This is a genomic window from Pseudoalteromonas tunicata, from assembly GCF_002310815.1.
Classification (GTDB): domain Bacteria; phylum Pseudomonadota; class Gammaproteobacteria; order Enterobacterales; family Alteromonadaceae; genus Pseudoalteromonas; species Pseudoalteromonas tunicata.
Genome location: NZ_CP011032.1, coordinates 1,251,100 through 1,308,770, shown reverse-complemented (window position 1 = coordinate 1,308,770; position 57,671 = coordinate 1,251,100). Strand labels below are relative to the sequence as shown.

56 protein-coding genes and 1 tRNA gene (2 of these 57 only partly in view) are annotated in these 57,671 nt (G+C 39.8%); 23 read left to right on the top strand and 34 right to left on the bottom strand.

All coding sequences use genetic code 11. The features are described from left to right. The 9 genes from PTUN_RS06010 to pspA all read right to left on the bottom strand — a co-directional run. A protein-coding gene (locus PTUN_RS06010) for a M13 family metallopeptidase (RefSeq protein WP_009838817.1) crosses the window boundary here: on the bottom strand, positions 1-593 show its start. Its footprint begins 1,477 nt before the window's first position; only the first 593 of its 2,070 coding nucleotides appear in the window; its start codon is at positions 591-593; its stop codon lies beyond the left edge, outside the window. A 254-nt stretch (positions 594-847) separates the two neighbouring features. Beyond that, positions 848-1,186 (bottom strand): 4a-hydroxytetrahydrobiopterin dehydratase, encoded by a 339-nt coding sequence (locus PTUN_RS06005; protein WP_009838816.1) that lies wholly within the window; start codon positions 1,184-1,186, stop codon positions 848-850. Positions 1,187-1,205: 19 nt separating this feature from the next. Beyond that, on the bottom strand, positions 1,206-2,003 hold the full coding sequence (phhA, locus tag PTUN_RS06000) for a phenylalanine 4-monooxygenase (protein WP_009838815.1): 798 nt from the start codon (positions 2,001-2,003) through the stop codon (positions 1,206-1,208). Positions 2,004-2,224: 221 nt separating this feature from the next. Beyond that, positions 2,225-3,415 (bottom strand): trans-sulfuration enzyme family protein, encoded by a 1,191-nt coding sequence (locus PTUN_RS05995; protein ID WP_009838814.1) that lies wholly within the window; start codon positions 3,413-3,415, stop codon positions 2,225-2,227. A 222-nt stretch (positions 3,416-3,637) separates the two neighbouring features. Then, entirely contained in the window at positions 3,638-4,648 is a 1,011-nt protein-coding gene (locus PTUN_RS05990; RefSeq protein WP_009838813.1) for a YcjF family protein, read from the bottom strand. After that, the gene (locus tag PTUN_RS05985; RefSeq protein WP_009838812.1) at positions 4,645-6,045 is read right to left on the bottom strand and encodes a YcjX family GTP-binding protein; all 1,401 of its coding nucleotides are present in this window, start codon (positions 6,043-6,045) and stop codon (positions 4,645-4,647) included. Before PTUN_RS05985 ends, PTUN_RS05990 begins: the two co-directional genes overlap by 4 nt. A 41-nt stretch (positions 6,046-6,086) precedes the next feature. Beyond that, entirely contained in the window at positions 6,087-6,494 is a 408-nt protein-coding gene (pspC, locus tag PTUN_RS05980; RefSeq protein ID WP_009838811.1) for an envelope stress response membrane protein PspC, read from the bottom strand. Continuing rightward, positions 6,491-6,724: an envelope stress response membrane protein PspB gene (gene pspB, locus PTUN_RS05975; RefSeq protein ID WP_009838810.1), complete on the bottom strand. Its 234-nt coding sequence runs from the start codon at positions 6,722-6,724 to the stop codon at positions 6,491-6,493. Before pspB ends, pspC begins: the two co-directional genes overlap by 4 nt. A gap of 44 nt (positions 6,725-6,768) precedes the next feature. Continuing rightward, positions 6,769-7,434, bottom strand: coding sequence for a phage shock protein PspA (pspA, locus tag PTUN_RS05970; RefSeq protein ID WP_040643945.1), 666 nt, complete (start codon positions 7,432-7,434; stop codon positions 6,769-6,771). Positions 7,435-7,626: 192 nt separating this feature from the next. On the opposite strand from pspA, the gene pspF reads away from it, so the two are divergent. Genes pspF through PTUN_RS05940 form a run of 6 tightly spaced genes read left to right on the top strand, consistent with a single transcriptional unit; the run spans position 7,627 to position 13,993 of the window. Then, entirely contained in the window at positions 7,627-8,718 is a 1,092-nt protein-coding gene (gene pspF / locus PTUN_RS05965) for a phage shock protein operon transcriptional activator (RefSeq protein WP_009838808.1), read from the top strand. Between the two features lie 18 nt (positions 8,719-8,736). Continuing rightward, on the top strand, positions 8,737-10,326 hold the full coding sequence (locus PTUN_RS05960) for an ABC transporter substrate-binding protein (RefSeq protein ID WP_232285013.1): 1,590 nt from the start codon (positions 8,737-8,739) through the stop codon (positions 10,324-10,326). Continuing rightward, a complete protein-coding gene (locus tag PTUN_RS05955; RefSeq protein ID WP_009838806.1) occupies positions 10,326-11,360 on the top strand; it encodes an ABC transporter permease in 1,035 nt (344 codons plus the stop codon). The genes PTUN_RS05960 and PTUN_RS05955 overlap by 1 nt, the downstream gene beginning before the upstream one ends. Next, complete coding sequence (locus PTUN_RS05950; RefSeq protein ID WP_009838805.1) at positions 11,347-12,240, top strand: ABC transporter permease subunit; 894 nt, start codon at positions 11,347-11,349, stop codon at positions 12,238-12,240. The genes PTUN_RS05955 and PTUN_RS05950 overlap by 14 nt, the downstream gene beginning before the upstream one ends. Then, entirely contained in the window at positions 12,240-13,232 is a 993-nt protein-coding gene (locus tag PTUN_RS05945; protein ID WP_009838804.1) for a peptide ABC transporter ATP-binding protein, read from the top strand. Before PTUN_RS05950 ends, PTUN_RS05945 begins: the two co-directional genes overlap by 1 nt. Further along, a complete protein-coding gene (locus PTUN_RS05940) occupies positions 13,232-13,993 on the top strand; it encodes an ATP-binding cassette domain-containing protein (RefSeq protein WP_009838803.1) in 762 nt (253 codons plus the stop codon). Before PTUN_RS05945 ends, PTUN_RS05940 begins: the two co-directional genes overlap by 1 nt. Before the next feature lie 147 nt (positions 13,994-14,140). Here PTUN_RS05940 and tyrA read toward each other — a convergent pair whose 3' ends face one another. The 6 genes from tyrA to ffh all read right to left on the bottom strand — a co-directional run bounded on the left by tyrA (position 14,141) and on the right by ffh (position 19,020). Next, complete coding sequence (gene tyrA, locus PTUN_RS05935) at positions 14,141-15,280, bottom strand: bifunctional chorismate mutase/prephenate dehydrogenase (RefSeq protein WP_009838802.1); 1,140 nt, start codon at positions 15,278-15,280, stop codon at positions 14,141-14,143. 166 nt (positions 15,281-15,446) lie between these two features. Next, positions 15,447-15,806, bottom strand: a complete 360-nt coding sequence (gene rplS / locus PTUN_RS05930; protein ID WP_009838801.1) for a 50S ribosomal protein L19 — start codon at positions 15,804-15,806, stop codon at positions 15,447-15,449. A 33-nt stretch (positions 15,807-15,839) separates the two neighbouring features. Beyond that, positions 15,840-16,607 carry a tRNA (guanosine(37)-N1)-methyltransferase TrmD gene (gene trmD / locus PTUN_RS05925; protein WP_009838800.1) on the bottom strand — a complete coding sequence of 256 codons (768 nt, stop codon included), beginning with the start codon at positions 16,605-16,607 and terminating at the stop codon, positions 15,840-15,842. Further along, complete coding sequence (gene rimM / locus PTUN_RS05920; protein WP_009838799.1) at positions 16,607-17,137, bottom strand: ribosome maturation factor RimM; 531 nt, start codon at positions 17,135-17,137, stop codon at positions 16,607-16,609. The genes trmD and rimM overlap by 1 nt, the downstream gene beginning before the upstream one ends. A gap of 17 nt (positions 17,138-17,154) precedes the next feature. Continuing rightward, the gene (rpsP, locus tag PTUN_RS05915; protein ID WP_009838798.1) at positions 17,155-17,403 is read right to left on the bottom strand and encodes a 30S ribosomal protein S16; all 249 of its coding nucleotides are present in this window, start codon (positions 17,401-17,403) and stop codon (positions 17,155-17,157) included. A gap of 243 nt (positions 17,404-17,646) precedes the next feature. Next, complete coding sequence (gene ffh / locus PTUN_RS05910) at positions 17,647-19,020, bottom strand: signal recognition particle protein (protein ID WP_009838797.1); 1,374 nt, start codon at positions 19,018-19,020, stop codon at positions 17,647-17,649. 194 nt (positions 19,021-19,214) lie between these two features. Between ffh and PTUN_RS05905 the strand changes: the two genes are divergently transcribed. After that, a complete protein-coding gene (locus tag PTUN_RS05905) occupies positions 19,215-20,021 on the top strand; it encodes a cytochrome C assembly family protein (protein WP_009838795.1) in 807 nt (268 codons plus the stop codon). A 62-nt stretch (positions 20,022-20,083) separates the two neighbouring features. Then, complete coding sequence (locus tag PTUN_RS05900; protein ID WP_040643944.1) at positions 20,084-21,352, top strand: HlyC/CorC family transporter; 1,269 nt, start codon at positions 20,084-20,086, stop codon at positions 21,350-21,352. A gap of 348 nt (positions 21,353-21,700) precedes the next feature. On the opposite strand, the gene PTUN_RS05895 is transcribed toward PTUN_RS05900, so the two are convergent. The 4 genes from PTUN_RS05895 to PTUN_RS05880 form a co-directional block, all read right to left on the bottom strand. Beyond that, positions 21,701-24,322 (bottom strand): glycosyl hydrolase family 18 protein, encoded by a 2,622-nt coding sequence (locus PTUN_RS05895; RefSeq protein ID WP_009838793.1) that lies wholly within the window; start codon positions 24,320-24,322, stop codon positions 21,701-21,703. 34 nt (positions 24,323-24,356) lie between these two features. Beyond that, the gene (locus PTUN_RS05890; protein WP_009838792.1) at positions 24,357-25,937 is read right to left on the bottom strand and encodes a lytic polysaccharide monooxygenase; all 1,581 of its coding nucleotides are present in this window, start codon (positions 25,935-25,937) and stop codon (positions 24,357-24,359) included. Between the two features lie 46 nt (positions 25,938-25,983). Continuing rightward, the gene (locus PTUN_RS05885; RefSeq protein ID WP_009838791.1) at positions 25,984-29,133 is read right to left on the bottom strand and encodes a glycosyl hydrolase family 18 protein; all 3,150 of its coding nucleotides are present in this window, start codon (positions 29,131-29,133) and stop codon (positions 25,984-25,986) included. Between the two features lie 444 nt (positions 29,134-29,577). Next, complete coding sequence (locus PTUN_RS05880; RefSeq protein WP_040643943.1) at positions 29,578-30,348, bottom strand: hypothetical protein; 771 nt, start codon at positions 30,346-30,348, stop codon at positions 29,578-29,580. A gap of 151 nt (positions 30,349-30,499) precedes the next feature. Here PTUN_RS05880 and PTUN_RS05875 point away from each other — a divergent pair, with 151 nt between their 5' ends. The 4 genes from PTUN_RS05875 (at position 30,500) to PTUN_RS05860 (ending at position 33,139) form a co-directional block, all read left to right on the top strand. After that, positions 30,500-31,000, top strand: a complete 501-nt coding sequence (locus PTUN_RS05875; RefSeq protein WP_009838789.1) for a DUF1543 domain-containing protein — start codon at positions 30,500-30,502, stop codon at positions 30,998-31,000. Between the two features lie 49 nt (positions 31,001-31,049). Next, complete coding sequence (locus tag PTUN_RS05870) at positions 31,050-31,379, top strand: hypothetical protein (protein WP_009838788.1); 330 nt, start codon at positions 31,050-31,052, stop codon at positions 31,377-31,379. Between the two features lie 147 nt (positions 31,380-31,526). Further along, complete coding sequence (locus tag PTUN_RS05865; protein WP_009838787.1) at positions 31,527-32,720, top strand: porin; 1,194 nt, start codon at positions 31,527-31,529, stop codon at positions 32,718-32,720. A gap of 11 nt (positions 32,721-32,731) precedes the next feature. Continuing rightward, entirely contained in the window at positions 32,732-33,139 is a 408-nt protein-coding gene (locus PTUN_RS05860) for a type 2 periplasmic-binding domain-containing protein (RefSeq protein WP_009838786.1), read from the top strand. A 53-nt stretch (positions 33,140-33,192) separates the two neighbouring features. Here the strand turns inward: PTUN_RS05860 and PTUN_RS05855 are convergent. The 7 genes from PTUN_RS05855 to rlmE all read right to left on the bottom strand — a co-directional run bounded on the left by PTUN_RS05855 (position 33,193) and on the right by rlmE (position 39,388). Continuing rightward, positions 33,193-33,278 (bottom strand) — tRNA-Leu (locus PTUN_RS05855). Positions 33,279-33,285: 7 nt separating this feature from the next. After that, positions 33,286-33,642, bottom strand: coding sequence for a preprotein translocase subunit SecG (gene secG, locus PTUN_RS05850; protein WP_009838785.1), 357 nt, complete (start codon positions 33,640-33,642; stop codon positions 33,286-33,288). Continuing rightward, on the bottom strand, positions 33,643-34,392 hold the full coding sequence (gene tpiA / locus PTUN_RS05845; protein WP_009838784.1) for a triose-phosphate isomerase: 750 nt from the start codon (positions 34,390-34,392) through the stop codon (positions 33,643-33,645). 71 nt (positions 34,393-34,463) lie between these two features. Continuing rightward, positions 34,464-35,858, bottom strand: coding sequence for a phosphoglucosamine mutase (glmM, locus tag PTUN_RS05840; protein WP_050760035.1), 1,395 nt, complete (start codon positions 35,856-35,858; stop codon positions 34,464-34,466). Beyond that, entirely contained in the window at positions 35,806-36,654 is an 849-nt protein-coding gene (gene folP / locus PTUN_RS05835) for a dihydropteroate synthase (protein WP_009838782.1), read from the bottom strand. Before folP ends, glmM begins: the two co-directional genes overlap by 53 nt. Before the next feature lie 97 nt (positions 36,655-36,751). Beyond that, positions 36,752-38,701, bottom strand: coding sequence for an ATP-dependent zinc metalloprotease FtsH (ftsH, locus tag PTUN_RS05830; RefSeq protein ID WP_438942532.1), 1,950 nt, complete (start codon positions 38,699-38,701; stop codon positions 36,752-36,754). 57 nt (positions 38,702-38,758) lie between these two features. Further along, positions 38,759-39,388, bottom strand: a complete 630-nt coding sequence (gene rlmE, locus PTUN_RS05825; protein WP_009838780.1) for a 23S rRNA (uridine(2552)-2'-O)-methyltransferase RlmE — start codon at positions 39,386-39,388, stop codon at positions 38,759-38,761. An 89-nt stretch (positions 39,389-39,477) separates the two neighbouring features. Between rlmE and yhbY the strand changes: the two genes are divergently transcribed. Beyond that, the gene (gene yhbY, locus PTUN_RS05820; protein ID WP_009838779.1) at positions 39,478-39,774 is read left to right on the top strand and encodes a ribosome assembly RNA-binding protein YhbY; all 297 of its coding nucleotides are present in this window, start codon (positions 39,478-39,480) and stop codon (positions 39,772-39,774) included. Positions 39,775-39,837: 63 nt separating this feature from the next. Here the strand turns inward: yhbY and PTUN_RS05815 are convergent, their stop codons facing one another. After that, positions 39,838-40,326, bottom strand: coding sequence for a SixA phosphatase family protein (locus PTUN_RS05815; protein WP_009838777.1), 489 nt, complete (start codon positions 40,324-40,326; stop codon positions 39,838-39,840). Next, entirely contained in the window at positions 40,326-41,465 is a 1,140-nt protein-coding gene (locus tag PTUN_RS05810) for a serine hydrolase domain-containing protein (protein ID WP_009838776.1), read from the bottom strand. The genes PTUN_RS05815 and PTUN_RS05810 overlap by 1 nt, the downstream gene beginning before the upstream one ends. A gap of 246 nt (positions 41,466-41,711) precedes the next feature. On the opposite strand from PTUN_RS05810, the gene PTUN_RS05805 reads away from it, so the two are divergent. The 6 genes from PTUN_RS05805 (at position 41,712) to PTUN_RS05780 (ending at position 47,404) form a co-directional block, all read left to right on the top strand. Beyond that, positions 41,712-42,530 (top strand): hypothetical protein, encoded by an 819-nt coding sequence (locus tag PTUN_RS05805; RefSeq protein ID WP_009838775.1) that lies wholly within the window; start codon positions 41,712-41,714, stop codon positions 42,528-42,530. Positions 42,531-42,605: 75 nt separating this feature from the next. Beyond that, a complete protein-coding gene (locus PTUN_RS05800) occupies positions 42,606-43,451 on the top strand; it encodes a MipA/OmpV family protein (protein WP_009838774.1) in 846 nt (281 codons plus the stop codon). Next, positions 43,441-43,839 (top strand): DUF3019 domain-containing protein, encoded by a 399-nt coding sequence (locus tag PTUN_RS05795; RefSeq protein WP_009838773.1) that lies wholly within the window; start codon positions 43,441-43,443, stop codon positions 43,837-43,839. Before PTUN_RS05800 ends, PTUN_RS05795 begins: the two co-directional genes overlap by 11 nt. Next, positions 43,839-44,546, top strand: coding sequence for a response regulator (locus tag PTUN_RS05790; protein WP_009838772.1), 708 nt, complete (start codon positions 43,839-43,841; stop codon positions 44,544-44,546). The genes PTUN_RS05795 and PTUN_RS05790 overlap by 1 nt, the downstream gene beginning before the upstream one ends. Positions 44,547-44,549: 3 nt before the next feature. Continuing rightward, on the top strand, positions 44,550-45,848 hold the full coding sequence (locus tag PTUN_RS05785) for an ATP-binding protein (protein WP_009838771.1): 1,299 nt from the start codon (positions 44,550-44,552) through the stop codon (positions 45,846-45,848). Between the two features lie 206 nt (positions 45,849-46,054). Further along, a complete protein-coding gene (locus PTUN_RS05780; RefSeq protein ID WP_009838770.1) occupies positions 46,055-47,404 on the top strand; it encodes a sodium-dependent transporter in 1,350 nt (449 codons plus the stop codon). Positions 47,405-47,443: 39 nt separating this feature from the next. Here the strand turns inward: PTUN_RS05780 and PTUN_RS05775 are convergent, their stop codons facing one another. From PTUN_RS05775 to PTUN_RS05765, 3 genes are read right to left on the bottom strand one after another with little or no spacing between them, the layout of a single operon-like run. Further along, complete coding sequence (locus tag PTUN_RS05775) at positions 47,444-47,902, bottom strand: GNAT family N-acetyltransferase (protein ID WP_009838769.1); 459 nt, start codon at positions 47,900-47,902, stop codon at positions 47,444-47,446. Between the two features lie 2 nt (positions 47,903-47,904). Then, positions 47,905-48,510 carry a rhomboid family intramembrane serine protease gene (locus tag PTUN_RS05770; protein ID WP_009838768.1) on the bottom strand — a complete coding sequence of 202 codons (606 nt, stop codon included), beginning with the start codon at positions 48,508-48,510 and terminating at the stop codon, positions 47,905-47,907. A 46-nt stretch (positions 48,511-48,556) separates the two neighbouring features. Continuing rightward, entirely contained in the window at positions 48,557-49,300 is a 744-nt protein-coding gene (locus PTUN_RS05765; RefSeq protein WP_009838767.1) for a sporulation protein, read from the bottom strand. Between the two features lie 306 nt (positions 49,301-49,606). Here PTUN_RS05765 and PTUN_RS05760 point away from each other — a divergent pair, with 306 nt between their 5' ends. From PTUN_RS05760 to PTUN_RS05745, 4 genes are all read left to right on the top strand, one after another. Continuing rightward, on the top strand, positions 49,607-51,196 hold the full coding sequence (locus PTUN_RS05760) for a cation:proton antiporter family protein (RefSeq protein WP_009838766.1): 1,590 nt from the start codon (positions 49,607-49,609) through the stop codon (positions 51,194-51,196). Positions 51,197-51,527: 331 nt separating this feature from the next. Next, a complete protein-coding gene (locus tag PTUN_RS05755; protein WP_009838765.1) occupies positions 51,528-51,812 on the top strand; it encodes a hypothetical protein in 285 nt (94 codons plus the stop codon). A 107-nt stretch (positions 51,813-51,919) separates the two neighbouring features. Next, entirely contained in the window at positions 51,920-52,156 is a 237-nt protein-coding gene (locus PTUN_RS05750; RefSeq protein WP_009838764.1) for a DUF3820 family protein, read from the top strand. Positions 52,157-52,165: 9 nt separating this feature from the next. Continuing rightward, positions 52,166-53,623 (top strand): aminoacyl-histidine dipeptidase, encoded by a 1,458-nt coding sequence (locus PTUN_RS05745; protein ID WP_009838763.1) that lies wholly within the window; start codon positions 52,166-52,168, stop codon positions 53,621-53,623. A gap of 38 nt (positions 53,624-53,661) precedes the next feature. On the opposite strand, the gene PTUN_RS05740 is transcribed toward PTUN_RS05745, so the two are convergent. The 3 genes from PTUN_RS05740 to PTUN_RS05730 all read right to left on the bottom strand — a co-directional run. Further along, positions 53,662-54,657: a sterol desaturase family protein gene (locus PTUN_RS05740; protein ID WP_009838762.1), complete on the bottom strand. Its 996-nt coding sequence runs from the start codon at positions 54,655-54,657 to the stop codon at positions 53,662-53,664. A 72-nt stretch (positions 54,658-54,729) separates the two neighbouring features. Next, positions 54,730-56,946 (bottom strand): TonB-dependent receptor family protein, encoded by a 2,217-nt coding sequence (locus tag PTUN_RS05735; RefSeq protein WP_009838761.1) that lies wholly within the window; start codon positions 56,944-56,946, stop codon positions 54,730-54,732. A 9-nt stretch (positions 56,947-56,955) separates the two neighbouring features. Then, on the bottom strand, positions 56,956-57,671 hold the 3' portion of the coding sequence (locus PTUN_RS05730) for an imelysin family protein (RefSeq protein WP_009838760.1). The gene runs 559 nt beyond the window's last position; 716 of the gene's 1,275 nt are visible here — the last part of the coding sequence; its start codon lies off the right edge, out of view; the stop codon is at positions 56,956-56,958.

Here is a 57,671-nt window from a genome sequence, read left to right as displayed (position 1 = left end):
TCTTTATCTGGTAAGGCTAAACCACTTTGCCAAATATGAGTGGCATAACGGCTAGAATCTTTTGCATCAACACTAATATAAAACGCAAGTGGGCTGGTGATCCCTAAAGCTTGATACTTACCAAAAAAGGCTGCTAATTGATCTTTATTCTCTAACGCTTCAATGGCATCAAGTACTGAACCTATAGGTGCAATGCCAGCTTTGTTACGGGCTTCGACATCCATATAAGAGCGAAATAAATCTGCAACTTTTTGCTCATCACTGCCCGGCGTTAAATTTTTCGCTGCAGCGAGCTCTTCAATAATGGCCTTTACGTCATCATCGGCTTTATCACGTAAATCATAAAATGCACCAATGGCGGTTTTATCGCCTGGGATCTCGGTATTTTTTAACCAAGAGCCATTGATGTAGCGATAAAAATTGTCTTGTGGGCGTACTGACAAGTCCATATTTGCTTGCTCAATCCCTGAAGCCAAAGCGGTTTTTTGTGTACTTAGAACTGTCGTTGTTGTTTGCTCTGCACTTGGCTCATTGGCGCAACCAGCAAGTAACAATAGCGATGAGCATATTGCAGTAGATAAAAGCGTTTTCATGTTCGTTCCCATAGTAATTTACAACAATGCCAAGCCTTGCTGGATTGTTGCTATATTTTTTATAAAACAAATAGCTGCCTAGTAGGCCTTAATACCACTATTTGCTGGTCTCATTCTAAAGACAGATGCAATGTTAAACTAGGGCTTGAAATATCTGTTTACATATTTAGTTACTGCACTGTCAATTTTGACGGACAGCCAAAAATAAAAAAGCGCCTAAGGCGCTTTCAATATCTGAACTCAATTAGCTGTTATTAAGCTAAAAGTGCATCCGTTTTGGCGGCGCAGATAAAATCATTTTTGTGAAGACCCTTAATTGAGTGACTCCACCAAGTAACCGTTACCTTACCCCATTCAGTTAAAATACCTGGGTGATGGCCTTCCTCTTCCGCCATTGCGCCTAACAAATTGGTGAATTCTAACGCCAGTTTAAAGTTTTTAAATTTATACATACGCTCTAATTGCATAACACCGTCACGTACTACAGGCGTCCAATCTGGGATTTGACGGATTAATACTGCTAATTCATCGTCTGAGACCTTTGGTGCATCAACGTGACAGGCTTCACACTTTTGAGAACTTAATTCTGACATGATTTGTCCTTTGTACTTGTTAACTTGCTAATTTTTCTTTTGGTTCAAATAACGGGGCATGTAGGCCAAGCGCTTTAGCTTGTTCGACTAATGCCATTAAATCCATTTTTGAAATTTCAAATAAGTCGTGTATACCATTAATGGTAAAATACTGCGGTTGCATAATATCAATGCGATAGGGTGTACGCAGTACATCAACCACTTCTAAAGGCTTAATTTTAGGCGTATCAGAATATACGTATTGAGTTTCACCTGGGCTTGATAAAACACCACCGCCATAAATACGCAAACCGTCTTTAGTTTGCATTAAACCAAACTCAATTGTAAACCAGTAAAGACGTGCTAAAAACACTCGGTCTTTTTTATCAGCCGCTAAACCTAGTTGACCATATTTGTGCGTGAACTCAGCAAAATCAGGATGTGTTAGCATTGCGCAATGGCCAAAAATTTCGTGAAAAATGTCAGGCTCTTGCAGATAATCAAATTCTTCACGGCTGCGAATGAACGTAGCGACTGGAAACTGCTTGTTAGCCAATAGTTCAAAAAACTTATCGAAACTAATCAATGCAGGTACAGCTGCGCATTCCCAACCAGTTGTTGCACGCAATACTTTACTTACTTCTTCAAGTTGTGGAATACGATCAAGCGGTAATTGCAGTTTATCAAGTCCTGTCATGTATTCGTTACAGGCTTTACCTTTAATACACTTAAGCTGACGATTGATTAATTCTGACCAAATTTTATTTTCTTCTTCGCTCCAAACAATGTGCCCAAACGCATCAGGTTGTTTAGAGATGTAGTTACTTGCTTTAGCCATTACAACGAACCTTTAAGGTGACCATAAAAAAGCAAAATGCCTTTTTGACTATTCCTCCATCATATTTAAAAGCGACAAATTAATTAAGCTTTTGCCATCACAGTACCATTTCGAAAAACAACCAATTTGGAATTATTTGTTTACAATGTCGTACCAAATAAATTACAGACAATAAAAAAGCACCCTGCAAGGTGCTTTTTAGTAAACAAAAAGATACAACACTAACGCTTTTTAATCATTACATTAAATGCCTGACTCAAATCGGCGATAATATCATCAACAAACTCAAGTCCAACCGAGATACGAATTAAACCATCAGAGATCCCTGCCGCTTGACGCTCCTCTGGCGTATAAGGAGAATGTGTCATCGAAGCGGGATGCTGAATGAGCGTTTCAGCGTCACCTAGACTTACAGCAATACTACAAAGCTCAGTGGCATTGATAAAGTTAACACCATCTTTAATACCGCCTTTGAGTTCAAAACCAATCACCCCACCAGCCGCCTTCATCTGCTCGCCGATATATTTATGTCCAGGGTGAGAAGGTAATCCTGGGTAATAAACGCACTCTACTTCTGGATGACCTTCTAAAAACTCAGCGACTTTTTGTGCATTTTGACAGTGTTTCTCCATGCGAACGGCCAGTGTTTTCATACCTCGGATAATAAGCCATGCATCGTGTGGGCTCATCGTTGCACCAATATCTTTAAGTACTGTTAGTTTGATTAAATTAATATGCTCTTGGTTTGCGCAAACAATCCCCGCCACAACATCGCCATGACCATTAAGGTATTTAGTTGCACTGTGGATCACAATATCAATGCCAAACTGCTTCGGTTTTTGCAGCAAAGGTGTTAGAAAAGTATTATCAATTACAGATAAAATCTGATGTTTTTTCGCAAAGTCACCAATGTATTTTAAATCTAATACCGTGAGGTTTGGATTGATTGGCGTTTCAGCAAACACCATTTTTGTATTTGCTTTATAAGCGGCTTCAAGGGCTTGTGGATCTGTCATATCAACAAAACTCACTTCAATTCCCCACTTTGGTAACATGTGAGCAAAAAAAGCAAAGGTACAACCATAAATCGCTTTTGAAGCAATTAAATGATCACCTTGCTGCAAAAAGCTTAGTACAGCAGCAGAAACAGCCCCCATACCTGTGGCGCAGGCCGCTGCATCATCCATTTGCTCTAACAGGGCCATTTTCTGCTCTAATTCGCGCGTAGTAGGATTTCCTAAGCGAGAATAAATATATCCCTCTTGCTCACCGGCAAATCGGGCAGCTCCTTGCTCTGCACTTTCAAAAACAAAGGTCGAAGATTGATAAATTGGGGTGCTCAGTGGTCCATTGGCATGGCTTGATTTTCCGCCATGAATACAATGAGTATTTTCATGCATAGTGGTTTTCATAAAACATCCTAAAAATAAGCGACCGACAGGTTTTTGCAAAGCGCAACATAATTAACTTATTAATCTTTATTATAGTTACAAAGCTAAATAAGCTGCGGTTTAGCTCAAAAGGGCTTCAGCCACAGAAAATAAATTGGCTATAAAATGTTAGATGTAGGAACTAAGTGCAAGCATGCCGGATGGACAGAGGGCTAAAATTGTATAAAAAAGCCAAAATAATTTTTATTCTGGCTTTAACGCTGCTTTTTTTGTGATGGTTTCAAGTAAAAAGCGGCTTGTATCTGAAAGCAGTGATTTTTTGTTTGGTAATTGTGCAATTGGACGACTGAGCTCCATTGCTTTATAACCCAAACGAGCAGTTAAAATACCGGCGCTAATGCCTTGCCCTGCGCGAGCTGAAAGCTTACCCGCAAGCTCTGCACCAATGGCCGTGGTGCCAATATCACTTATTAACTCAGCACTGCCGGCAAACAGCATATGTTTAAGCAAGCTTCGATATAAACTCACTCGACTGGCATAACCTAATCGTAAACCATAAACTTGGCTTATTTGCTCAATCATTTTCGTACCTCGCCATAGCACCGCGGCCATGTCGACAATTGCCATTGGGCTCAGTGCAACCAGTAAACCTGATTCGCACGCAAAGCGATTGATAATTTTTTTAGCGTCTTGATCTTGTTTAACCAATAACGTGCTTTGATACAATGCCATGACTTCTTTATCACTGTGATGAGGCTGAAGTGATGTTTTAAATGCCGTAAATCCTTCAATACGGCTAAATTGGTTCAACTTTGTTAACCAATCTAATGCTTCCCCCACCTGTTCGCTATGCAACAAACGCTCTGCTGTATCACGTTGTAAATGGTGACGTTTTAAACGACGCAATAAACTATATTCGCGCCAAAATATCCCGCCAATAAGCGCAATGCCACTAGCAAATAACACGCTATATAATCCACCTAACCACATCGATTGGCTAAAACTTTGATATAAACTCAGCCCTGCTTCAACCACTATGGCACTTGATAAACTCAGCACAAAAAGTTGCTTTAATCGGGATGGTTTTTTAACCCCCAATGCTGGCGCAATACTTGCGGTTAGCGTCTCATCGTCAGCGTGTATAATCGCCTCGTCATCTATCGGCTGTAATTGCTGCAGATCTTTCACTTCTGGCTCAAGCTCAGGAAGCGTATTAATAATACGCGCTTGCTGTAATTGAGTATCTGAATTCAACGCAATTTATCTCCCAATAAGAACTCTAAAACATGATCAATACGGACATGACGAATTTTTTTATCCGCAGTTAAATCAGGATAAAAACTCGGAAAATTAAAACCATGCTTTGGCCATTCGGTTGCACTGAGCACACGCATTGGTGGCTGTGCAGGTAAAAAAGTCATTTGGTGTTGGCTTTTCATTTCTTTACCGCTGATACAATTGAGTTTTTCACCATCTTGCATTACTTGCACTGCTTTAGTTGATGCGACAGATGACATCGCCATAGTCTCAATTTTTATACCATCAAATACCAAATTATTTTTTGCATGGGCCACAATATCATCAAGCAGCAATGCCAAATCTTTATGATGCTCTGCACTTAAATGATCAGATTTTGTCGCGGCAAACAGCAACTTATCAATTTTTGGTGCAAAAAGGCGTTTAATAAAATTACTTTTGCCATAACTAAAGTAACTGAGTAATTGGTTAATAGCTTGATTTTGCTCAGCAAACACTTCGGCACCTTGTTCAAGAGATGACAATAAATCGACCAAAATGATTTGTCGGTCAAAATGACAAAAATGTTGTTGATAAAAATGCTGAACCACATCTTTAACATAAGCCTGATAACGTTTTTTTAAATGAAAATAACCAGAGTTTTCTGGTGCATCAATCACCTCAGGTAGAGGAAAGAAAGCCAAAATAGGTGCGCCAGCTAAATCACCAGGCATCAACATGCGCCCAGGCTGTAAAACAGAAAGTTTTAAATCATGTTTAAAGTGCACCAGTAATGCTTGATATTGCCGTGCTAATTTTGCTAATTGTTGCTCATCTACTGGTGCACTAGCATCAAACTGCTCAAGCTCGCTCAGAAATTCTTCTGCCTGCGTCACACGCGGGGCTTGGCTTAATAGCTGTAATTGCTGCTTTGACCAAGTGCTGTAATCCATATCAAGCATGGGTAAGTCCATTAACCACTCACCAGGATAGTCAATTAAATCAACAATCAATGTATGGTTTTCACTAAACTGCGCTCTTAATCCTCCTCCTGAACGATATTTGATAGCCAAACGAAGCGTATTAATGCGTTCAGTTGATTCAGGCCACTGGCCTTGCAATAACGCATTTAGCCCATCACGGTAAGGAAAGGTTGGAATATCAAGGGCGCTTTGCGGCACTGCTTTTGCTGCAACCATTCTATGTTGCTGGACAACAGAGAAAAAAGGTAAGTTTTGTGAATTCGCTTGCTCTGTTAAATGCTGTACTAGAGCAGTGATAAATGCAGTTTTGCCACTTCGACTTAAACCTGTGACGGCCAATTTGACATGCTGATCGAAACCACGCTGCACAAGTTGGTGAGCTTGATGTTGAAACTGCTTAAATTTTGCTGATTGCTTAATGGATTCAAACATAATAAGCCAATGCCACAGAGCGAGTGTGGCATTGTATATTCCTATAATTTATTAATTTCATGGCTAACGGTAAATTCGGCAGAGGTAACATAACGTTCCATATTTTGAATGCGTGAGTCAATACGACTAAGCTGCTCTTTTAAGTCTTGCAATGCGCGACGCGGCGGCTCTCCTGCTTGCCAAACTTTAAATTTAACCTCTACTGGGCGCTCATCAACGCGAGAACTCGTTTTAATAGCGCTATCTGTGCCTGGCTTTTTATCTAAGATAAACCAAGCGGCGACATAAGCAACGACAAAAAATGGCCCACCTGTTAGTAATACCGCAGAAATAAAGATAATCCTTACTAACCACAACTCCATTGAGAAATATTCACTGAGGCCTGCACAAACACCGGCTATTTTTCCTTTGCTGGGGTCGCGGTACAATTCACGTTTTTGTGAGCTCATCCTTTATTCCTCCACTGCGGTGCCTCGGCATCAAGTAATGATTCAAGGGTATTAATACGTTCAGCCATTTTCTCTGCTTTATCAGCTAAATCAACTAGCTGACGATGCTCATGTTCACTTAAACCTTGGCTCACTTGCTTTTTACTGCGATAGTGTAAAATTAACCACAATGGCGCAACAAAAATCATGAACATGATCATAGGTACCATTACAAATTCAAATTCGTTCATTGTTATTCTCCTTGTTCCTGTTGATTAAAACTAAGTAACCGAAGTTACTTAGTTTTATTGGCCATTTTAGCTTTTAATTGTGCAAGTTCATCAGAAACACCTTCAGAAGCTTGTAGTTGCGCAATTTCATCCGCTAATGATTTTTTGCCTAAATCATACGCTTCAACTTGTGACTCAAGACCATCAATTTTTTGCTCATAACGTTCAAAACGAGTCAGTGCATCATCTACTTTTGATGTATCTAATGCTTTTTTAACTTCTAAACGTGATTCAGCTGAGCGTTGGCGTAAGATAATTGCTTTTTGACGCGATTTTGCATCGGCTAATTTATCTTGTAACTGGCCTACTTCATGTTGCAATTTAGTAATGTGCTCATCAACATGCGCGAGTTCTTTTTCAACAGCAAACGCAGCATCTGACACTTTCTTTTTCTCAACTAAAGCTGCTCTTGCTAAATCTTCGCGATCTTTAGTCAAAGCAAGCTCTGCTTTTTGTTGCCAATCAATTACTTCTTGATTGAGCTGTTCAACACGACGACTTAATTCCTTTTTTTCTGCTAATGTTCTTGCTGATGTTGAACGTACTTCAACCAGCGTATCTTCCATTTCTTGGATAATCAGACGAACCATTTTTTCTGGATCTTCTGCTTTGTCTAAGATGGCGTTGATATTAGAATTAACAATATCTGCAAAACGTGAAAAAATTCCCATATTCATTTACCTCTAGTTATTTAAACATGACTTAATTAGTTAGTATTACTATATCAAGATGCTTGCCAACTTTTAAAAATCATTTAACTCACTGTTTTATATTATATTTAAACTAAAACAACAAATAGCTTTTGTTCAACCAATTTATAAAATACACTACTTATTAGCGTAAATGACTAAGAGTTAGGGATAATGAGCCGATTTAACCAACAAGATAATTTATTAGGCCAATCAAACAGCTTTTTAGAAGTACTTGATCAAGTCTCACAATTGGCACCATTAAATAAACCTGTGTTGATTATTGGTGAACGTGGTACAGGTAAAGAGCTCATTGCAGCGCGCCTTCATTACCTCTCTAGCCGATGGGATCAAAGCTATATTACTCTCAACTGCGCAGCACTAAATGAAAATTTACTCGAAAGCGAGTTATTCGGTCACGAATCGGGCGCATTCACCGGCGCGAGTAAACGTCATGAAGGCCGATTTGAACGCGCCGATGGCGGCACCTTATTTTTAGATGAACTCGCCAATACTTCAGGTCTAGTGCAAGAAAAACTATTACGCGTCATTGAGTATGGTGAATTTGAGCGTGTAGGTGGTAAAGCGACAGTCAAAACCAATACACGTTTAATCTGCGCAACTAATGAAGATTTACCCGCTCTAGCCGATTTTGGTGAGTTTCGCCATGATTTACTCGACCGCCTTGCGTTTGATGTGATTACAATTCCACCACTGCGTGAGCGCCAAGACGATATTTTGCAACTTGCTGAGCATTTTGCCATTAATATGGCACGTGATTTAGAGTGGGAATTATTTAGCGGCTTTACCAAAGCAGCCCAAGAAACATTACTGAATTACAGTTGGCCGGGTAATATTCGTGAATTAAAAAATGTAGTTGAGCGCAGCGTTTATCGTAATGCCAGTGCTCACATTGCCGTACATAATATTATTTTAGATCCCTTTGCCAGCCCTTACCGCCCTAAACATCGGATCAAAACACAAGATCGTATTGTCCCTGTGGTTAATCAATCTGAAGTTGTAACACAGGTTTTACCTCAAGCGATGCACGAAATGGCGGCTGCGCCACGCAATTCATTTAGTTTTCCTTGCGATTTAAAAGAATTATCCAATAACTATGAAATTAATTTAATTAATGAAGCACTTAAATTTAGTCAATTTAATCAAAAGAAGACTGCACAAATGCTTGGCTTGACGTATCATCAACTCAGGGGATACCTCAAAAAATATAATTTACTAGATAGTCAGCCAAATCAAGAGGCCTAATGGGTGAATAAATTCATCTTGTTTTTTTCATTATTTGTTTTAAATGGCTGTAATGAAAATGATTTTAATAAAGATATTAAAGGGTTAGTTTATTGTTCTGAAGCAAACCCTGTCAGTTTTAACCCTCAAGTCACCACAACCGGCTCTACTATCGATATTATTGCCAATCAGCTGTACGACCGACTTATCAATATCGACCCCAACACAGGCGAATTTACTCCCGCACTTGCAACAAGTTGGAAGATCACAGATAAAGGCAAAAAAATTACCTTTCGACTAAGAAAAGATGTGCAATTCCATCATACGGACTACTTTACCCCCACTCGAAATTTTAATGCTGATGATGTAATTTTTACCTTTGGTCGTTTATTTGATGTATATAATCCTTTTCACTTTGTTGGAAATGCTCAATCACCCTACCCTTATTTTCGCAGTATCGGTTTAGATCAATTAATCAAATCCATTCATAAAGACAATGAACACCAGGTTACCTTTGAATTGTTTAATGCCAATAGCAGCTTTTTAGCTAATATTGCGACTGATTTTGCAGCATTACTGTCGGCAGAATACGCGGCTAAACTTATTGAAAAAGAGGATTTAGAAGCAATTGATAAATTGCCAGTAGGCACTGGACCGTATTTTTTTAAAGAATACAAACGCGATATCTTAGTTCGGTATTATAAAAACCCCGACTATTGGCACCATCAGGTTAATCTTGACCAATTAGTATTTGATATTACACCCAATGCGACCACTCGAATTGCCAAAATGATGACTCACGAATGTGATGTGACAGCTCATCCAAATGCCACCCAATTATCGATATTAGCTCAACGTAGCGACATTAAAGTACAGCAAGAAACCTATTTAAATATCGGCTATTGGGCATTTAACACCCAAAAACCACCATTTGACAATCCAAACGTACGCCGAGCGCTCGCCCATGCTATCGATATCGATAAGATTATGGATTCAGTATTTTTAGGCACTGGCAAACGCGCCCAATCTTTGTTACCTCCAACTTCATGGGCATACCAAGCACAGGCTAACTTCCCAAGTTATAACCCTGAACTTGCAAAACGCTTACTCGATCAGGCTGGCCTAAGTGACGGTTTTAGAATGGAAATATGGGCCGCACCTGTGGCTCGAATTTATAATCCTAATGCTCGCAAAATGGCTGAGTTGATGCAAAGTGATTTAAAAAAAGTGGGTATCACAGTGAAAATTGTTGAATACGAATGGAATACTTTTTTAAGTAAACTAGAAGCACATCAACACGATAGCGTTCTGATTGGCTGGGCAGCAGATTCTCCCGACCCGGATAATTTCTTTAGCCCAATCTTAAGCTGTGCCGCAGCTATGAGTGGTAAAAACCAAGCTAACTGGTGTAATTCTGAATTTGATTTATTACTCACTCAAGCCCTAGATACAACCGATATCGAAAAACGCAAACACTTTTATTTTCAAGCGCAACAAATATTAATTCAACAGTTACCATTGTTACCGCTAAGTCATGGCATGCGTTTTCAAGCAACAACAGATCAAGTCAGTGGTATCGAACTTAAACCTTTTGGTGGTGTATCGTTAGCCAATGCGAGGGTTAATTAATGCTACGTGAATATTTACTACGCCGCTTAACCCTGCTGTGCTTTATGACTTTACTACTGAGCATGTTTACTTTTTCACTCAGTTATTTATTTCCAGGCAACGCCTTGGTTAATTTAAGTGGTTTGCAAAACCCAACCATAGACCAAACCAATGATCTGATTATTAAATACCGCTATAACGAAAGCTATGTAGTGCAGTATTTTGCGTTTGTAGAGCGTATTATTCATGGTGATTGGGGGCTTTCACTCGCCTCTGGTGAGGCGGTTATTAAACAAATCAAGTCGCTTTTTCCGGCAACGTTAGAATTATCAGTGTACGCATTATTTGTCTCTGTGGTAGTAGGTGTGCCAGCAGGAATTATCGCAGCCGCTTACCATAAAAAATGGCCCGAAAAATTAATCAATGCCCTTACTTTGATGGCTTATTCTACTCCTGTGTTTTGGCTGGCTTTGATTTTAATTATGGTTTTTTGCTTACAGCTAGGCTTATTACCCATGTCGGGCAGGCTAAGCTTATTGTATGAAATTCCTGAACAAACTCATTTTATAATTATTGATATTTTACTCTCTAACAGCCCTTATACTGAACAAGCGTTATTAAATGCACTGCACCATTTAACACTCCCAACCTTAGTGCTAGCTACATATCCAACTACGGTGCTCGTTCGTTTCACTCGCGACTCTATGCTTGATGTACTAGAACAAAATTACATTAAAACCGCTCGCGCCAAAGGCCTAACCCGACCACAACTTATTTATCATCATGCACTACGAAATGCCTTATTACCGGTTATCAAACAAATTGGTTTGCAATTTAGCACCCTGATAACCTTAGCAATGGTGACCGAAGTTATTTTCTCCTGGCCTGGGGTTGGTCGGTGGTTAATTGATAGTATTTACCAACGCGATTACCCAGCCATTCAAGGTGGGTTACTCGCTGTGTCCATGTTCATCATCATTGCCACTATTATTGCTGATATGTTGCACACTCTTTTTGACCCAATTAGCCGGAATCAAGCTCATGGCAAAGTTTAAACTGTATGATGAAGAGCAGAATAAATCGCCAATTAAACAGCTTTGGCTATCCTTTAAAGATAATCATATCGCGCTTGTTGGCTTATGGTTATTTTTGATTTTGGCGGTACTGGCCTTATTAGCGCCAATTATTTCGCCTTATGGCATCAATGAACAACATGGTCACGCGTTACTCCTTCCCCCCTCTTGGGATGATGAAGGAAGTGTGCATTTTATTCTGGGCACTGATGATTTAGGTCGAGATATGCTGTCACGCTTAATGAATGGCGCAACTTATACCTTTGGTTTGTCAATATTAGCAGCGCTTATAACCACAATTATTGGTGTATTTTTAGGAGTACTTGCAGGATTAACTCGTGGCGTTCGCTCAAGCTTTTTAAATCACTTACTTGATGTAACCTTGTCTATTCCATCGTTATTGCTCGCTATCATCATAGTGGCAATTTTAGGACCTGGTTTACTTAATACCGTGTGGGCTATTATTTTATCTTTATTACCACAATATATTCATTCTGTTCGTAATTTGGTTGTTCAAGAACTCAATAAAGATTACATCACCGCACAAAAGCTCGATGGGGCCAACAAATGGCAAATACTTACCTGTGGTATTTTTCCCAATATATATGAACAAATTGTCGTTATTTTTACTATGTCTTTATCAACAGCGATTTTGGATATTGCAGCTTTAGGCTTTTTGAAGCTTGGAGCACAACCTCCAACAGCTGAGTGGGGGGCTATTTTAGCGCAAAACTTAGGATTGATTTATTTAGCTCCTTGGACCGTCGCTTTGCCAGGTATTTTGCTTTTTCTTGCTGTTCTTTCAACTAATTTAGTTGGTGATGGCTTACGTTTAGCACTACAAAAACGGAGAACAGTGTAATGCAATTACTCGATATTCGTAATCTCACTATTGAACTAGAAACCGGTGGCACCATCATACGAGCGGTTGATAAAGTTAATCTCAGCCTAAAAGAAGGTGAAGTACATGCGCTAGTAGGTGAATCCGGTTCGGGAAAAAGCCTGATTGCGAAAGCAATTGTAGGGGTATTAAACGAGCGCTGGAAAATTACCGCCGATCGAATGCATTGGCGTGGCATTGATTTAATGCGATTGAGCCCAGAAAAACGCCGAAAAATTATTAGCCAAGATATTGCCATGATTTACCAAGAACCAAGTAGATGTCTTGACCCAACCACAAAAATTTTCGAACAAATAGAAGAAAGTATTCCTAGCTCTGATTTAACTGGCTTTTTTTGGCAAAAAAATGCTCAACGTAAAAAATTAGCCCGCGCGTTACTTCACAAAGTGGGTATTCGAGAACATAAGACTATTTTAGACAGTTACCCGCATGAACTTTCTGAGGGTATTTGCCAAAAAGTAATGATTGCAATGGCAATTGCTCGCAAACCAAGCCTATTGATAGCCGATGAACCAACAACGGCTCTTGAAAGCACCACGCGTGCGCAAGTTTTTCGATTACTCAAAAGTTTAAACTTACTAAAAAACATGTCGATTCTAATGATTTCTCATGAACTAGAAGAGCTAGTAAGCTGGACTCATTGCATTCATGTTTTGTACTGTGGGCAAATGGTCGAAGCAGGTCCTACAAAGCAAATTTTTGAAGCGCCTCATCACCCATACACACAAGCCTTACTAAAAAGTTTGCCTGAATATAATATTGGGCTACAACATAAAGGTGAAATTTACGCTCTTAAAGGCACTATCCCTACATTGCACCATTTACCAATAGGCTGTCGCTTAGGCCCACGCTGTCCACAAGCACAAAAAGCATGCGTAATGACCCCGACTTTAACCAAATATCATGCTCATAGTTACGCTTGTCATTTCCCGTTAATTAAGGATGTGAGTTAATGCAGCCGGTATTGAAGGTACAAGCCCTTAGCAAAGAATTTATTGTACGGGCTGGATTGTTTCGCACTAAAAAACTTCAGGTGTTATCGGATATTTCTTTTTGTTTAAATGCCGGAGAAACCATTGCCATCATTGGTGAAACAGGTTCAGGGAAAAGCACCTTAGCAAAAATTTTAGCCGGTGCAGAGCGTGGTGATAAAGGCCAGATTTTACTTGAAGGTGAAATAATAGAAAATGCAGGTCATAGAACAAAAAACTATTGTGACATTCGGCTTATTTTTCAAGATCCGACTCGTTCGCTCAATCCAAGTGTGCCAATAGGACGAACGCTGCATGAAATATTGTCACTTAATACTGCTTTAGACCAAGCAGAGCGGCAATTCAAAATAAATACCACGCTGTTAAAAGTGGGTTTATTAACCGAACATCAAACCTACTATCCACATATGTTTTCAGGCGGCCAATTACAGCGCGTCGCACTTGCGCGAGCATTAATTTTAGATCCAAAAGTTGTTGTGCTTGATGAAGCATTGTCAGCACTTGATCCATCAGTTCGTGCCCAAACTATGAATTTATTACTCAAATTACAAAAAGAAATAAATCTCAGTTATGTGCTGATCACCCATCATTTGAGTATGGTTCGTCATATGAGCGACCATATTATCGTGATGGATCATGGTCAGATTGTTGAGGCAGGCTTAACTGAAGACGTTTTTAATAATCCACAGTCTTTAATTACCCAGCGACTTATTAATTTTTAATTAATCTCAGCTCTGGATAAGAGATTTACCAACAGATTGAATTAAAAGTATATTTTATCTCGCATTGGGTTAATTAAACAAACGAGATAACCTAAGTTTAAGTGCCATAAATAAAAAGTAGGTATTAACCTGCTTTCTTAAATCTTTTTAATCAAGCACTTTGGCATCATTTGCTTTATTAAGTAACGCTTTGCTTTGAGTTAAAAAGTGCTGCGCCGAATCAGAGAAAAACGTTTTAGCTTCAGAAAAAGCAGCCATTAATCCCTCTTTATCACCCTCTTTAAGCTTATCTAACGTAGCTTGATAAGTCTCTTGGTAAGATGTTAGCAAAGGTGCAACATTATCAAATTGAGCCATCATAATGTCGGTATAAAGCTCTGGCGACTGAGCAAATAAGCGTCCAACCATCATAAGCTCTAACTGATATATTGGTGATGAGCACAGTTTAATTTCATCAAGGCTATGTGGTTGTTTTGCTAAAAATTGGCCATAAACAAAAGTGGTTAGATGGCGCATCACTTGCACAATTTGCATTGCTTCATCATGTTTGTCTGCTGGCATTTCGACTAACTGACTGCCCCAGATAGCAAGCTGGTTGAGTAATTGAGTACTTTTTTCGCCACCGCGTCCTTGGCATACAACAATCGTTTGTTTCACCCAATGTTCAATATCAGGGCCAAACATTGGATGTAAGCCTAAAACTTCCCCTTGATGGTGACTGAGCATGGCTTCAAGCGGTTTTTGTTTCACACTGGTAATATCAACTAACAAACAATCCGCAGCTAGTTTAGGGAGCTTTGCAACTACATTAACTACTGCATTAATTGGCACAGAAATTAACACTAACTTAGCACCATCAAGAATGGCTTGCTGATCTGCTTGTTGTGCTTTGTCTAAGATGCGCACTTCAATGCCTGAGCGACTAAGCTGGCGAGCAAATAATCTGCCCATCGCACCTTCTCCACCCACGATGACACAAGGTGAGATATCAGGGGCAACACAAGCGAGCTCGGCTTGCTGATTTTGATACGACTCTCGCATCATACGACGTAAAATATCTTCAACTAAATCAGGATTCACACCATATTGATTGGCTTGCTCTCTGCGCGCAGTTATTAGTTGGGCTTCACGGGCAGGCACATAAACTGGTGAACCAAATTCTTTTTTTAACTGACCGACCTGCTCTGTTAATTTATTGCGTCGCGCAAGCATTTCAACTAATTGTGTATCACACTGATCGATTTGATCACGTAATTCAGTCAGTTGTATTTGAAGGGGTGATGACATAGTAAACTTTATTTTACAGTAGTAAATTAATAATTACAGATGGTATCAAGTTTGCTGATTAAGTAAAACCCTGAAAATCAGATTAGTGATTATTTTTATGCTGAAAACGAAACAGGCCGATATCTTACGACACCGGCCTGTTTTGCTTTCTGAAAAATCAGACGTATTAGTTAAGTTTCTCACGAATACGTGCAGATTTACCAGAACGCTCACGTAAGTAGTAAAGCTTAGCACGGCGAACCGCACCACGGCGTTTAACTTCTACGCTATCGATTAAAGGGCTATGTGTTTGGAATACACGCTCAACACCTTCACCGTTCGAAATTTTACGAACTGTGAAAGATGAGTGTAAACCGCGGTTACGCTTAGCAATAACCACACCTTCGAACGCCTGTAGACGCTCTTTATCACCTTCTTTAATACGTACTTTTACGTTAACCGTGTCACCAGGGCCAAACGCAGGTACGTCACTCTTAAGTTGCTCATCTTCGAGCACTTTGATCAAATTTTGGTTTACTTTTGCCATTATATTTCTCACTTTCCTAGGTGTAACTGTCTTCTAGCCACAAACAGAGTTATGTTCTTGCTGAAATTCAGCAAGTAGCTCAGTCTGCTCCTCAGTCAGAGCTAGGTTATACAACAAGTCTGGACGTCTTAACCAAGTTCTCCCTAATGACTGCTTTAGCCGCCACTTCGCGATCTCTTGATGGTTTCCGCTGAGTAAAACAGCAGGAACTTGTTTACCATCCAATATTTCCGGCCGAGTATAGTGAGGACAATCCAACAAGCCATCCGAAAATGAATCTTGCTCTGCTGACTGATTGTGACCTAGCACTCCAGGAATTAATCGAGCGACTGTGTCGATTAATGTCATTGCAGGTAGTTCACCACCACTCATTATAAAATCACCGATTGACCATTCCTGATCGATACATGACTCTATAATTCGCTCATCTATACCTTCATAGCGACCCGCTACGATGATCAGTTTTTTATGTGTGGCAAGTTCTGCCGCACCTTGCTGATCTAATTTACGCCCTTGTGGCGACATATAAATTACAGTTGCATCGTCACCTGCAGCCGCTTTTGCTTGCGCAATTGCTTTTTGCAGTGGTTCAACCATCATTAACATACCAGGTCCGCCCCCGTAAGGACGGTCATCTACAGTACGATGCTTATCTAAAGCATAATCCCGCGGATTCCAACAGTTAAAATCGATTAAACCGTGTTTCATTGCTCGACCGGTAACGCCTTGCTTGGTAATCGCATCAAACATTTCAGGGAAAAGGCTTATCACCCCAACCCATAACTGTGATTCTTTTACCATTAAAAGCTAGGATCCCAATCGACCGTAATTTGGCGTGCTTCTGCATCCACATTTAAAATAACAGTATCTGTTAAAAATGGGATGAGACGCTCTGCCTGACCAAAACCGTCGTTGTTGTTAGCTTTAACAACTAAAACATCATTTGATCCTGTCTCCATCAAGTCATCAACTATGCCTAAGCTATAACCTTTATCAGTTGTAACCGACATACCGATGAGGTCTCGCCAATAGAATTCACCTTGCGGTAATTCTGGTAGCTGCGACAACTCAACAAAGATCTCAGCATTTGTATAAACAAGCGCCTGATCTCTATCATCTATGTTCGCAAACTTAGCGATAAATCCCTTACTGTGACGACGCCAGTCGACCACTTTAAAGGATTGCCATTTACCTTGTTGACCTATCAACCATGGGCTGAAATCGAAAATCCCTACGGGATCATCAGTAAATGAATGTACCTTAAGCCAGCCCTTTATACCGTAAGGGGCTCCGAGCTTTCCTACTACTATTGAGGTGTTCTCTAGACTCATGGTTACACTTACGCCTATTAAGCCGCTTTACGAGCGTCTTTAACAATTTTAGCTACGCGATCTGTAAGAGATGCACCCTGACCAACCCAATGTTCAACACGGGTTAGATCAACACGGATTTTCTCTTCCTGACCTTGAGCAATAGGGTTAAAGAAACCTACTTTCTCGATGAAGCGACCGTCACGCGAGAAACGGCTATCCGCAACCACAATTTGATAGAAAGGACGCTTTTTAGCGCCACCACGTTGCAAACGAATAGTTACCATACCGTCCTCTAAATAGATTGACTGTTTTCATTAATATTAATACTCTCCTTTCGAAGAGCTGGAGAATTGTACGAATTTTTGCTCTTAATGCAAGCTCGAAGTGCGTTTTATGGCTATTTTTATTGTGATAAAACGAAGAGCGACTGTTTTATAACGACTTTACCAAAAAATTAAATTTATGTTTTTATAGCAAAAAAGAGGTTTTCACCTCTTTTTTGTTTTTTTAATGACAAAAAGTCTGAATTAAAACTTAGGTCCACCTAACATTCCTGGTGGCATCATGTTTTTCATTCCGCGCATCATTTTCATCATGCCGCCTTTGCCTTTCATCTTTTTCATCATTTTTTGCATTTGGGTAAACTGCTTCAAAAGCTTGTTCACATCTTGCACTTGGGTCCCTGAGCCTGACGCTATACGCTTTTTGCGAGAACCTTTGATAATGTCTGGGCGTAAACGCTCTTTCATTGTCATGGAGCTAATAATAGCCTCCATTTGGATGAATGATTTATCACCCATTTGGTTTTTAACTGCATCAGGTAAATTTGACATGCCCGGTAATTTATCAAGCATGGACATCATTCCGCCCATATTTTTCATTTGCTTTAACTGATCGGCAAAATCTTCAAGGGTAAAATCATCACCTTTAAGTACTTTATTGGCAACTTTTGCAGCTTGTTCTTTATCTACTTTCATTTCGACTTCTTCGATCAATGAAAGTACATCGCCCATCCCTAAAATACGTGACGCAATGCGGTCTGGATGAAATGGCTCAAGTGCATCAGTACGCTCCCCTACACCCATAAACTTGATTGGTTTACCGGTAATATGACGAATAGACAACGCAGCACCACCGCGGGCATCACCATCGGTTTTGGTTAAAATCACGCCTGTCAGTGGTAATGCTTCATCAAATGCTTTAGCCGTATTGGCGGCATCTTGACCTGTCATTGCATCAACAACAAACAAGGTTTCGATTGGTTTAACTGCACTATGAAGCGCTTTAATTTCGTCCATCATGTTGCTATCGACATGCAAACGACCGGCAGTATCAACAATTACAACATCAATAAACTTACGTTTAGCGTGACTAATCGCATTATTGGCGATATCAATCGGCTTTTGTGAAATATCACTTGGGAAAAATTCGACTTTAACTTCTGTGGCAAGTGTTTCTAGCTGCTTTATTGCCGCAGGGCGATAAACATCGGCACTGACAACAAGCACAGATTTTTTCTTGCGCTCAGTTAAGAATTTAGCCAATTTGGCAACGCTGGTTGTTTTACCAGCACCTTGCAAACCTGCCATCATGATGACTGCAGGTGGCTGAGCATTTAAGTTAAGCTCTTCGTTGGCTTCACCCATCGCTTTTTCAAGTTCTTGACGAACAATTTTGACAAAAACTTGGCCTGGGCTCAGGCTTTTGGTGACTTCAACACCAACTGCGCGCTCTTTAACGACTTTAACAAAGTCACGTACAACAGGGAGTGCAACATCAGCTTCAAGCAGTGCCATGCGCACTTCTCGCAAGGTATCTTTAATATTATCTTCAGTTAAACGACCTCGGCCGCTAATGTTCTTTAGGGTTTTCCCTAAACGTTCCTGTAAGTTTTCAAACATGCAAACTTATCCGCTAATGCTACAAAATTACGGCGATTATACCTAAGAATTGCAATTAGAAAACAGCCTAGATTCAAGATAAGAAGATAATCTTTAACTATTAACGATCTACACTATGCAAGTGACCTTGGTTAAAATACAATAACAGCACAAAATAACGAAGTGGCGCTCTTAATGCCTCTAAACGATTTAACATGTTATTAGTCAGTTTAACTTTTATTGCTTTTACCTTTTATAGCTTGGCCAGCATACATGTAATGGGCCGGTTGTTTCATAAAGAAGGTCCTAGCCAGAAAAAAACGATTCTACTCAGTACAATCGCAATTTTGGCGCACATGACATTATTGGTGAACTCGGTATTCACTGAAGGTGGTCAAGATTTAAGTTTTACCAACGTGGCCCTTTTAATTTGTTGGATTATTGTTGTGTCTGTTACAACGGTATCATTGCGTTTTCCAGCAACCCTATTATTACCAGTAGTTTATGGCTTTGCTGCAATCTTATTGGTAGTTAGCTTATTTATTCCTCATCACATTGTGCTGCAATCACTCAATATTAATGTTGGCTTAGTGACCCATGTCTCATTATCTTTTTTGGCCTATTGCGTACTTATAATTGCAACCTTGTATGCCGTGCAGTTTTATTTCATCAATAAACGTTTAAAAGAAAAAGATTTATCAATTGTTTATAGTCACTTACCTCCTTTGATGTTAGTTGAAAAGCAACTTTATCAATTAGTGACTGTTGGTACTTTATTACTCACTTTTGCTTTAGCATCAGGTTTTGCGTTTTCTGAAAATATGTTTGCTAAAGAATTTATCCATAAAACTACCCTTTCAATATTAGCGTGGATCATTTTTGCTACTGTCGTGTGGGGTCACCACATTCGTGGCTGGCGAGGTCAAAGTAACGTCATAGCAATCATTGTCGCAGCAACAGTTTTAACGTTGGCTTATTTTGGCAGTCGTTTTGTTAAAGAAATACTGCTGACTCAGTTTTAGCTTGACTCACACTTAAAGCTAAGCCTTAATAAACATCCTTAATAACGGAAGGAAAATTTTAGTTGGACGACATATCTACCAGTACCTTATTTATTATCTTAACAATCTTGGTGCTAATTTCAGGTTATTTTTCAAGCTCTGAAACCGGCATGATGTCTTTAAACCGCTATCGGTTAAAGCATTTAGAGAAAGAAAATCATAAAGGTGCGTTACGGGTTAGCGCCTTACTCAAACGACCTGACAGACTCATAGGTTTGATCTTAATCGGTAATAATCTAGTTAATATTGCCGCATCTGCAGTAGCAACCATTATAGGTATGCGCCTTTATGGCGACGTCGGCATTGCCATTGCCACTTTTGTGTTAACCTTTGTGATTTTAATTTTTGCTGAAGTCACACCAAAAACACTGGCTGCTATTTATCCTGAAAAAATTGCGTTTCCAAGCTCAATTTTATTAAAAATATTATTAATAGTGTTATTTCCTTTAGTTGTTGCAATTAATTGGATCACTAATGGTTTGTTAAAATTATTTGGCATCAGTCATAAAGATATTCAAGAGCACAGCTTAAGCACTGAAGAATTACGCACAGTTGTATATGAATCAGGCTCTTTAATTCCCGAACACCACCAAAACATGTTGATGTCGATTCTTGATTTAGAGCAGGTCACTGTCGAAGATGTGATGATCCCTCGTAATGAAATTATTGCGATTGATATTAATGATGAGTGGAAGTCTATTATGAAACAATTGACTCATGCTCAACATACTCGCGTCTTACTTTACCGCGACCAAATCGATGACGCAGTTGGTTTTATTCACTCTCGTGATGCATTAAGACTGCTCACTAAAGAGCAGTTCACTAAAGCGAATTTATTACGTGCCGTACGCGAGATTTACTATATTCCTGAAGGCACATCGCTTAATACACAATTACTTAAATTTCAACAAAGTAAAGAGCGGATCGGCTTAGTGGTTGATGAATATGGTGATATTCAAGGCTTAGTGACACTCGAAGATATTCTCGAGGAAGTCGTTGGCGATTTCACTACCACAATGGCACGCTCAGCCAGTGAAGAAGTGATATTACAGCCCGATGGTTCATACCTAGTTGATGGCAGTGCCAATATTCGTGATATTAATAAAGAAATGAATTGGCAATTTCCAATTAATGGTCCAAAAACCTTTAGCGGCCTTATTGTTGAATTTTTAGAGGAAATTCCTGAAGCAAACGTTGGTTTGCGTATTGCGGGCTATCCGATTGAAATTATTGAAGTAAAAGAAAACATGATAAAAGTTGCACGAGTCATTCCTGAGTTTAAAAAGGACTAATTTCAGCATAATCAATTAGTTAACCTCAATGCTGGATTCAAAATCCATCGCAAGTTATTTAAAAAACTCCCTTCTGGGAGTTTTTTATTGCTCCTTATTTAGGTGGATAAAAGTAATAAAAATCAAGACACCTTCGATTACACTTCCACCTTATACTTTTAAAAATCTCTGACTAGAAATGAACAACTTAGTTATTTATTTTTAATATGTTGCTAAACCTCTTATTAAAAACTGAGGTTATGATAGAAAGTAACACTGTTTAACTATCAGTCACTTGATAATTATATCTGCATAAAAAAGCCGAGTGTTTGTACACTCGACTTAATTTATCTCATTTCATTTGAGTATTTATTGAAGCTTCCAAACACCCGCTTTACCAGGCTCTTCACCTTTAGTCCACCAGCCAGCTTTATAAGTTGCATTGTTGTGCACCACTGTATCACCACCGTTATAAACTAAATCAGCACGCCAAGCGCGAACTTGACCATCATCAGGGATAACTTCTTCCCACGGACCACCTTGATCTGGTTGATTGCCTTGCGTCCACCATTTAGCTCGGTATTCTTTCCCATTAAATAACACAGTATCGCCCGCTAAATAAATATTACCGGCTTGCCACGTAGTATTACCGCCTGATGTAACATTTTTTACTGTCACGACAAAACTGGTTGAAGCTGATGCTTTACCATCAGAAACAGCGACTGACACAGTGTAGTTTGTATCAGCCGTCACTTGACCTGCTGTTAATGTAATATTTGCACCACTGCCAGCCTGAGTTAGACCTGCAGGCACTGTCCAGCTATAAGTTAACGCATCGTTATCCAGATCAGATGCAACCGCAGAAACACTTACGCCTTTGCCTTCGTCAACCATTACATCAGCAATAGTATCAATCACAGGTGGATTATTTACTGCATCTTGCGCCAGCACTCGCACTGTGGCAGATTTTGTTACTGTTGCTTTGCCATCTGAGACCGCAACTGAAACAATGTAGTCAGTATCAGCGCTTACATTTGGGGCAGTCACAACTAAGTCAGCGCTGTCATTTCCTGTTGACGTGAGTGCAGCTGGCACTGTCCAAACATAAGTCAACGGATCGTTATCGCGGTCGGTTGCAGTAGCAGAAACAGCCACTTGCTCGCCCGTTTTAACTGTAAATAACGCAGGTAAACTAACGACTGGTTTTGCATTAACCGGCGTCCCCGACCCACCCAAACCTTGATGCATTGCATTTAGAATATCACCATTATCTGCATCAATTTCCCATGCAAATAACCCAGCTAAACCAAGCGTATTCGCATATTGGCCTTTTGCAATTGCAGAGCGTGGACTATCGTAGGTAACCAGTTTACCGGTTGAGCGATTCCAAACATAAGCACCTTGCGCTTGTTCATCATAACCGACTTCAAAACCATTAATTCCGGTACCTGCAGCGCCAATCATCGATGATTTAATCCCTTTATAATCGATTACACCCGCTTCCCACACACCTTGCGCAGTTGAGCCGGTTAACTTTCCATTACCAGGCGCTGTAAATGGATTATCAGGATTGCTCGCATTTGCAGGATAAACCCCTTCCCAACCACGGCCATACATGGCAGTACCAAGCACTATTTTATCTGGCGTTACACCTTGTTGTAGTAACAGTTGAATTGCATTATCGGCAGTATAAGCTGGGCCTTTACGTGGCTCACCTTTGTCATCTAAGCCAGTACCTGCACATTCACCAGGGCTTATGTGCTCACCACAATAAAGTGCAGTTTGATGACCTGTTACGTTATTCCAACCACCGTAAAAGTCATACGTCATGGCAAAAATGTAATCCATGTACTGCGCAGCTTGCAAATAGTTTACATCTTCAATTTTGTCATAACCGACACCAATGGCTGAAGTCAATTCATACTCTTTACCGGTTTCGCTCCCTAGTTCTGTTAACATGGCCCGCAATTCTTGCATCAATGCAACATAGGCTGGGCCGTCTTTAACAGGATCACCTAGGTTCGCATTTGGACCGCCACCACCTGGGAATTCCCAATCGATATCTACACCATCGTAAAACTTCCATGTTTTTAGGAATTCGCGAACAGAAGCAACAAACACATCACGATTCTTTTTCTCAGTGAACCCATGGAATGGATCAGACAGCGTCCAACCGCCTACCGAAGGTAAGATTTTCAAATCTGGATAACGCTGTTTTAACGCCATCATTTGTGCATAAGTACCACGAATAGGATCTTTTGCATCCACTCCTGGTAATGATTTTTGAATTGCAGCAAATGGGTCATGAATAACGACTTCATAATCTTGCGAATCGGCACAAGCTGTTTGCAGTACACGCCAGCTATTGCCATTTTCAATTTCTTTTAGCGACTCATTTGCACCACAAATAGGCACAAAACCATACAAAATGTGAGTTAAGTTTTTACCCGGCACTTTAGTGACATCAAAATTACGGCCATAAATGCCCCACTCGACAAAATAAGCGCCGACGACTTTAGTTGGATCGGTATTAAAATCACCATTATTTGGATCTACATTCATTGGCAATGGCGCTAAATGGCTGCCATCGGTATCGGCAATGACAATCGGCTTTGCTGCACTGGTTGCACATTCAGAGCCTTGGCATAACTGCATTGTTAACTGATGACGGCCCGATTTAGTATAAGGAAAAGTAATAGTGCCTGTTTTTGCACCCGCTGCTAATTGACCTTCATTGACAACAATGCCATCAAATAAAATTTTGTAGCTGTCACCGCCTTCGCCACTCCAAGCGCTCCATTTAATCGCTATTTCTACTTGGTCTTTACGTTTTACTAATGATTTATAAGAACCTTGGCCATCAATGTTGACATCAACAAATGAATAAAGTTGGTCTTCCCAGCTTAAACTTGGCGTTGAAGGTGCTGCTGTTGCGTGCATACTAGTCAGTGCTGCTGCCACTGCTAATGCTGAGGTAAGTTTTTTATACATAATTTTCTCTCAGTTGTTTAATTAAAATAAATAGTTAAAGTACTTGCCATACTGCGGCTTTGCCTGGCTCTTCGCCTTGTGTCCACCATTTCGCTTTATACTGTTTACCTAAGTGACTCACTTCACTGCCACCTGAATAAGATTTTGTTGCATGCCATTGATTGCTCGCATCATCGGAAATAAGCTCCCATGCTGCACTTTCATCTGGCTGCTCACCTTTTACCCACCACTTAGCGCGATATTTTGATTTGTTGAACACAACCACATCACCAGCCGAATAAGCTTGTGTGGCTTGCCAGATAGGATCGGTTGGATCAACCACGGTTGTATCATTTACTGTGACATTAAAACGCTTAGTAGTGCTTAATTGACCATCGCTCACGGTGACACCGACACTCACCGTAGTCGTTGTAGTCACTTCGCCAGCGACTAAGGTCAGATTCATACCATCGGCTGTGAAATTCAGAGGTGCAGGTACATCATAGTTGAACGTAATTGGATCATTTTGATCATCAAAAGCATGAACATGCACATTGATTGAGCTCGATTCATCAAGTGTAATATCTGCAATATCATTAACTATAGGTGCGGTATTATCTGCAGGTGCTTGAATTGATAATGCAAAACTGTAGTCTTTGTTAATCGCAAACAATTGATTTGACGCTAAATTACTCGCATCAAAATTAATTGCGCCATCCGCCTCTTTCACACCGACTTGTAGATATTGGCTGTAATCAAGATTGAGTGATTGAGCCAATTGTGTTTGCCATGATGCTTGATTTTGAGCTGTGATCATCAGTTGCTGATTAATCAACTCTTGCCCACTTTCATCAAATAAGCGCAACCAAACCATATCACCTACATTCGCATCTTGACCTTGGCGAACAAAATAACCCAATGCAAACCAGTCGACCGGTGTGACTGCATCTTGTTCAATAATGATATCGCTACAGTTATAAAAACCTTCCCCAACAACATCATCTCGCTGCCAGCGGGTATATAAAAGGGCTTCTCCACTGCGATCAGCTGGAATAGAAACCATCATTTCATAGTAACGTTTATCATCTGGGTCTTTAACAAAGTCAACATTGCCATAACTTTCAACCAAATCTAAATCCTGCCACTTCAATTCATCGGTGGCTGAGTTAAAGCTCGGTTTAGACAAATAAAATTGCCAAAAACTTGGGTTGTGTGGAGTCGTGGCACGAAAGCGGACCTTAATTTGACCATTAGCATTAGGTGTTACCACTGTTTTTTGCCAATGTGGTGAAGGCAAATTCATCCCACGTTTTTGGCTACTCCCCGCACTACACAAAGTGCCATTTGGAATATTAGCTTCAACAGCGGCTTGATTTAAAAAATCAGCCGTATTGACCGAAAACTCATGCTCTTGAATAAACTGCACATGACCAGATTCTAAAAAAGCAGCTCGACATGCTAAGTTGGGAATATTTGAACCATCTTCAGGCCACCAATAGCCACCTTGAGCTTCACAAAAAGATTGCCTTGCTTTTGGGCTATCCATATAACCATGAGCCGAAACAGTGTGTGATACCATCGAAGCACAAAGCCCTATCGCACTGGTTACTAACGAGACTTTAAAGATATTTTTCATCATTACGTCCTCAAATCCGAGGGCTTTCACCCTCGGTTTAGTTTGTTTAAAGGCTACAAGATTTTGTCCAATCAGCAGTACCTGGCTCAGTGGCTGTCCACCACTTAGCTTTGAATACCGCATTGTTGTGTACCATCAAGTCACCCGCGTTAGCATGAGACGGATTGCCCGCCCAGTCTTTGCGTGGGAAGTTTGGATAAACTGGGATATCAGCAATTTTTACACCTTCACAGGTACCATCTGTATTGCCGCCACCATCTCCACCACCGTCACCCGGTTGTGTCGCTTGTGGTAACTGGGGATATTCAAAGGCCGCAGCGTAAACCTTGCCATCTTTTTCGATAGTGAAATTAACCGGGCCGGTAATTGGCATGTAATACATAACTTGTGTATTAATGGTTTCACCAGGTAAAAACGACTTCACAACATTGCCAAACTCATTAACCAAGGTAATTGAAAAACGGTGGAATTCATTTTCAAAACCACCAATATTATTACCAGCAGCATTTGAGGCATTCTTCTGCACAACCATGCCTAGTTTCTCTTGTGCATTCCAATTTGATTTGAAAATCGCCGATGTTGAAACTGGCACGTCAAACGAAATTTTTGCACCACTTAAATCAAGGGCTGAGTTATTGGTAAATGCAAATGTTGGTGAGATAGGATAATTTTTATCACCCACAGGGAAGTCTTTAGCTACGTAAGATACATCAACCGACTCAGCAGGAAGAACAAAGTCAGCAGCACCTTTATTCACATCATAATATGAGGCTTGATTGAACTTCTCATAAGCAATCGACGTCATGCTTGAACCCATGAAATATTCTTTTTTCACGGAGTCATAATCAAAATCTCCCGCTAATTCCCAGAACATAATACCGCCAAGACCTTTATTGATAATGTAATCAACTTTAGTGGCCATCGACTCTTCATCTTCAATCGATAGGAATACTTTTTTCTCTGCATTCCATAACCAGGGCGCAACCGCAACACTGTCGTATTTACGCGCGTAAGTTCCAACTAACTGGTCGTCAGGCACATTGGCCGGATCAAGTCCATAAGCGGTAAGATATGATGGCACAATGCCATTTTGCAGGTTTTTAACATGCCATAGCGGATTACTACCAGCAGGAATTTCTTCGTTATTCTTACCTAAGTCGTGCCAAAGGTTGTCAATGCCCACAGCGCCATTACCGCAGTTGTTCTTCTCACCAACACCGGTGCCAACCGGACAATCAGCTTGATTAGGAAGTGCAGCTTTACCCCATAAACCATCGGTACCGCCTGATACATTTCTAAAACCACGGGTGTAATATGGCACACCAATATTAATGCGACCTGCACTTAACCCACCACGGAAATAAGTCACGGCCCAGTCAGTATTGAGATAGCCAATGCCTTCAAACTCTTTGGTGCCATAGACATTCCAGGCAGCAAGCTCAGAATCTTTACCTGTATCATATAAAGCCGCGTTATGACCAACGTGATCGTTCCACGCGCCATGTAAGTCATAAGACATGATGTTTACATAATCGAGATATTTGGTGACTTGGAACGTTTCCATACCACGTAATAAATAACCCGATGACGGTGAAGCAATAGTTAACATATAATGTTTACCCGCTTTTTCACCTGCAATATCAAGTTCTTCACGTAAACGCTTCATCATGACTTGATATGATGCATTTAACCCTGCACGGCGAGCATTGGAAATTGGAAAATCATCAGGGTGACCTGAATCATTCATTGACGATGGGTATTCATAATCAATATCAACCCCATCAAATCCATACTTTTGGATAAACTCAACTGAACTCTTGGCAAATGCATCAATACCAGCTTGATTCACTGAACCATCAGCATTAGTCGTCATGGTATAAAAGCCGCCGCTAGCAACGCGATTGCCATCAGCACCAAAATAGCCGCCGGTTTCAGCCCAGCCACCAACAGAAATTAATGTTTTGACATCAGGGTAAAGCTTTTTGTATTTGTTAAGCAGATTAAAATGGCCTTTGTAGCTAAAGCTTGGATCCATTTCTGCGCCTTCAATACCCGGCCACTCCATGTTCGTGGCAGCATTATTAACCGCATTAGCATCGCCTATTGATACCTTGTTATTGGCATCAACATGAGCAAATGCATAATTAATATGAGTAATTTTGTCCCACGGGATGTCTTTGGCTAAATAACTCGGCTGATCATTTTTTCCAGTACGCCAACTGGTGAAATAACCAATAACTCGACGAGGATGATCTGCCCCCATCTCTTCGCGACCATCTTTATCATAGACAGTACAATACGGAGTATTTACACCTGGAGTTTGATACAAACCCTCTGGTTTACAGGCATCTCTGTCACCATCAGGAGGAGTGGTTGCATCTTTAACATTAATAACAATTGATGCACTTGTTGCTGTTGCACCTAAATTATCAGTTGCTATTAAACTAAATTCAAATCGCCCTGCTGTTGCTGAAGAAAAGCTATAACTGCCCCCATCTCCTTGAATTGATTGTACTGATTGGCCATTTTGAAATAACTCAAGAGTGGTTACTTGACCATCAGTATCCGCACCGGCCAAAGACAAGACAACGCTGTCATTAATGTCAACATTGGTAGAACCGGATGAAATAACTAACGATGATGTAGGTGCTTGATTACCAGGATCCACGGCATCAACCTTAACAGTTACAGTTGTAGAAGTGGTTCGTGCACCTTTGTCATCTTCGACAATCGCTGTAAGTGTATGCGCCCCCTTAATCGCCACCCAAGTTGCTTCATAAGGATCACTGCTGTCAGTTAAAATTAGCTGACCATCAACTAAAAACTCAACATGTTTGACTATACCGTCAGCATCGGCAGCTTGCGCCTTTATGACAACGCTGTCTTTTTCAGTTAAAACAGTGTTTTCACTTGGCTGAGTAAGCGTAACTGTCGGGTCTATATTTGGTTCAGTAGTAGCAGAACATTCACCTAAGCTTTCCCACTCCTGCCAAGGACCTGAATGTGTTACAGGATCTGCTTGAGTCCACCATTTAGCTTTATACGCTTCATTGGCCTTTTGTACCTTTTGGCCAGTCGTATAAGCCGGACCACTTTGCCACGGTTCGATATTTGTACAATCAACTGTTTGTGCTTGTACACTTACAGCAGCTCCAATGAGCACAGAGAATGTACTGAGCTTAAATGCTCGGTGCATTATTTTTGTATTTTTCACAACGCCTCCAGTTAACTTCAACTTAACAATATTACCTAATTAAATACAAGCTAACACAGAGTTCAAGATTGCGCCAAGATAAAATTTACATTCAGTTTACGTTAAGGTAAGAGTTTAAAATCATTTAAAATCAGATAGATAGAACAAAAACCATCTAAATTGCAAAGTTTAGAGCTCTTACTCTTTTTACTGATTATTTCAGAAGCAATAAACAGAAACATTTTATTAACCTGAGAGAATTCAGGGCAAAGAAAGGATCTTAGGGCCAAATTTGACCCTAATCATTTAATAACTAAAAAATATTTTTTAGATTTAATTAATATATAGAAATCGATTATTTGTCATTTCTTGTGGCAAATAATGCTGATGAGAAGAGCAATAAATCTTTTTCGAAAACCAATTTTGTTATAAAGATCTGAATAAAGATTAGATCCGTTGCTGCAATTTACATAACGCAGTCTCAATACTCATTTCCTCATCCTCTTTTAAAAAATGCTCTACGGTACGAATTACAAATTTGACATTTTGCTTATGTAGTTTAGCAAACTCGGTACAGCGCTTTTTTAATGTTTTATCATGCTCTTTTTCTAATTGCATTTGGCCAAAACGATAAATTGCTTGGTTATAATCATCTTGATAAATTTCGAGTAAATCGATAAGCGTTGCTTTTGGAATTCGGTACGTTTTATTGGCGTATTCTAAGGCTGCTTTGGTACTTGAAAAAGTATATTGATCAATATTAATTTGGATTTTTGCCGCAGGTAAAACATGATGAACATCTCCACCAACTTCATAGCTAAAACCAATAAAATCAACTCGTTCAAGCGACTCTTTACCCAGTTTCAAACCTGCCGCAATACTACCTGCTAAATTATCATCCAGCAGCGCTAATTCGTCTTCTTGCCACACATTATAAACATGTAGCGCTTGTTGATATTTTTTAGCTAATAACGCTTTGAGTTTATCTCGCCTGAGTGTCACATACGCAGCCTGACAACCCGACAGCAAGGTTACGCACTCAAAGCAACTGGGCACGGCATAAAAATCACCATCATCTTCAGATAATTGGTACTCTTTGGCGTATTTTTTTGGTGGTGCGTAGTCCAATTCAGTGGCGATACAACCACAATAAAAACATTGATGAAAATGCGCATTTGAACACGCATTCATCTTTTGATAGGCGATTTCTTTTGACACGTCACACTCTCTTTAAACATTTACTGGCAGATGATACCAACAAATCACGATAAACTCAGTGTTATATTGTTTTTAATGTTTAACAGCCAAAACTGGTATTGGAATAAAATAACAAATAAACTTAGTTACTTAACTTATAAGAAGAAATGCTATGAACTTATATTTAGCCTACCTTGGTGGACGTATTTTTGGTGGTAACATTGAAATTCATGATGTGCAATTTGTTACCGGCGAATCCATAGAACAAACCTATACTACTTTAAAGCAACGCTGGATAGGCGACAAAAATTCTGTCCATCTTGACTCTTATATCCAGCTCACTGAAATCGATGGTTACAAAATATCTTTAAGAGAAACCGAACAACACTCTGAATTAAAATTATTTTTTGTAAACCTTGGTGGTTATAGAAAAGATAGCCTCGCAGAGCAGCATGAATTTGGTTTGTTTGTAGCAAAATCTAGCTATGAAGCAAAAGAGAAGGCAATGCAGAAACTTTTAAGTAATGCGCAATTACAACATAAAGATGACTTATATGATGTTGATGATTGTTTTAGGGTCTCTCTATTAGATTTAAACTATCATATTCATTTAGAACCGAGCGGCAAAAACCAAGTGTTGCATCCTGATTGGTTTGGCTATCAAGTTTTATAATTTTATTTTTCAACTAAGATTAGCTTAAAGCGAGCTCAAGGTTAAAAACATGCAGTCTATCCCAAAAGAAAAAAAATTATCTGTGTTATTTCGGTTAGAGCCCGGTTGCCTTGGCCCACAAGGAATTGACCACGTTGAAAGCTTTTGTACATTTGTAAATAGTCACTTACATCAATTTTATTTTGCCGAATTAAGCGTCATACCTCGTTTTGATAAAAGCTTACCTGAATGGGAATACAGCATAAATCAGCGCAACCTTGATGATGCAAAAGTAGGTATTTACCTGACATTATTTAAAACGGATAAAAATAGCTTTGAAGAACAATTTGAAGAACAATTAACAGAAAATATTGAGCTTTTCTTTTCTCGTACTAAATAATCAAAACCTGTCTTAGCTGCGCAGTGCGCAGCCCAAAATCTCACAGTTAGAGCTGTTTATATTTCATACAAACTTTGCAAAAAATCAGCGAGTTACTACACTTGCAAAGACTGATTTTTATAAAAATAGTACTCAGGATGAAACCATATGAAATTAAAACTCTTAGCCGGAACGATCGCTATTATTTGTTCAAGTATTCCTGCACACGCTGAAGTGAGGATTAATGGCTTTGCTTCTGTGATTGGTGGCATGGCTTTAGATAAGAATACTGAATTATTTGGTTATAGCGACGAGCTCTCATTTGAAAATGAAAGTTTATTTGCACTACAAATTTCTGCCGACTTACAAGATAACCTCTCAGCAACAGCTCAAATTGTTGCTAAAGGGGAAAATGATTACAATGCTGAATTTGAATGGGCTTACCTGACTTATCAAATCAATGATCATACCCAAGTGAGTGCTGGAAGAATGCGAGTGCCATTTTATCGTTATTCTGATTTTCTTGATGTTGGATATGCCTACCGCTGGATACGTCCACCTAAATCTGTTTATAACCTCGCATTTTCTACTTATGAAGGAGTTAGTTTTGTCTACAACTCCCAACTTGGGAGTTGGGATTCAACATTACAGCTCATTGGAGGAGCTTACAGTGGTGATGTGGCCACATTTACTGATAATGACCCAGCTAAATTAAACGCAATTACCGGTATCAACTGGACGCTTGCGTACGATTGGTTAAGCTTGCGCGCTGCCTATTTAATTGCAGAAACAAGTATTAGTGCACAAAATTCCCCCGAATTTACAGGTTTGATTGCAGGTCTAAATAGCTATGGGTTAACAACGCAAACTGATGACTTATTAATTGAAAGAGATGATGGCAGTTTTTTAGGTATCGGATTCTCAATCGATTATGAAAACTTTTTACTCGATGGCGAATATACCGAACTGGAGGTCAAAGATAGCTTTGTCGCGCCACAAAAGCAGTTTTACCTAGCGGCAGGTTATCGAATTGATAATTGGCTCATTCATATGACCTATGAAAGTCGAGATGTAGAACACGAGAAAAGTAAATTTAATACCATACCAACCACCTTTGTTCACCCTGTTTATGGCACGCTTCCTCTATCAACAGATCCAACCAATCCAAATGCCCCATTACTTCGAGACTTAACGAATGCAGCAATTGCAGGAACAACTATAGATTCAAGCTCGTATTCATTTGGGGTTCGTTATGACTTCCATCCATCGGCAGCATTTAAAGTCGACTACACGGTAGTGGATAATGCCATTACAAACAAAGACAGCGACGTAATCGCATTTGGCGTAGATTTGGTATTTTAAGGAGTCTGAATATGAATAAGCTAATTTCGGTATTTTTATTATCATCGAGTTTAAATGTAATGGCTGAAGTTGCAGTGGTAGTCCATCCATCTTCAACAGTAACTCTAGATCAAGATGAAATCGCAAAGATTTATTTAGGTAAAACAAAATCATTTGCTAATGGTAATAAAATTGATATCGCAAGTTTAGGTGACGGTGATCCTATTACCTCGGAATTTAATGAAAAAGTCCTCAAGAAATCGAGTAGCCAAGTTAATGCATACTGGTCAAAATTGGTATTCACTGGCAAAGGTACGCCACCACAAAAAGTCGATAATAGCGCTGCAATGATAAATTTTGTTGCTAGTACTGAAAATGCGATTGGTTTTATCGATGCCAATAAAGTAACTGATGGCGTAAAAGTAATTGCAAAGTTCTAGAATAGATGAAATTTAAAAAGCAAAAAGCCAGTCAGAAGACTGGCTTTTTTATTTGGTGCCGTGAGCGGGACTTGAACCCGCACGAGCATAGCTCACCACCCCCTCAAGATGGCGTGTCTACCAATTCCACCACCACGGCAAATTCTTTAGTTTGGTACGTCGCTCTTTTTGTTCTCAGATACTGGTACATCTTCAGCTGCAGGGATAATTTTCTCTACAACTTCAGCTGAAGGAGCTGTTGATAAATCAGTCCACTCATCAGTCTTCTTAATCTGACCAGCAGTTAAATTACCAAGAACAATACTTAGTACAAAAAACACAGCTGCAAGAGTTGTTGTTGTTTTGGTCATAAAGTTGCCAGCGCCACTTGAACCAAATACAGTAGCAGATGCACCTGCGCCAAACGAAGAGCCCATATCTGCGCCCTTTCCTTGCTGAATTAACACCATACCAATAAGTGCCAAAGCAACAATTAAATAAACTATCAACAAAATTTCGTACATCTATACGTTTCCTTGTGCACTTTTACAAATATTGACAAAGCTATCTGGATTTAGACTTGCTCCGCCTACTAGGCCACCATCAATATCAGGTTGTGCAAACAGTAATTCACTATTTTTTTCATTAACACTGCCACCATAGAGCAATATTAAAGATTGAGAAACTGCGTCATCAAGTGAGGCAATTTTGTCTCGAATAAACTTGTGCACTTGCTGTGCTTGTTCTGGCGTTGCAGTTTTACCTGTGCCTATCGCCCAAACCGGCTCGTATGCTATCACAGACTTAACTAAAGACACCACACCTAATTTGTTGATTACTGCATCTATTTGACGAGAAACAACAGACTCGGTTAAATTCTGTTCACGTTCTTGTTCTGATTCACCAACACAAAGTACAGGTATTAATCCTTGGCATTGAGCACGTTGAAATTTACTAGCAACAACTTCATCCGACTCACCATAAATGCTGCGTCGTTCTGAATGCCCAACTAAAGTATATTTACAACCTAACTCAGCAAGTAACTGAGCGTCAATTTCACCGGTATATGCACCTGCTTCATGTTCTGAGACAGACTGTGCACCTACCACAAGTTCGTTTTGCAAAGCATTATTTAACAAAGGATAAGGAGGAAAAACTACCACATCTACTTTATCTAGCTCTACAGCTGAAATTGCGTTGGCAATTTGGTTTACCAGCTCAACTGAACCATTCATTTTCCAGTTGCCTGCAACCATTTGTTTACGTAATTTCATTAATTACTCCAACTCATTTAGCGGGCGAGATACTAACTCGACTCACCCTAAGATTCAAGAAAATTGTTTGATTAAACAGTCTGATTGCTCACACTTTCAACAACTAGCGCGATTTTTTTCGCACTATCGAGTACTTGCTTTTCTTGTTCAGCTTCAACCATAACTCGAACAACAGGCTCAGTACCTGATTTACGAAGTAAAACTCGGCCTTTGCCATCAAGAGCGGTTTCAACTTCTTGCACCGCTGCTAGCACTCGCTCATCACTCACAGGATCTGTATTTTGCGGGTAACGTACATTAATCATTTTCATTGGGTACTTAACAAACCCTTTGCCTAAATCTTCTAGCGTTTTATTTTGCGCTATCATAGCTGCAAGCACCTGAAGACTTGAAATAATACCGTCACCTGTCGTAGTAAGGTTAAGATTCAAAATATGGCCCGAACTTTCACCTCCAATTTTCCAGCCTTTTTCTTTCAATAACTCCATGACATAGCGGTCGCCCACTTTGCTTCGCGCAAAAGGAATACCACGTTGAATCAAGGCATTTTCGAGCCCCATATTTGACATGACTGTGCCAGCGACACCGCCATCACCTAAACTACCATCTTGCTGAGCTTGGCATGCTAAAATATAAACAATATCATCGCCATCAAATACTCGGCCTTTACGGTCCACCATCATCACTCGGTCACCATCACCATCATAGGCAATACCAACATCAGCTTTTTCTTCTAATACTTTGCGAACCAACGCATCAACGTGGGTGGCACCACATTCAAGATTAATATTGAGTCCATTTGGTTGGCAGGCAAAACTGACAACTTCAGCACCTAACTCAGTTAATACTGATGGGGCTATGTGATAGGTTGCACCATTAGCACAATCAACGACTATTTTGAGCCCAGCTAACGACATCCCATTTGGGAACTGGCTTTTACAAAACTCAATATAACGGCCATCTGCATTTTCTAAGCGACGCGCTTTACCTAAAAGCTCAGAAGATACACACGTCATCTCTTCATCGAGCATTGCTTCAATTTCGAGTTCAACTTCATCTGGTAATTTTAGGCCCTGGCTTGAAAAGAACTTAATCCCATTATCGTGAAATGGATTGTGTGAAGCGCTAATAACGATACCAGCTTCGGCACGAAATGTTTGAGTCAAATATGCTACCGCAGGCGTTGGCATCGGGCCTAAAAGCACCACATTAATCCCAGCTGAAATAAGCCCTGCTTCTAAAGATGTTTCTAATAAATAACCAGAAATGCGAGTATCTTTACCAATAAGTACTTTTTTAGTGCCTGCTTTTGATAATACCTTACCTGCAGCCCAACCTAGCTTTAAGGCAAAACCAGGTGTAATTGGGTACTCGCCCACTAAACCACGTACACCATCTGTACCAAAATGCTTTTTATTGCTCACGTTTAATTCCTTGTTCTGTCGCTTGCCAAACTTTAAGTACATCGACTGTTTGTGCTACGTCATGTACCCGTATAATTTTTGCGCCTTTTTGCATTGCAATTAATGCACCTGCCAAAGAGCCCGCTAATCGCTGCTCTGTTGGTTTATTTAATAAATTACCAATCATGGATTTTCGGGAAAGGCCGGCTAAAACCTCGCAACCCAATAGATTAAATTCATCCAACCGTTTTAACAGCTCATAGTTATGGTTTAAGGTTTTACCAAAACCAAAACCCGGATCGAGGATAATATTTTCAAGCTTAATACCCGCTTGCTGACAGGCATCGATTCGTTGCTGAAAAAAAGCCTGAATATCTTCAATTAAATTTTCATAATATGGATTTGCCTGCATCGTTCTAGGCTGTCCCTGCATGTGCATTAAACAAACAGGAACATTCGCGGCTGCCGCAATCTCTAAAGCGCCAGGCTCTTGTAATGCGCGAACATCATTAATAATATCTGCGCCAGATGCAATCGCTTGCGCCATGACTTGCGCCTTACTGGTATCAATTGAAATAATACAATCAGACTGAGCTCGTAACGCTTTAATCACTGGGATTGTACGTTGTAGTTCTTCTTCTAAAGCAACATCGGGCGCATTTGGTCGAGTTGATTCACCACCAATATCGATAATGGTGGCACCTTCCGCTAACATTTGCTTAGCTTTAATGACAGCGTTGTCGAATGTATTATGCTGGCCGCCATCAGAAAATGAATCTGGAGTAGTATTTAAGATCCCCATTATGTGGGGCTGGCTCAAGTCAAGCACTCGGCCGTTTTTTAACTGTAATAAAGACATACATTACCTATCAATACATAATAGTATTGCTCTGCAACGAAGATTAAATAATAAAAAACCCCGAATTCTCGGGGTTTTATAATTGCAATTTTACCGCTTATTGCTCTTGATCATCAAGCTTTGATGTTGGCTTTTGCTCAACAACGTCTGGCGTTTCAACCTCTTTTTCAGGTTTATCTTCAGACTTTACTTCATCTTTTTGCTTGTAGTGGTTATCGTGCGCATCCGTTGGTGGACGAACATCACGACGAGCCATTAAATCATCAATTTGTTTTGCATCAATGGTTTCGTACTTCATCAGCGCATCTTTCATGCTATGCAAAATATCAATATTATCTTTTAATATCTGCTCAGCGCGCTGATAGTTACGATCAGATAGGTCTCGTACTTCTGCATCAATCACTTTTGCTGTTTCATTCGACATACTTTTCGCACGGGCTGAACTGCGTCCCATGAAAATTTCACCTTCTTCTTCAGCATAAAGCAGTGGACCTAACTTTTCACTTAAACCCCATTGCGTAACCATTTTACGAGAGATTTCAGTAGCGCGTTCAATATCGTTGCTCGCACCTGTCGTTACTTTTTCAAAGCCATAAATCAGTTGTTCAGCAATTCGTCCGCCATAAAGGCTTGAAATCATTGATTCTAAATGCTGCTTTGAATGACTAACTCTGTCTTGCTCAGGCAAGTACATTGTCACACCTAACGCACGACCACGAGGAATAATTGACACTTTATAAACCGGATCATGTTCAGGTACAAGGCGACCTACAATTGCATGGCCCGCTTCATGATAAGCAGTCATTTCTTTCTCTTGTTCACTCATTACCATGGACTTACGTTCAGCGCCCATCATAATTTTATCTTTTGCTGCGTCAAACTCGGCCATGCTGACAACACGTTTGTTACCACGAGCAGCATAAAGTGCAGCTTCATTAACTAAGTTTGCTAAATCAGCACCTGAGAAACCAGGTGTACCACGGGCAATAACAGATGCTTTAACATCGTCAGACAATGGTACTTTACGCATGTGCACTTTAAGAATTTGCTCACGACCACGGATATCAGGTAAACCAACAACAACTTGACGGTCAAAACGACCTGGACGAAGTAGCGCAGGGTCTAAAACATCAGGTCTGTTGGTTGCGGCAATAACAATTATGCCCTCATTACCTTCAAAACCATCCATTTCAACTAGCATTTGGTTTAATGTTTGCTCACGCTCATCATGACCACCGCCCATACCAGCACCACGTTGGCGACCTACGGCATCAATTTCATCGATAAAGATGATACAAGGCGCAGCTTTTTTAGCCTGCTCAAACATGTCACGAACACGTGATGCACCCACACCAACAAACATTTCTACGAAATCAGAACCAGAAATAGTAAAGAAAGGTACTTTTGCTTCACCAGCAACAGCTTTTGCAAGTAATGTTTTACCTGTACCCGGTGGGCCTACCATTAGTACGCCCTTCGGAATACTACCACCTAACTTTTGGAATTTAGACGGGTCACGTAAAAAATCGACTAATTCAGTTACGTCTTCTTTGGCTTCATCACAACCGGCAACATCTGCAAAGGTTGTTTTGACTTGGTCTTCACCCATCAAGCGCGCTTTACTCTTGCCAAATGACATTGCGCCCTTACCGCCGCCGCCTTGCATTTGACGCATGAAGAATATCCACACACCGATAAGCAATAACATTGGGAACCAAGAGATGAAAATTGTTGCTAAGATGGATTGTTCTTCTGGTGGTTGACCAACAACATTAACACCATTTTTTAATAAGTCATTCATTAAGTCGCCATCGTACATTGGCATGACTGTTGTGAAACGCTCACCGCTATTTTTAATGCCGTTAACCGCACCTGAACCTTGGTCCATTCTAACTTCACGGACTGCGCCGCTACGCACATCGTTAATAAATTGCGAGTAACTTGTATTACGATCTGCATGATCGCTTGGATTAAAGCTCTGGAATACCGACATCAAAACGACGGCGATAACTAACCAGAGTATGAGATTTTTAGCCATATCACTCAAGGGGTTAACCTCTTGTTTTCAATTAATTAAAATTCCAGGATTACCTGACCTAATGTACTACAGTTTGTATCCTGTCGCTACTAAATAAACTTCTCTAGAACGCGCTCTTGAAGAATCCGGTTTACGAATTTTGACAGTAGTAAAACAAGACCTTACGTCTTGAACATATTGCTCAAACCCTTCTCCTTGGAATACCTTTACAGCGAAACTACCATTTTTCTTTAGAACTTGATGGCACATGTCTAATGCTAATTCAACAAGATACATACTGCCAGCCTGATCTACAGATAAATGACCGCTCATGTTCGGTGCCATGTCTGACAGCACAACATCAACGTTCTTGCCATCTATACGTTCCAATAAAGCATTTAGCACAGATTCTTCACGAAAATCACCTTGTAAAAATTCTACACCGGCCAGGGGGTCCATTGGCAGAATATCACACGCGATCACTTTACCTTTAAAACCGGTTAACTCAGCAACATATTGCGACCAACTACCAGGTGCTGCGCCCAAATCAACGACTGTCATACCGTCTTTGATTAATTTATCTTTTGTTTGCAACTCCTCTAATTTAAACATTGCACGAGAGCGCAATCCCCGTTTTTGGGCTTCTAAGACATAATGATCGTCAAAATGCTCCATCAACCAGCGTTTAGAACTGGCCGAGTGCTTTTTTTTTGTCATGAAATTACACTCAACAAAATTAGTATTATTCTCTAGATGGCGTTAGAATACCCATAATTCAAGCTTTATCCAACGAAATTTGTAACAACATGATATTATCAAACAAGCAAAAACAGTTTTTAAAAGGCCTTGCACATGGTCTTAAGCCAGTGGTTTTACTAGGAAGTAACGGTTTAACCGAAGGTGTTGTAGTCGAGATATCTAATGCTTTAGATATCCACGAATTAATCAAAGTAAAAGTGCCAACAGATGACCGCGAAACAAAAGCGCTTATTTTTGAGGCAATTACTCGTGAAACCGGTGCAGTAAAACTTCAGACAATTGGTCACATTATAGTGATTTATCGTCAAAGCAAAGATAAAAAGATTCTTTTACCTAAAAACTAATTTCAATTTTTAGTGTATTAATTAAAAAGTCAGCTAAGCTGACTTTTTGTTTAACAAATTTACTCACTCAATTTCTAAGTGTTTCAACTCAACCACATATTCATCATTAACTAAAGTTAATACATAATAAGTATTATAATTAGTTTCAGGCCATTCTAATTGCTCAGTATCGGATAACAACCCAGCTAATTGGGGGGTCGTATTACTGTGGCCAACCACTAAAACCGTATCCGTTAACTTTAAAAGCTGCGCTTTAAAATCCACCAATTGAGCAGGGTTGTAATAACGAATTTCTTTATTCAAGGCAGTCGCTATGGGTGTAATCGTTGCTATCGTGCGTTTATATTTGGTACTAAAAAGCTGCTCTATTTTAAAAGTCGCAAGTGTTTTTACCCAAGCAGCGGCTCTTTTTTGACCTTGTTCAGTCAGTAAAGGGTCAGTACCTGATTGCTTTTCAGCATGACGAATTAATATTATATTGCTTGGTTTTGCCCAAACTGCTGTTGAAAATAATCCGAGTAAAAGAGATGTAACAACTAAAAATGCTTTCATTAAATACGCCTTTTGTTAACTTTAGAGGCTAAAACCTCATCGATAAAATCGGTAGTTAGTTCGTTAATTATTCCAGCCTCAGCGTTAATCATTAAGCTAAAACCAATTTCTAATCGAGGCACAATCACTATATCTGCACGATATCCCTGCACCCAGCCACTGTGATAATAAAGAGTCTCGCCTGCATAATCATAAATTCGCCAACCTAAACCATAATCAGCATTTTTTAATTTTTTGCGCCAAACTCGGCGGCTCATTTCTTTTTTGGTCTTGGTATAAGGCTTAACTTGTTTACTTAAAGCACTTTCATTTAATACTGCTGGATATTGACCTAGTTGTGCTTTTAACCACTGCACCATATCAGAAGCACTGGCGTTCACTCCCGCAGCCGGTGCTACTTTATAATAGTCTTTTTTTAATTTGGCCGTATGCCAGCGTTTTCGAGCCATTACATGAGGAAGTGCATAATCATCATCTGCAACCATGGCATCGTAACCAACACTGGCATTTTTCATATTGAGAGGCTTGAAAAAAATCTCATTCAACCAAGTCTCATAACTTAATCCCGTGCTTTGCTGCGTAATATCACCAATTAAACTGAACATGACATTTTGATAACCATAACAACTACCAGGGGCGCACATAGGTTTAACTTCAGACAATTTAGCCTGAATATCGGGATAATTCATTCGTGATTCAATTAAGTTGTCATAAGCATTAGGTACTAAACCACTTGAATGACTGAGCAGGTGATACAACCTCAATTTTTTATCATAACTATCAAAGTGAAATGCTGGCAAATATTTAGCTACCGGATCATTGAGTGCAAATGCCCCTTCACTGGCTAATTTTGCGGCCAAGGATCCTGCAAAGGTTTTAGAGACTGATGCTAAACGAAACCGCGTATTAGCAGTAACTGCATGCCCTTTTTTAACTTTAGTAGTGCCAAGCCCTATAGCGACCGAACTGTGGTTAGATTTAACAATCGATAATGCAGCTCCAGGGATATTTTTAGCTTTTAATTTTGTTTCTAACTCTTTTACATAGGAGTCGACTAAGTGATCCCATTCCTTAGGACTAGCACTGACTGAAAAACTCAGCAACAACATCGCTAGCCAAATCATTTGAGGCATTTTCATTCCAACTTTTTAAATTCAGCTAATAACCTTTAGCCGTTGCACACAAGATAATAGCAAAACCACAATCTTAATCATTGATTAAAATGCACTTATTAAAGGGGCATTTTTGTTTAACTTTATCATGGAATCGAGTCGATAATAAAACCTTTCACTCATTGAAGTGCGTGTCGAGTTTATTTTTTCAAATCAACTTGTGTTAGAATTTGAGCTGATGAACTAAATGACCCTAATTTTGAGAAACAATCGATGCTCAATCTGTATAAGTTAACCATTTTTATTTTTTTGCTCAGCGTCTCGGGCTGTCAGTTATTGACTGAGCCGGCCCCACTTTTAACCATGCCAAATCCACCAAAATTAAAAAGTAATAGTTATAATGTGCGCTACCTTGCTGATGCTTCCCCACTTCAAATCAAATCAGTACAACTACCTGCTCGCCCATTAGTCAAAGGCCAAACAATTTCGCTAGCGAATGCCACTATTGAACCAAGTTCCGAACTATTTTCAATTTTAAATGAACAATTTTCAACTTTAGGATTAAGCCTACTTTCAGATACAACATTAGACTCAGATTACCGGTTAACTCTGACGAAATTAGAATTTATCGAAGGCGATAAAATAAGTTATCAATTACAAAACGCTGCAAATCAGCCAAATATTGTGCAACAAAAATTCGCCCAACAAAGCCAATATAGTTGTGCATCGGTTAAAGGCACTGTCGGCATTCGATTAACTAATACTAAAACAGGTAATGTTGTCTGGTTTGCAACCGCATCGGCGGATAACACCACTTTGGGTCAAACAGAACTTACGTATCAGCTTGATTGGGCACAAATAATTAGCAATAAAAAAGAGGTTAAACAATTTATTGATGAACAAAATACAGAGCAAGCACGTTTACTTCGAGCCAATGTACCTATCAGCATTCCTCAATACCAAGTAAGTGAGACAATCTCAGTACCACGGCTTATTTCTGGCTATTGCGGCGCTACTGATGATCAAGCAATATCACAGCGCTTACAGACTTATCTATTGACTGAACTTATTAATAAGTTAAATGTGACTTAGTCACTACAATTTATTACAACTTGTAATGCTATTTTAACCATACAATAACAATAAAAAACCACTTAAAGGGACGCAATGTCAGTAAATTCTAAGTTTAAATACCTGCTTCTATTAGCTCTATTTTGCTTTAACAGTGCCCAAGCAAGTAACCGATATTATGCAGATAATGCACTTGAACCAACAGAAGGCTTTGTCTGGGATTGGAGTTTTGGTTTAGGTTATTATGTGGCTAATAGCTACCTAGCAGGTGTTGACCCATTTAACGATGGCCCTGAAATTAACGTAAATCTTGCCGTTTCTTATAATAAGTTTTATTTTGACGCCGATAATAGCCAACTCAGTGGTAACTTCACTTTAGGCTACAGTCTAGTCGATAAATACGATTGGGGTCTGGATATTATAGGCACCAATCTACAAGATGGTTTTAATCAATTTGGTACATATTATAACCGCAATACTATCGTTGAAGAATTAGCAGGAATAAAAACTCGCGATTCTGACTTTGATGTTGGCTTTCGCTTAACACGCCGTATTAGTGATTCACAATTATCGTTTGAGCTTTTACAAGATGTCTCTGGGAGTCATCATGGCTGGGCATTTAATAGTTTTGTCAGCAATATCCAAACTTGGCGTAACTGGGAGTTTCGTGCCGGTGCCGGTCTAAATTTCTACTCAGCAGAATTTGTTGATTATTACTTTGGTATATCGAACGAAGAAGTTACAGCTACGCGACCTCTTTACCAACCAGGTATAGGCGTAAATTTAGTTGCAGAGTTTCATGCCGAGTATCCGATAAATGAAAACTGGGTGTTTTTAGCAGGATGGCTATCAACATGGTTTTCAACTTCAATTAGTGAAAGCCCGATTGTTTCAGAGAAATATCAGCATAAAGCCAAGGTAGGCGTGCGATATGTATTTTAGAATCTTCCTCATTGTTTATTTTTCATTAAATACACTGCTCGTCTGGGCCGATGAACCGACTTCACAAGTTGCGGAGTATACACTCGATGCAACACCTAATAAATGTGTGGCGCTGCGAGAAGGTAGCAACTGCTATGCAATTGTGACACTCCATTGGCAGCAACCCATACTGGGTGATTATTGCTTACGAAATGTTGAGAGCAAAAAAGTGATGCAATGCTGGTTATCTCAGCAAGAAGGCAGCCATACTTATGAATTTAATTCCGCTCAAACCCAGCATTTTGAGCTAATAAGCACACAAACAGGCCAAGTTCACAACCAAACAGAAGTACTCGTTAATTGGGTTTATACCAGCAAACAGAAAAAACGACGTTGGAGATTATTTTAATGGAAAATTACGGCAAAATTTTACTAGTTGAAGATGACTTATCACTCGCCCAATGGGTCAGTGAATATCTCACTGAGCAAGGTTTCCATGTCATTTTATGCCATCGAGGCGACTATGTTGTGCGTTTGGTCAAACAACACGATCCTATCTTGGTATTACTCGATATTATGCTACCTGGTATGGATGGGATCAGCGTTTGTCGCGAATTACGTAGTTTTTATCAACAACCTGTTATTTTACTCACAGCTAAAGGTGAAGAGGTTGATGAAGTAATAGGTCTTGAGGTGGGTGCGACAGATTATATTATTAAACCAGTGCGACCTCGCGCTTTACTTGCACGAATAAAATCAGCACTGCGAGCTGCTCAACCAAGCACTCAATTAAGTGACGAACCTGTTGAGTATATTGAAGTTGGCCAACTAAGCATTGATTTACGCTCTCGAAATGTCAAAGTAGCCAATAAAGAAGTGGTCCTTTCAAATGCAGAGTATTCACTTCTGAGCTTTTTAGCATCCAATGCTGATAAAGTACTCGACCGCGATTCTGTTTTTATGGCCACCAAAGGACGTGAGTATGATGGGCTTGATCGCTCTGTAGACGTATTAATTTCTGCTCTACGCAAAAAATTTGCTGATGATCCACAAAATCCGCAAAAAATTAAAACCATTTGGGGACAAGGTTATTTATTGGTTTCGGCAGCCTGGTAAACCATGAAAAAACTCTATATTTCACTGTTGTTAAGTGCTTTTATTTCCTTGTTTGCTCTTGGTTGGCTCATTGATACCTTTAGCCAAATTGAGCACAATCCGGTTGATGACTTTGCGATTGAAAAACAACTTATCGATGGTTTTGCTGAGCAAGTTGCCCAAGAGAAGAATAAAATTGCGGCCACAAAAGCACTTGCTGCTCACTTTAAGCAATCACTAACATTTAACGCCAATGATGAGCTTGCCCTGCCACAAAGCTTAATTGATAACCTAGCAGTGCCCGGTGGATTAATGCTTGAAGATGAACTTGGCTTTTACATTATTAAGTCACATCCAAGTTTTAATGCTCACCATCTTGAAATGCGTTTGGTAAAACCTGATCAACAAATGCACCGGCTTGATTTAATTTTGACCCTCAGTTTTTATTTTGGGGTTTGTTTATTAATGTGGGTTTGGCTCTCGCCTTTGACAAAACGCTTAAGCTTACTTTATAAAGCATCACAACAATTTGCCAGTGGCGATCTCTCGGCACGCATTAAACTCAGTAAGTTTACTTATATTTCAGATGTTGAATCAGCGTTTAATCGCATGGCTGCGCAAATCCAAAAACTAATTGAAGAAAACAAATTGCTCGCATCGAGCTTATCACACGATATTCGCACCCCTGTTGCGTGTTTGCGGTTCGGTTTAGATGCCGCTCTTGATACAACCGATACGACCAAAAAAGATATGTATCTCACTCGCATGGAAAGCGACCTTGATCATATGGAATGCATGCTAAAAACTTATTTAGAATTTGCTACCTTAGAAAAAAACTCATATCAAATTAGTTTTAGCCTTATAAATTTAGATGCGTATTTTGCCAACTTATCCCAACAAATTCAGCCTAAACTGCATCACAAAGGGCTAACACTGCAAATTGACTGTCCCGACCTACTTATCAAAGCTGATCTGCATTGGTTAGGCCGTGCCATTATTAATTTACTTGGTAATGGCTGCGACTTTGCAGATAAAACCATTCGCTTGAGCGCTAAACAAGATGCTCATTGCACTCATATTTACATTGAAGATGATGGTCCAGGTATTGCGAAAGAAAACTGGCTCAATGTATTTGAACCCTTTTTTAAAGAGCAAAATCATCGCAATCGTAGCGATAAAAGTTATGGTCTTGGCCTTGCAATAGCCGCCAAGGTGGTCGATTGGCATTTTGGCTTAATTAAAGTCGATCAGTCACCTAGCCTAAAAGGTGCTCGTTTTACCTTAAGTTTGCCACTACAGTGTCCTCGCGCCAACGTAAGCTAAACTGTACGTTTAAAATCTAAATATTGATTTAACTGTCATTGTTATCAATACGTTAGATAGTTGTTTTTTAATCGATACAGTTTAGAACTGGCTTACTCGATTTATTCACCTTAAGAATTGAGTTACATCAAGCAATTAGCACTTTTTATTTAATCTTAATTCAAGTAGATTGTGTCCGCCGTCTAAAAAATGAGAATTACTATAAAATGAGCAGTGTTAGAGGGGAGTTTAGCTCCCGTTTTGGTTTTATTATGGCCGCCGCAGGTTCAGCTGTCGGACTTGGCAATATTTGGGGCTTTCCAACCCAAACAGCATCTAATGGTGGAGCTGCATTTGTATTTGCCTATTTGGTATTAGCATTTTGTTTGGCCTACCCTGCCTTAATGGCAGAATTAACGATTGGTCGTCACGGTCAATCCAATGCAGTGGCTGCACTTCGTAAAATATCCAAACCAGGTTTAGGCCATAAATCAGCATTTATCGTTGGTTTTGGTGGTATTGTTTGTGCGTCGCTCATTTTAAGTTTTTATGCCATTGTTGCTGGCTGGATGATGGCCGCAACGATTGAGCCTTTAGCTACAGCTGCTGGCCAACCCGCAGTCGCAAGCTGGTTAACTGAGCAATCTTTAATTCGTGATTTGCTTTTCACCGCATTTTTCATTGTATTAACGGTCGCAATTATTAGCCGTGGAGTTGAAAATGGCATCGAGAAATGGTCAAAACGATTAATGCCTGCATTACTCATTATTTTATTTTCCTTAATAGCCTATGTATTAACTCAAGAAGGTGCCATGAAAGGGCTTCAAGCTTATTTAGTGCCTGATTTTAGCCGTATTTTTGAACCCAAATTACTGGTAAGCGCCCTTGGACAAGCATTCTTCTCTCTCTCGTTAGGAACCAGTGTTATGGTGATCTACGGCTCTTACATTAGCAAAAAAGAAAATCTAGTGAGCCTTGGTGCATATGTTACATTAATTGATGTCTTTATTGCCTTTGTTGCCGGATTGCTGATTATTCCTGCAATGTATGTTGCTCAAGCACAAGGGGTACAAATTTTTTCAGAGTCAGGTGCGCTACTCTCTGAAGATACGTTAGTTTTCCAAGTGCTGCCGGCTTTATTCGATAGCATGGGCACCGTGGGTTTAGTCGTCAGCTTTGCCTTTTTCGCCTTAATGTCAATTGCAGCACTCACCTCTTCTATTTCAATGCTTGAAGCTCCCGTTTCATATGCCGTAGAGAAATTTGGCATGAACCGTGTCCAAGCAACTTGGGTAATTGGTGGAATTATTGCTTTAATCAGTTTTACAATTGTATTTAATTTTGCGGCTTTATTTGGTTTAGTTATTAAAGTAACCACCCAATTTGGACAGCCGTTATTAGGCTTAATGTGCTGCATCTTTGCAGGTTGGTTATGGCATCGAGGTGATTTACTTCAAGAGATAAAACAAGGCTTACCTGAAGCGGAACATACGCTATTTTGGAAAGTTTGGCCGTGGTACATCAAGTACGTATGCCCTATCTGTATTGGTTTAGTATTTCTTAACTCAGTGTTGTAAGTAAAATTTATAACCCATAAAAAAGCGCTAATTTTGTAATTAGCGCTTTTTTAATTTCATATCCTGATGCGCAATACCATCTTCTAAATAAGGCTCAGAGCACAGCTCAAAGCCTAAATGAGTATAAAACGTCAATAAATAGCTTTGTGCTGAAATATAAAGCTCGCTTTGCGGCCAACGTAAATGCACTTGCTCAATCGCTTTATTCATCAATATATTTGCAATGCCTTGGCCTCTTGCAGTATCAGATACCACCACTCGACCAATCGCGGCACCGCTAAACGTTGCTGTAGGCTTTAAACACCTCGCATAAGCAATCAGTTGCTGCGCTTTATAAATCATCACATGCTGTGTTGTATCATCAATATCGTGATCATCGAGTTCGTGATAAGGGCATTGCTGCTCAACAACAAAAACATCGATACGCAATTTACTGATCTGATAAAACTCCATTGTAGAGAGTTCACTAAACGGCTTAATTTTAATCTCTAACATCATTGTTACCTTTTTAACTCTTGTTCAGTACGATAACGTAAGCTCTGTTGTAACTGAGTTTTCTTGTCATTTTTTGCATACCAGTAACCAATTAAACCACCCGCTAAGGCGCCAAATAAGTGGGTTTCAAAACTCATACCTGGCACAACCGGTAATAATCCCCAAATTAACGAGGCATATAAAAACATCACCAAAAGAGCAATTGCTAATGACTTAATACTTCGTTGGAATATCCCAAAGACTAATATATAAGCCCAAAGCGCATACACAGCCCCACTTAAACCTATGTGGATAGATTCGCGACCGACCAGCCATACAGCACAGCCCGCAAACAAGGTTGAACCTAACAATACCATGATGATTCTATTGGGCTTTAATGGCCATGCCAAGGTAACCAATATCGAAAACGACACTAAATTTTGAGCCAAATGCTGCCAATTAGCATGCAAAAAGGGATGCAATACAATGCCATAAAGCCCTGCGCTATGCCTTGGGAAAATACCAAATTGATTGAGCTTCATTAATAACAGGACGTTTATTAAATGGATACTCACCAACAAGGTAAGACTCGTGAGTAAAAAAGGGATTAATTTTAAGGTTGATTTGGCCATATAAGCCACCACCTGAAAAAATGGGCAGTGATACTGCCCAAATAAATTAGTTAAGTAAGCGCTCTAACTGATCACAAATTTTAGATAAATTAACTTGGTCATGTTCAATGGTTAAATCAACATAACCGTCTTGTCTAAAAGCGCGGTCAAGTTCAATCAGCACATGAGTCTTATGAAGTTCAGGGACAAACGATAGCTCTACCTCACGAATACCAAACACACTTTGTGAAATAGGACGAAATTCAAGTTCTTGATAACATCCAGATGTTGAATGAAAGCTAGGCGCTGTTAAATAACCTCGTTCAACATCAGACTTTACTAAATTAAAACCGATTCGCTCCATCGCTTGCATAAACGTACGCACAGCCTCATTTGGATAGACATAAATCGGATCTTTATCCGTAGGATCAAGTGCCATGTCAATATTTAAACCCGTCGCAAGCCAAACGCTCGATTGATTTAAACCAGTATGAATTTCAGTGATCGGAGTTTCAGAATGAAGGCGAGCTTCGAATGGAATACGCTTTTCTTCACCTGGCGCAACTGTGCACTTATCAATAATTTTCCACTTATCAATCACGTGATTTACAAAATAATCACCGTTTTCACCTTCGACTTTAACCTTGGTCATTAACGATAATTCTAAACCTGAAATTTCTTGTTCGACATCGCCACCAGTAATAATAATTTCAGCGCTAAATCGTTGCCCTGGATGTAAATGCTCTGTTTGAAGCACAGTATCGACTTTGGCAGCACCTACACCAATAGATGCGAGGATCTTTTTAAACATAGTGTACTCCTGTTATGTTTATCCTTTGTTTTGCATATTAACCACATTTTTTTCTGCTTGTCAGCGAAAAATGTGTAAATAGAAATAATTTATTCACTAATCACAGCTAATACCGATAGTTTTGCATCAACTTATCGACAAAGTAATGGATCTATTAACAAAATCGATTATTTTAACAACAATTTCGCTGTCACGTTTTATGTCATGCCTAGCTTTATTTTAACTATTTACTTTTTTGGTCTGCTTTACTAACAAAGTGATATATTGTTAGGTAAACTAACAAAAAAATTATGATGAATCAGGGATATGGAACTTATATTTTTTGCCACCGCCTTCGTCTGCGGCTTTATCGTCTTACAACTAAAACTACCTCCTTTGATTGGATTTCTCGCGGCTGGATTTTTATTAAATTTGGCCGGGTATCATAGCACTCCTTTACTCGAGACAATCGCTGCGCTTGGGGTGACCTTATTATTGTTTAGTATTGGCTTAAAATTAAAAGTTGATCACCTGACAAAACTACAAGTCTGGGCACCTGCGAGCTTACACATTATTCTTAGCAGTGCTTTATTTTGTGGTTTTTTACTCTTACTTGGTTTTTTTGGCTTACCTCTATTTACTGACTTATCAGCAGAATCTGCGTTATTACTTGGTTTTGCGCTGAGCTTTTCAAGCACAGTTTTTGCTGTCAAGGTCTTAGAAGAGCGCGGCGAAATGGCAAGTCTGCATGGTAAAATTGCCATTGGTATTTTGGTTATGCAAGACGTCTTTGCGGTATTATTTTTAGCTGTTAGTACTGGCAAAGTCCCTAATTATTGGGCCATCGCGTTAGTGATTAGCTTGTTTTTTATTCGCCCGGTCTTTTTTTGGATTTTAGGTCGCTCAAAACATGGTGAAGTCTTACCTTTATTTGGTTTTTTCTTTGCGCTTGTTGTGGGCTATAACGCATTTGAATTTGCCGGACTCAAAGGTGATTTAGGCGCCTTGATAATTGGTATGTTGCTAGCCTCTCATCGTAAAGCCGGCGAGCTGGCAAAATCATTACTCAGCTTTAAAGATTTACTCTTAGTTGGATTTTTCTTAAGCATCGGCCTTAATGCTCAGCTAACAGTGCAAGCGTTAGTGGTTGCATTACTTATTATTTCAATCTTGCCAATCAAAGTCGCGCTGTATTATGTCTTTACAAACATGTTTCATTTACGTGCTCGTACCTCGCTGTTAGGTGCATTTACCTTAGCTAATTTCAGTGAGTTTGGTTTAATTGTTTGTGCTCTTGCCGCAAGTAGTGGCTGGCTCACCCCAGAATGGCTCGCAGTTGTTGCTATTTCAGTCGCAATCACTTTTATTATTGCCTCACCACTTAATAATCGCGCTAATGATATTTATGTCAAACTTGAAAATTGGCTGTTTAAATTTGAATCTAAGGTGCGATTAGCTGAAGAAATGCCGGTCAATCTTAATCGGACTAAAATTTTGATTTTCGGCATGGGCCGTATTGGTACAGGTGCTTATGAAGCCATCGCACATACCTATCCCGATATGGTAGGGGGTGTTGATATAAACCCTGAGTGTATTGAACGCCATTTAAAACGTGGCCGATTTGCCATTTTGGCAGATGCAACAGATCCCGATTTTTGGCAACGAATTAATCACTCAGAAGTTGAAATGGTTATGCTTGCGATGCCAAAACATGTACAAAATTTACTCGCACTTGAGCAAATTAAGCTTTCTGGTTATGGCGGCCAAGTAACCGCAATAGCAAATTATCCAGATCAACAAAAAGAACTTGAGCTACTCGGGGTTGATTCAACCTATAACTTCTATCTCGAAGCGGGAACTGGTTTTGCTGAGCACGTTAAAGAGCATTTATTTGAACCCGATAAAGCAACACCTTAACCTAGTTTACTTTATCGCTTTATCAAACGTATTTATTAGGGCTTCAATAACCCTAATTGTAAAAATAATTATCAGACCCGTTTACGGTACTGATAATTATTTTTATTTGGCTCTCAGTAAGTTAGCTTTTAAGGCGTTAACAGAACAGAAACAAACACGCACCTCTATTTACAAACATTTACATCCGAATTGGCATTTCATCGCCCAATCATCGTACACTTGCTCTACAAAATATGCCTAAGTATCTATTTTTAACACAAAATTTTACTAAGCTATAATTTGAATGACATCACTCAATTATTATTTGTTACACCATGGCAAGGAGTCCGACATGGCAAAATTTGATAGCAGATTGCAACACCCAGCGATTGCCGCAGATGCAAATGCCGATTTACTTGTGAGGTTACAAAGTGAGCTTGATAGCATTCAAAATAAAGGTATTAGCCCAGACCAAATGCGTGAAGCTTTATTTCAAAAGATGTTAGATATGTACAGCGTACCCATGCATCACCCACTTCGTGCAGAGCCTGTACCGAGTGAGCAAGAAGCTCCAGCATTCAAGATAAAGCTAAATCAACATGGCTTTTACCGTGGTGAAAAACCTATTTGGCACTAAATTTTGAGGCCCTACTGCCTCATGGATAGATTAACAATGCCCCGTTGGTCTATTTTCTAATTCAAAAGCCCACTATAATGGGCTTTTATTTTTTCTAGGTTAAGTTCATGGATCCCGCTGCGCTGAGTGCCGCAATTAATACCATTATGCCCTTTGGTAAATACGCAGGCAGACCACTTTTACTGTTACCCGAGCCCTATCTGGTTTGGTTTAAACAACAAGGTTTTCCGGAATCAAAACTTGGTCAACAGCTTGCGCTCATCTATGAAGTTAAACTCAATGGTCTTGAAAGTATGCTCATGCCATTGCTGCACGTTAACCCCACATCTTCTCGACGTATTTAAGGTAATCTCGTGACAACATTAAACCAACTATCGCCTCAGCCTTTATGGTCTATTTTCGAAAAAATCTGCTCAATTCCTCACCCAAGTAAACATGAAGCCAAAATATCAGCTTGGATCCAATCATTTGCAACAGAACTTAACCTTGACGTTAAAGAGGATAAAGTCGGCAATTTGATTATAAAAAAACCTGCAACTGCAGGCATGGAAAATCGCAAAGGGGTTATTTTACAAGCCCATATGGACATGGTTCCGCAAAAAAATGCCGATAAAGTACATGACTTCGTAACCGATCCGATAGAAGCCTATGTGGATGGCGAATGGGTTACTGCAAATGGCACCACCTTAGGAGCGGATAACGGCATCGGTTTAAGTGCATGTTTAGCGGTATTGGCAAGCACAGATCTTGCTCATGGTCCACTTGAAGTGTTAGTGACAACCGATGAAGAAGCAGGCATGACCGGTGCTTTTGGTCTTGAAGCAGGATGGTTAGATGGTGAGATTTTACTCAATACCGACTCAGAAGATGAAGGCGAAGTGTACATGGGCTGCGCCGGTGGTATCGATGTTAACGTCTCACTCCCGGTTGAATTTAACTCGGTGAATCGCGAAAACGCGGCATTCATTTTAAGCATTAAAGGTTTAAAAGGTGGTCATTCTGGTGTCGATATTCATACCGGACGCGCTAATGCCAATAAATTACTCGCTCGCTTTTTTAAACAATATAGCCAACTTGATTTAAGCATCAGTACCTTCTTTGGCGGTTCACTTCGTAATGCTATCCCTCGTGAAAGTAGCGCTATCATTTTATGCGCGCCATCAGATATAAGCGCTCTAGAAACTGCTGTTACCCAATACAATGAAGTTTTAAAGGCTGAATTAAACGCGATTGAAACCAACCTCATTGTTACCCTAACACCCACCGAGCAGCCTACTTCTCAATTGTCTCCAACTAGCCAATCTGCGTTTATCAACGCAGTTAATGCATGCGTAAATGGTGTGATCCGCATGAGCGATGAAGTCCCTGGTGTGGTTGAAACATCTACTAATTTGGGCGTCATTAAAATGGCTGATGATCATATTAAAATTCAGTGTTTAGTCCGCTCGCTTATCGACAGTGCGCGTACTAATACGCAAAATATGATTTGCTCTAATTTTGAACTTGCTGGTGCATCAGTAATTTGTTCGGGTGCATATCCAGGTTGGCAGCCAAAAGCCGAGTCACCTATCAAGGATTTATTACGTGAAACCTACGAAAGTATGTTTGGCACTTTACCTAAAATTATGGTGATCCACGCAGGATTAGAATGTGGCTTATTTAAAGATGCTTACCCACATTGGGATATGGTGTCGTTTGGCCCAACCATTCGTTTTCCTCACTCACCAGATGAAAAAGTCAAAATTGATACCGTTGCGCCTTTTTATGATTTATTAGTGAATGTACTCAAAAACATTCCTGTTAAAGCGTAATATTACCCACCATAAAAAAACGCCTTCAAGGCGTTTTTTTATGGCTGGATCTTAGCGTTATTTTTTACCGAACCATATCGTTTGGGTTTTAAGCTCATTACAGCGTTTACCACAGGACGCCAGTAAATTTCGGCAATCGAATTGTGTTTCACATCGTATTTACCAATCCCTATCTCAATATTATTAACCTCAGAAGCCTTGATTAATGTGCCGCTAAGTCTATCCCAAATGGCTAATGCTGAGCCTAAATTAGTATCAAAATGAATGGGGTTATTACTGTGATGAATTTGATGCTGTGCCGGGCTAATAAATACCCCTTCTACTTTATCGCCAAAACTAAACCAAATATGCGAATGACGTAAGTTTGAACCGCATAGGTTAAAAATAAAAACAAACACGTTCGCCCCTAAAACATCAAACATGCTTAATGAGTCACCAAAAAAATAGTAACCGCAGCCTACAACACTGCCTTGCACAATCGCCATACGACACGCATATAAATAACTTTCAACAGGATGTGAACGATAAATAGTGAACGGAGTTAATACTTTAGCTGAGTGATGCACGGCATGAAAATGCCATAAAAAGTCAATTTTATGCAGCGCTAAATGCAGTAAAAACCGAGTCAGATCATCTACAATAAATAGCGCAAAAGTAAACACTGCAATTACCGAAGCTTTAGACCAAGTAAGTGGTGTAAACGAACCAAATAACCACACTAACCCATCGGCAAAAAAGAGCGCAACGGGCACCATAGTTAAAACAATTGGGCCAAACAACAAGGCTTTTAATATTTTATTCAATACCCACAGCACATAGTCTTGTTTAGCACTTTGGTGAAGCCAGATCCGTTTTGGAAAAACAAAGGCAAGAAAACGCGAGATTGTTCGCTCAGCAGTATGTGAGGTTGCCGCCCAAAATACCGGTATGGCCATGATCAATGCTGATGCTAAATACAGAGCAAAAATACGCTTATTTGCATCAGTAAAATAACTGGGCAAAGCAAGAATACTGCTATTTAAAACATCTAACACTCTGTATCCTTTTGATTAAGTCAGATGCAGTCTAACACGCTTTTCGTACCTGTTAGACTGCATTATCAACAGCTAAAATTGATATTTATAACCAATTGAAAACTGCCTTGCTTTACTTGGGCGTGCGCCATAAGGCCTGCGACTAATAATATTTACTTCGTCAGTAATATTGTCTATTTTGGCGTAAATGCGACCAAATTGACCAATATCATAACTCGCTGAAACATCAATGACCGACGCTGAATCGGTTTTAATGCCTGCCAGTGGTACATCAACTTGCTGGCCTGCATCCGATTGCCAACTGCGGCCCGCGGCTTCTTTCATACTGCTGACATATTTAAACGCCACATTGACTCGCCAATTGTCGCTATTTAGCCCGATATTAAATGTGGCTTGGTGAGTCGGTAAATAAGGTAGTTCATCGCCCTTTTTAACATGACCCCATTGCACAAAATCAGAAAATATTTCTTGTTGGAACTCACTTTTGGTATAGGTGTAAACCACACTGTAAGGGACTTCAAGCTGCATATTTAATGGATAACGCTGCGCAAATTGGCTTTCTAAACCGTATACATGCACCGCTCCACCATTAAACTCAGTATCAAGTAAGGTATCATCGCCACAGTTTGACTGTGAACAGCTTTCCTTTAGATTGCTGTAATCATTAAAAAAGCTCACCATTTCAAATTGAGTAATGCCATCGTTAAAACGACCGCCAAATTCATAGTTAACACTTTTTTCAAGTTCAATGTCGTTGCCTTGCTGCGGGCTTGATGGCACAAAACCTTGATGCACACCAAACAACATCCCAGCAGAATCAGAAAATTGATAAAAGCCGCTGATACCCGGTAACCAAATACGCGCCTTTTTATCTTGCCAGTCGTTTAAGTTTGCTTTGTTATGGTAATGCATATCCATAAATTCACCTCTTACCCCGGCGGTAAGTGTTAATTTATCTAGGGTAATTGCATCTTCAATATACACAGCTAACGCATCGGTACGTTCAATATTGTGAGAAGTATCGTACTTACTGCCAACAATTTGCTCAGCCACCCCATCTTGCATGACAAAGATTTCTTCAAAATGACTACGGTCGATTTCATCTTGGTGGTAACGAGCACCAAAAGACAATTTATGGTCAAAATCAAATAGATTAAATTGCCAAGTTCCATCTAACTGTAACCCTTGTGAATAATATTCACGGGCATTGGTTCCCATCACTAGGTTATGACTGGTTTCACCGCTGACAACCGAATTGCGCTCACCAGTAATCACCGCATATTCAGCTTGGTACGTTTGTGGTTCGGCCAAGATTGCTGACAAGCTCGCGTTTGTATTACCAAGCGCATTCAGCTTTAACCAATCGCGTTCATAATCATTACGATACAGTCGCGTCGTTAAGCTAAATGCAGAATTATGTATATTGTGGCTGAGCATAATTTGCTGATGCTCAGTTTCCATCAGTGCAGGTTGCGTGGCAGCATAACGTCGATAAGGATTATCAGAAAAATCGCTGTCTGTTAGGCCTAAATAGGTTTCATGTGACGTCTCATCAGCATAAGAAAGCTTCAATTGCACATTTTGCTCAAACCCTGCGCCATTAAATTGATAACGTACTTTTGCTAATAAATCGTTTTTATCAAATCCAGTATTACCACCACCATCAAGGTCTTTAAATCCATCGGCCGCTAAATGTACACCTTCAACTAAAAAGCTCACATCATCAAACGCATTGCCATAATAACCATGCATTTTTTGATAGCCATCTTGGCCGGTAGCAATATCAATTCCACCTTCTTGCAGGTCGGGAACTTGACGCGTCACCATATTAAGTGTGCCCGCGACAGTTTGCGGACCAAACTTAATCGCAGCAGGCCCTTTAAATACCTCAACCGCAGTCATGCGGGTTGTGACCGGAAAATAGTAAGCTGCAGGAGCAGAATACGGCGCAGGGCCAATCAATACGCCATCTTCTAAAATAGTGATTTTTTTACTGCGCTCAGGAGTCACACCACGAAAACCGATGTTTGGTCGCAAACCATAACCGTCTTCTTCACGAATATTAACGCCAGGTACCGATGATAAAATTCGGTGAATATCATCATATTCGAACTTCTCAAGCTCTACTTCGGTCAATAAAGTCGCCGAGCCTGATTCAGTACGAAGCCTGTCATGATGGCTGATAATTTGAATGTGTTCTAAATTTGTTGGCTGCTTTTTGCTTTGCTCATTGGCATGTAATGGTGTCACTACAGCGGCAATTGCAACGGCTAGTACTGTCTTTTTCATCTGTTTCCCTTAGTCGTTATCGCCAGCTGAAGATTTTGGCAACTCAAGTGCCAACTTATTAATAAAATCATGCTTTAGCTGATCAGTTACTGCTTTGACTTTGGTATGGGTATCAGTCACTTTATCGGTTTCTTGTTGCAACGCGGTCTGTAAATCCCCCTCAATCGCATCAGCAGCTAGATTGGCCTCTGCAAGGCCATCTAGCATTAACTGTTTAATATCACTGCCATTTTCTTCATCTAAGAAATCGTCAAATCCAAGACCATTTTCATTACCTTGGCCTAAAAACAGCTTTTCAAACGCGGCTAAATTAGCTTTGATATTTTCAAGTGAATGATTGGCAATTACCGATTCAACATCTTGTGGGCAAATATCTAAACCACATGAATTAGTAAAGAGCCCAAGTGGTGTGGCAAGTTTTTGATCTTTCACTTCTTCAGTTAAATAAAATAACGCATCTGAAATAGCATTAACGGCCGCATGAGGCGAAGTAAAAATACTGCCCTCTTCACCCGCTGTTTTTAACGCATTGGCATAACCATTTTCAGCAGTCCAAACGGTTACAAGTTGCTTGGCGTTATCATCGAGATCTTTTGCTACTTCAACGGCAAATTGACAACGCGCTACTTTACGCTCTTGTTCTGGACGCACATTCCAATCAGCAATTGCGTCATTAGCAAGCGAACAGCTATGGGCTAAATTATCGCTAAACAATAAATGTTCAA

Excerpts from the sequence above, each read along its gene's own strand:
- PTUN_RS06005 (WP_009838816.1), bottom strand. The coding sequence starts at position 1,186 with ATGTCAGAATTAAGTTCTCAAAAGTGTGAAGCCTGTCACGTTGATGCA.
- phhA (WP_009838815.1), bottom strand. The coding sequence starts at position 2,003 with ATGGCTAAAGCAAGTAACTACATCTCTAAACAACCTGATGCGTTTGGG.
- PTUN_RS05995 (WP_009838814.1), bottom strand. The coding sequence starts at position 3,415 with ATGAAAACCACTATGCATGAAAATACTCATTGTATTCATGGCGGAAAA.
- PTUN_RS05985 (WP_009838812.1), bottom strand. The coding sequence starts at position 6,045 with ATGTTTGAATCCATTAAGCAATCAGCAAAATTTAAGCAGTTTCAACAT.
- pspC (WP_009838811.1), bottom strand. The coding sequence starts at position 6,494 with ATGAGCTCACAAAAACGTGAATTGTACCGCGACCCCAGCAAAGGAAAA.
- pspB (WP_009838810.1), bottom strand. The coding sequence starts at position 6,724 with ATGAACGAATTTGAATTTGTAATGGTACCTATGATCATGTTCATGATT.
- pspA (WP_040643945.1), bottom strand. The coding sequence starts at position 7,434 with ATGGGAATTTTTTCACGTTTTGCAGATATTGTTAATTCTAATATCAAC.
- pspF (WP_009838808.1), top strand. The coding sequence starts at position 7,627 with ATGAGCCGATTTAACCAACAAGATAATTTATTAGGCCAATCAAACAGC.
- PTUN_RS05955 (WP_009838806.1), top strand. The coding sequence starts at position 10,326 with ATGCTACGTGAATATTTACTACGCCGCTTAACCCTGCTGTGCTTTATG.
- PTUN_RS05950 (WP_009838805.1), top strand. The coding sequence starts at position 11,347 with ATGGCAAAGTTTAAACTGTATGATGAAGAGCAGAATAAATCGCCAATT.
- PTUN_RS05945 (WP_009838804.1), top strand. The coding sequence starts at position 12,240 with ATGCAATTACTCGATATTCGTAATCTCACTATTGAACTAGAAACCGGT.
- PTUN_RS05940 (WP_009838803.1), top strand. The coding sequence starts at position 13,232 with ATGCAGCCGGTATTGAAGGTACAAGCCCTTAGCAAAGAATTTATTGTA.
- tyrA (WP_009838802.1), bottom strand. The coding sequence starts at position 15,280 with ATGTCATCACCCCTTCAAATACAACTGACTGAATTACGTGATCAAATC.
- rplS (WP_009838801.1), bottom strand. The coding sequence starts at position 15,806 with ATGGCAAAAGTAAACCAAAATTTGATCAAAGTGCTCGAAGATGAGCAA.
- trmD (WP_009838800.1), bottom strand. The coding sequence starts at position 16,607 with ATGGTAAAAGAATCACAGTTATGGGTTGGGGTGATAAGCCTTTTCCCT.
- rimM (WP_009838799.1), bottom strand. The coding sequence starts at position 17,137 with ATGAGTCTAGAGAACACCTCAATAGTAGTAGGAAAGCTCGGAGCCCCT.
- rpsP (WP_009838798.1), bottom strand. The coding sequence starts at position 17,403 with ATGGTAACTATTCGTTTGCAACGTGGTGGCGCTAAAAAGCGTCCTTTC.
- ffh (WP_009838797.1), bottom strand. The coding sequence starts at position 19,020 with ATGTTTGAAAACTTACAGGAACGTTTAGGGAAAACCCTAAAGAACATT.
- PTUN_RS05905 (WP_009838795.1), top strand. The coding sequence starts at position 19,215 with ATGTTATTAGTCAGTTTAACTTTTATTGCTTTTACCTTTTATAGCTTG.
- PTUN_RS05895 (WP_009838793.1), bottom strand. The coding sequence starts at position 24,322 with ATGTATAAAAAACTTACCTCAGCATTAGCAGTGGCAGCAGCACTGACT.
- PTUN_RS05890 (WP_009838792.1), bottom strand. The coding sequence starts at position 25,937 with ATGAAAAATATCTTTAAAGTCTCGTTAGTAACCAGTGCGATAGGGCTT.
- PTUN_RS05885 (WP_009838791.1), bottom strand. The coding sequence starts at position 29,133 with ATGCACCGAGCATTTAAGCTCAGTACATTCTCTGTGCTCATTGGAGCT.
- PTUN_RS05875 (WP_009838789.1), top strand. The coding sequence starts at position 30,500 with ATGAACTTATATTTAGCCTACCTTGGTGGACGTATTTTTGGTGGTAAC.
- PTUN_RS05870 (WP_009838788.1), top strand. The coding sequence starts at position 31,050 with ATGCAGTCTATCCCAAAAGAAAAAAAATTATCTGTGTTATTTCGGTTA.
- PTUN_RS05865 (WP_009838787.1), top strand. The coding sequence starts at position 31,527 with ATGAAATTAAAACTCTTAGCCGGAACGATCGCTATTATTTGTTCAAGT.
- PTUN_RS05860 (WP_009838786.1), top strand. The coding sequence starts at position 32,732 with ATGAATAAGCTAATTTCGGTATTTTTATTATCATCGAGTTTAAATGTA.
- secG (WP_009838785.1), bottom strand. The coding sequence starts at position 33,642 with ATGTACGAAATTTTGTTGATAGTTTATTTAATTGTTGCTTTGGCACTT.
- tpiA (WP_009838784.1), bottom strand. The coding sequence starts at position 34,392 with ATGAAATTACGTAAACAAATGGTTGCAGGCAACTGGAAAATGAATGGT.
- glmM (WP_050760035.1), bottom strand. The coding sequence starts at position 35,858 with ATGTACTTAAAGTTTGGCAAGCGACAGAACAAGGAATTAAACGTGAGC.
- folP (WP_009838782.1), bottom strand. The coding sequence starts at position 36,654 with ATGTCTTTATTACAGTTAAAAAACGGCCGAGTGCTTGACTTGAGCCAG.
- rlmE (WP_009838780.1), bottom strand. The coding sequence starts at position 39,388 with ATGACAAAAAAAAAGCACTCGGCCAGTTCTAAACGCTGGTTGATGGAG.
- yhbY (WP_009838779.1), top strand. The coding sequence starts at position 39,478 with ATGATATTATCAAACAAGCAAAAACAGTTTTTAAAAGGCCTTGCACAT.
- PTUN_RS05815 (WP_009838777.1), bottom strand. The coding sequence starts at position 40,326 with ATGAAAGCATTTTTAGTTGTTACATCTCTTTTACTCGGATTATTTTCA.
- PTUN_RS05810 (WP_009838776.1), bottom strand. The coding sequence starts at position 41,465 with ATGAAAATGCCTCAAATGATTTGGCTAGCGATGTTGTTGCTGAGTTTT.
- PTUN_RS05805 (WP_009838775.1), top strand. The coding sequence starts at position 41,712 with ATGCTCAATCTGTATAAGTTAACCATTTTTATTTTTTTGCTCAGCGTC.
- PTUN_RS05800 (WP_009838774.1), top strand. The coding sequence starts at position 42,606 with ATGTCAGTAAATTCTAAGTTTAAATACCTGCTTCTATTAGCTCTATTT.
- PTUN_RS05795 (WP_009838773.1), top strand. The coding sequence starts at position 43,441 with ATGTATTTTAGAATCTTCCTCATTGTTTATTTTTCATTAAATACACTG.
- PTUN_RS05790 (WP_009838772.1), top strand. The coding sequence starts at position 43,839 with ATGGAAAATTACGGCAAAATTTTACTAGTTGAAGATGACTTATCACTC.
- PTUN_RS05785 (WP_009838771.1), top strand. The coding sequence starts at position 44,550 with ATGAAAAAACTCTATATTTCACTGTTGTTAAGTGCTTTTATTTCCTTG.
- PTUN_RS05780 (WP_009838770.1), top strand. The coding sequence starts at position 46,055 with ATGAGCAGTGTTAGAGGGGAGTTTAGCTCCCGTTTTGGTTTTATTATG.
- PTUN_RS05775 (WP_009838769.1), bottom strand. The coding sequence starts at position 47,902 with ATGATGTTAGAGATTAAAATTAAGCCGTTTAGTGAACTCTCTACAATG.
- PTUN_RS05770 (WP_009838768.1), bottom strand. The coding sequence starts at position 48,510 with ATGGCCAAATCAACCTTAAAATTAATCCCTTTTTTACTCACGAGTCTT.
- PTUN_RS05765 (WP_009838767.1), bottom strand. The coding sequence starts at position 49,300 with ATGTTTAAAAAGATCCTCGCATCTATTGGTGTAGGTGCTGCCAAAGTC.
- PTUN_RS05760 (WP_009838766.1), top strand. The coding sequence starts at position 49,607 with ATGGAACTTATATTTTTTGCCACCGCCTTCGTCTGCGGCTTTATCGTC.
- PTUN_RS05755 (WP_009838765.1), top strand. The coding sequence starts at position 51,528 with ATGGCAAAATTTGATAGCAGATTGCAACACCCAGCGATTGCCGCAGAT.
- PTUN_RS05750 (WP_009838764.1), top strand. The coding sequence starts at position 51,920 with ATGGATCCCGCTGCGCTGAGTGCCGCAATTAATACCATTATGCCCTTT.
- PTUN_RS05735 (WP_009838761.1), bottom strand. The coding sequence starts at position 56,946 with ATGAAAAAGACAGTACTAGCCGTTGCAATTGCCGCTGTAGTGACACCA.